This is a genomic window from Thermoplasmata archaeon (genome assembly GCA_036395115.1).
Classification (GTDB): Archaea; Thermoplasmatota; Thermoplasmata; order RBG-16-68-12; family RBG-16-68-12; genus RBG-16-68-12.
The window spans coordinates 1-57,671 of record DASWDU010000012.1; the positions used below are offsets into that span (position 1 = coordinate 1).

Sequence of the window (57,671 nt, forward strand, 5' to 3'; positions counted from 1 at the left end):
CAAGATGATCTGCATGCGGTGTCGCTTCATGCTGTCAGAATGTCGAGCATGACACCATTCATGGGAGATCTGTCGGACCACTTTCAGTCCAGGCATGATCCGGAGTGGAAGCTTGTTTGATCGGTGCCCGGTTTCGAGCCAAGGCAAGGCGCCGATATAATATCGACATGGTGAGGGCACTGACTGCGACGAACGGTCCGAAGGGGATGCTGAGGTTCAGCAACGGCCATCCGCCATAGGTAATCAAGCTGGGCGGCACTGCTGCCGTCGCCGTCAAGCCTAAGACTGACGCAGCCGCCTCTCCGGTAATGCCTCCTGCGCCGACGGCCACGGTGACTAGGGCAATTGAGCGCTCGCCCCCCCTAGCAAGGTGCAGGAGAGGAAGGCCCACACACGTCAGAAACAAGAAAGCCGCAGCAGTCGCAAAAGAAACGAATATGGCCAGTGTGGCAGAGACCTGAGCGGCTGACCTACTGAGGAAGGACAAAGGGATTAGGGAGGCGCTCAACACGGCCGCGAAGCAAGCCGCAAACAGGGCGTTTCTCGACGGGGCCATGACTGACGCCAGTTCAGGGTCGGAGTCCAGGATTTCCGGGCGCAACTGGCGGAAACCCAACGCAATGTAGATGAGAGCGATTGCGTCGAGCGCAAGTCCAGCGTAGACAGTGACAGATCCGCCAACGCCGAGCGTGCCTGTTGAAGGATCTTGGCGGTAGTACGCGTCGATGGCCGCGAAGAAGAGCCAAGCACTTAGCGTCGTTAGCGAGGCGGATACGGCGTAGATGAGCAGAGCCGTCGAAATCGACGCAAGCCCGCGTGGGATTCGATCGCGTTTGAGCGCTCTCACAACATCGGCCTCCGGTGGCCCATCGCGCTTGAGATTCTACGACAATCTCCGGTTTGGATATATGCCCATGCCGGCGTAGGAATCACCCTCCACCGCAAGCCGACTGATCTGCCTCGTCGCGCTGGGCAGTCGGGCGCTCGTTCATAGTGTGAAGCCCGCCACTTTGTTGCTAAACAATCTTTCGCAAGTCGTGTGCGGAGGTGGTTTTTCACGAATTGACCAGCCGTCTCGGAATCAGAATCGCAGTTGTCCCTGCAGCCAATGATGACACGGGGTTATTGTTTGCTCCGAATGAAGACGTCGCACCCGAAGCATTCTTAAACCACCCCGGCCTCGCCCTCCATGTGGCCCGCTTCCCCGAAGCCGAGCGCCGCCGGCTGCACAAGATGATCTGCATGCAGTGCTACGCACGCAACGCGATGCGTGCGACCCGCTGTCGGAAGTGCGGGAGCAAAGAGCTCCGGCCGAAGGCGAAGGAAGCGCGCAAGGAATAGGCTCTCGTCCCGAACCCTTCGGGGCTCGCCCGGTGATTCTGGGGAGGATGTCCCTCTCAATTATCGTCGCGGCATAGTAATGTTAAATAGGGGCCCGCCAACCTTACACCGACCCGGGGAGCCGCAATGAGACGAGGTGCGTTCATAGCGATGCTCCTCCTAGCCGCGCTCCTGGCGTCGCCCCACGCCTCCGCGGATCCCTTGGGGACGAGCAACGTCACCTACTACCCTGCGGGTCCGTCGCAGGTTTCCCTCCATCTCGGCGAGTCCCTCGACTACCCGTGGGTGTTTTTCAATGGCGAGACCGCGAAGGTCTACGTGAACCTGACCGCCGAAGGCGACCTCGGGTTTGCCGCGGTCGCCTCGCCCTTGTTTGTGGTCCTTGACGTGAACGGGTCGGACGAAATCGTCCTCCGCCTGAAGGCACCCTCGCAGGGGACGAGCGAATCCGGGTCCGTCCGGGTCCACCTGATGGCGATTAACCTGCAGACGAACGCGATGGCGACGCAGGATGTCGTGGTGCCCATCGTCCTCCTCGGACCTCTTCCGTCGCAGGATGCCACGGGAAAGATCCTGGGGATTTGGCCGAACCCGCTGCCGCCGCCGCTCGACAACGACTGGGCCGCGTTTGGCGTATCGATCCTGGCATGGCTCGGGATCGCCACGGGCCTGGCGTTCATCGTCCATCCGATCGTGAAGGCGGTCCTCCGGCGGGCGACGGCCAAGCTCGAGGATGTCGTCCACATCCTCCGGTTTCCTGTGTTCGTCCTCACGCTCCTCTACGGTGCCGTGCGCTCCCTCGTGATCCTTGGCCTGCCGCCCGACCCGACGCTCTACGCGCTCTATCGCGTCCCGATCGCCCTGATTCTCACGTGGGTCGGCTACCGGATTTTCCGTGACATCCTCATGAGCTACGGGAGAGGGATTGCGAGGCGCGTGACGGGCGACGACCACGTGGTCCCGGCCCTCGAGAAGATCGGAGCCGTCGTCATCGTGATCCTCGGCCTCGTCTTCGCGGTACAGTCCCTCGGGTACGACATCACGCTCGTCCTCGCGGGGTTCGGTGTCATCGGCCTGGTGATCGCGTTCGCGGCGCAGGACACCGTGTCGAACTTCTTCGCGGGGCTGTACATCATGGTCGACCGGCCGTTCCGCGTCGGGGACCTCATCGAGATCGACCCGGACGTCATCTGCACGGTCCAGGATATCGGGCTCCGGACGACGAAACTGTACTGGGGCAAGAACCACACCTTCATCATCATGCCGAACAACGAGTTGGCGAACCGGAAGATCGTCAACTACGTCCGCCCGAATCGTCGGTTCCGGACCAACGTCAAGGTCGGCGTGTCGTACCACAGCGACCTCGACAAGGTCAAGCAGGTCATGATGGACATCGCGCGCTCCCACCCTTGGATCCTGAAGGACGATCCCGAATTCGACCCCATTTTTCGGATCGTGGATTTCGGCGAGAACTCGATCCTCGTCATGATCATCGTGTGGGTCGACGACGTCGACCACCGGTGGCACATCGGGAGCGAGCTGAGGGAGCAGATCAAGAAGAGGTTCAACCAGGAAGGGATCGAGATTTCGTTCCCGCAACGGGTCGTCCAGATCCTCCCAGGTCCCGGCCCTCTCCCCGGGGACGGCGAGGGCGAGGATGCCGCCAGGTAGGTCGAGGATCCGGCTTCGGCGTCCCGGATTGGGACCGAGACGCGTCGACGCGTCCGCTCGATTCCATGCCCGTCGCGCGCTTTCGCCCACCCCCGAGGCTCATGCCTTAATATCTCGGGGGGCCATCCCCGCGTCCCTCGCGGGAAGGGGGACCGATAGAAATGGCTCAGAAACCGAACAGCGTCGTGCACGTGGAATTTCATTCGACCGCGCCTGAAAAGACGAAAGCGTTTCTCTCCGACGTCTTCGGGTGGAAGTTCCAAGATATGCCGGAGATGAACTACTCGACCTTCGAGCCCCCGAGCGCGCCCGGCGGCGGCCTTCAAAGGGCCGAGAACATGCCCGCCGGCGTCCTCGACTACGTCCTGACGGAGAACATCGACCAGACGCTCGGCAAGATCCGCTCCTCAGGTGGCACGGTCGTCACGCCGAGAACGGAGATCCCGGGGATGGGATGGTTCGCGGTCTTCCAGGATCCCACGGGGATCGCCCTCGCCCTGTACGAGGCGGGGCAGAGGCCCCGCGCGGTCCGTGCCAAACCCCGCCGGGCCGCCAGGAAGCCCTCCGGTCGCGGCCGAAAGCGGGGCCGCCGGTCCCGCTGAGTCGCGCGTGCCCGAGCCGAGTCAGGGACCTCCATCCCGGGAGCGGGGTCGTCGGGAATTGCACCCGCCACCCTCAGACAATCCGTGTTCCTTGAGGCGCGGCCCTACCAAGGGAGGGGCGTGCGAAACGTCCCAGCTAGGATGAGATGACTTGGACAGGCCCGGCCGCTTCCGCAAGATTCGCAAAGCGGTCGTCTCGGCAATCACATGGCATTCGAGTTCCATCGACGGCTGCACCGAGGCGTGGGCCCCCTAATCGCCGTTAGAGCGGGGCGACTCGCCTGGGGTCTTGGCGAAACACGTCGAGTGGAGGGATCTCGACCGGCGTAGCTCGCCCCGTTTCGATTACCGGCTGCGAAGCGACATATCGTGCCGGCGTCTTGCCTGCCGACGATGGCCCGAAGTGAACGTGCGGTCTTTTCGATGCGTGGCCTCGACTGTGCCGCTTGCGCGATCGACGTGGGGCGGGCGCTGAGGAAGCTGCCCGGCATTATTGAAGCGAACGTGAACTGCGTGATCGACAAAGGCTTCGTGGAGTTCGATCCGGAGAAGACGTCGTGGGACGCCGTCGCGAGGGTTCTGGAGAAGCGCGGATACCACGTCCTGAAGGGACTGTAGCGTGGCGTCTTCGATTGCCACGGCCGATACCGATGTCACAACCCTTATCCGCTCGTGGGACGACCGCCGACCGCGATGGGCTGGATTAGTCGTCGGATCGCGGGCTTCGTCACGTTCGCCGTCGTGACCGCGGTGCTCGGCGCCTATGCCGCAACGAGGGGATGGATCTCGGGGGAGCCGAGCCTGAGCACCGCCACGGGAGCCGTCATCCTCGGATTCGCTTTCCTCGTGTCCCTCGCCGTCACGTCGAACATGAAGCACAACGATCGGACGCGCAAGGCGTGGGAGGACTACCAGCGGGCCTGGCAAGAGTACTACGCGCGGTTGTACCCCAGCTACGGACGTCAACGGTGACCCCTCGCACGCAAGGCTCATTTCCACGCGGGTCGTGTCCTCGGCGATGTTCTTCGAGCAGCGTCTGATCGGGGCGATGCGAAACTTCGGGTACGTGATCGGGGACCCGGCCACGAAAGTCGCGGCGGTGATCGATCCGAGTTTCGATGCCCGGGTCCTCCAGAAGGCCGCGGCGGAGAACGGATACGCGATCGAGTTGATCTTCAACACCCACCACCATCCGGATCACATCTTCGACAATGGCCGCCTGGCCAACGAAACGGGCGCGAAGATCGCCGCGCATCGCCTCTCGAACGTCGCGAAAGACGTGGTCCTCGAGGACGGCCAAATCGTCGGCGTCGGCGAGCTGAAGGTAAAGGTCGTCCACACGCCCGGCCATTCGCCGGACTCGTGCTGTTACATCGTCGCGGGCCGCGTCTTCACGGGCGATTGCCTGTTCGTCGGGGATTGCGGACGCGTCGACCTCCCCGGTTCGAGCATCGAGCAGATGTACGATTCCCTGTTCAACCGAGTGCGGACGATGGACGAGGCGCTCGTCGTGTGTCCCGGCCACCACTACGGACCGAGGCCCCTCTCGACGATCGGCGAAGAGAAACGGACGAACTACACGATGCAGCCCCGGACTTTGGACGAGTTCATGCGGTTCATGGCCTCGCCCTAACCGGTCGGGATGTCCGCGACAACGACCTCGGGCTTCGCCTTCGGCTTGCGTTTCCGGGGCGCCCTCTTCGCACCGCCCCTCGCCGACTTCCGCCCTTTGCCGTCCTTCGCCGGGCACTTCATGTTGATGCATAGGACCCACGGCGGCCGTCCGCGGGAAATCACCTTGATGACCGGGTGTCCGCACGCGTTGCATCGGTCCTCCGTCGGCACGATCAGACCGCGTTGCGGGAGCGGGTACGAGTTGTCGCATTTCGGGTAGCTCGAGCAACCGACGAACCGTTTGCCATACGTCCCGTGTCGGATGCTCAGCTCCCCATCACCGCACTTCTCGCACCGACCGATGAAGTTCCTCTCCCGAACGGTCGGGCAATCGGAGGCGACGCAGTACGTGGTCGTGCGCCCCCGGTCCGTGTGCTTGATCATCGGGGCGCTGCACTCCGGGCAGTTCTCCTCGGCGCTCTGGACGATCCCCATCTGCGGGAGCGGGTGCGTGTTCCGGCACGCCGGGTAGCGATCGCACCCGAGGAACCGCGACCCGCGGCGGGAGCGGATGACGGTCAGGTTGCCCTCCTTGCAGAGGTTGCACTTGCCGATGTAGTTCTGTTCCCGGAGTGCCGCTTCGATCTCCTGCCCGATCGCCTCTCGGTTCGCCTCGAGGGTCTCGAGGACCTCGCTGAGCATCTGCTGCGATTCCCGGACGACGTCCTCCCGCGCGCGGACGCCCGTCGCGATCCCTTCCATGTCCGCCTCGAGGTGGGCCGTCATCTCCGGCTGGGTGATGCGTTGCGCGTGGTCCGCCAGCGCCTCGATCACCGCGCGGCCGCTCGTCGTGGGCCGGGGGTACTTCCCCTCCATGAACTTCCGGTCGTACAGCTTCTTGAGGATCTCGTGTCGCGTGGACTTCGTGCCGAGCCCGAGCCGCTCCATCTCTTGGATCAACGAGCCTTCGCTGTACCGCGGTGGCGGTTTCGTCTGGTCGTCCCGCACGACGACGGGTCCCGCGCGCTCGAGCGCCTCGTCGACGGCCAGGCGCGGAAGGACCGCCTCGCGGACCGTCCAGTAGGGGTAGTACTTCCGCCATCCCGGCGACGTCATCCGGTAGCCCTGGGCGACGAACACCTGCCCGCCGAGGTCGATCTTCGCCTCGGAGGCCTGGATGACCGCGGACGGCGCGACGGTCGAGAAGAATCGACGTACGACGAGCTCGTAGATCCGCCAGTGGTCCTCTCGCTTCACGCGGTCCCGGGCGACGCCTTGGACCGGGTAGATGGGCGGGTGGTCGGTGGCCTCCGTGCGTCCCCGGCTCGGCGAGATCCGCTCTTGCGCGAGGAGTTCTCGCGCGTCGTCCGCGAAGGGGGAGTCGGCGAGTTTCTCGAGGACGGACCGCAGGTTGATCGTCGACGGATACACCGTGTTGTCCGTCCGTGGGTACGAGATGAACCCGGACTGGTACAGGTCCTCCGCGATCCGCATCGCTTGGGCCGCGCCGAAACCGATCCGGTTCGCCTCCGCGACGAACATCGTCGTGTTGAAGGGTGGCGGCGGCCGTTCCTCGCGTTCGTTCTGGATGTACTCCCGCACGAGCCCTCGGGGCGCCCCCTCGGCCTGGGCCTGCGCGGCTTGCGCCTCCCGACGCGCCCAGAAGGGTCCGTGCTCGTGGTCCGCGTCGAACTCGACGGGAGTGCCATCGACGTCCTTCCGGAACCTCGCGTGGAGGGTCCAGTAGTCTTGCGGGGGGAAGTTCTCGATCTCGCGCTCCCGATCCACGATCAGCGCGAGCGTGGGGCTCTGGACCCGGCCGACGGACAGGAAGTCGCGTCCCATCTGCTTCGAGGCGATGGACACGAACCGCGTCAGCACGGCGCCCCACGCGAGATCGACGGACTGCCGGGATTCCGCCGACCAAGCGAGCGGATAGTCGACGTCCACGAGGTTCGAGAACGCCCGCTCGATGTCCCACTTCGTGAGCGCGGAGAAGCGCGCGCGTCGGATCCGGACCTCCGGACGGGCTTCTTTGATGATCTCGAGCGCCTCGACGCCGATGAGCTCGCCCTCGCGGTCGAAGTCCGTCGCGACGATGACCTCGTCGACGTCGGCCGCGAGCGTGCGGAGGGCGGCGCCGATCTTTCCCTCGGTGACGACCTTCTGAGGCTCCGCCCACACGAGCTCCTTGAGGTCGACCCGCGTCCAGTCGTTGAGCGCCTCCGGGTAGTCGAGGTTGATGATATGGCCCCGCAGGCCGACGACGCGGACGCGGTCCTCGCCTTGAACGAATTCGAAGACGGTCGTGCCGTCGGCGTGGGAGCGCTTCGCCTTCCCGCCGCTGAGGATCGTCGCGATCCGAACGGCGGCGTTGAACTTCTCTGTCACAATGAGTCGGCGCACGGAAGGGTTCGCACGAAGGGGGCTCTATTTAACGATTTGGCGCTGGATGTTTCCGTGCGATGGTTGCTCGCACGCGCGTTTACCGCACGCGCACGCGAACATCGGCTAAGAGGTCATCGTGTGCAGGAACGCCCGTCGGAGGGAATCCGTTGCGCCGCGCGGATCCGACGCGTCCATGATCGCGGAGACGACCGCGATGCCGGCAACCCCGTGACGGGCAAAGAGCCCTGCGTTGTCCGGCGTGATCCCTCCGATTGAGAAGACCGGGAGTCCGGACCGATGGAGGACGCCGTCGAGGACATCCAACGGGAGCAAAGGCTCGTCGGGTTTCGTGGGGCTCGGGAAGAACGGGCCGACGGCGAGGTAGTCCGCACCTGCCTTCGCCGCCACGTCTTCCTCGCCCGGCGTGCCGTAAACCGTCACTCCGATGATCGCCGTGGGGCCGAGGACGAGCCGCGCGGGGCCCGGCGATGGATCGCCCCGACCGAGGTGCACGCCGTCCGCATCGAGGCGTCGCGCGAGTTCGGGATCGTCATTCACGAGGAAGGGCACGTCGTGGGACGTGCACAGCCCTCGGAGCCCGCGGCCTGCCTGCGTCCGTTCCGCCTCCGAGTACGCACCCTTGTCCCGCATCTGGACGACGGACACGCCGCCTTCGAGTGCCGCTTCGACGATCGACACGAGCCGCTCGACGGGCCGTTTCGGCGATGTCACGAGGTACACGCCACGGAGCGTCCGGTTCCGCCTCGGAGGACGCGTCAGGCAATCTCCCCGGCGAGGGCGCGGCTGAACGCCACCCAGAACGGATCCCGTTCCGCGGGCTCGAACGGACGGCCGCGGTCGATGCATCGCTGGCCGGCCTTCGTGAATGCGCCGATGTCCGCGGCGCGGCTTCCGATCTTCTTGAGGCGTGCGGTGACATCGTCGGCAGAACCCGGCTCGACCGCGATGAGGAGTGTCCCCTCGCTGATGGCGTCGAGCGGATCCATGCCGAAGACGTCGGAGACGGCCTCGACGGCGGGATCGATGGGGACTTTCGACAGGTCGACGTTGACGCCCAGGCCGGACGCCTGCGACATCTCCCAGACTGCGTTGCGCACGCCGCCTTCCGTGGCATCGTGCATCGCCCAGACGCCGCGGCCTCGCAAGCCCACGGACGCCGCGGCGATCGCGTCGTCCACGGTGCTCATCGACTCGAACAGCGCCCGGGCGGCGCGGGCCGTCTCCGGCCCGAGTCGACGCTCGACGAGCTCCGGGAACGTGTTCGAGAGGATCGCGGTCGCCTCGAGAGCCGCGGTCTTCGTGACGAGGAGGCGGTTCCCCGCCCTCGCCATGTTCGCGGTCACCCACCCGTCCTCCGGTGCGATCGCCAAGAACGTCGCGCCGCCCACCATGGGATAGGCGCAACCCTCGTACCGGCCGGTATGGCCGGTGACGATCGCCGCGCCGTACTTCTTCGACTCGCGGTCGATCACCCGCAGCATCGTCTCGATTTGGTCGTCCTCGATGTCCATGGGGAGGTTCCAGTCCAGCGTGATGTACTGCGGCGCCACGCCAGACGTCGTGAGGTCGGACGCGAGGATGTGAAACGAGAACCATGCCGCCCGCTCCCAGCCGTACTGAGGCACGATGTAGATCGGGTCTGTCGTCGAGATCATCGCGCGTCCGTCCGGGAGGAGCACGACGCCGACGTCCACGCCGTTCGCGGGTCCGACGGCCACGTCGCTTCGCTTCACGCCCAGATGGCGAGCGATGACGTTCTCGAAGAAGGCGCGGCTCACCTTGCCCATCGGGTACTTGGGCGCCGCATGCATGTCCGGAGGACTCCTCAGGGTCCCCTAGCTGACAACAACCGCATGTTCCCTACGCCGGCATGACCCGGATCAGGTTCCAAGGGTCTATCCCTCATTCGGGATACTCTCAGCCCCTCTGGGGCTCCCCGGGCCTTGGGAAGCGAGGCGCGTACTTGAACGTTCCTCGTGCGGTACGCGTCGGTTCACGTGTTCGCTAGGAGCTTCGCAACATCCGCGGGGTAGTCTGCGACTGGGACGCCTGCGTCCGCGAACGCCCGCACCTTCGATTCTGCGGTGCCTCGGCCTCCCTGGATGATCGCGCCGGCGTGTCCCATGCGCTTCCCCGGCGGTGCGGTCCGACCCGCCACGTAGGCCACGACGGGCTTCGACACATGCCGCTTGATGAATTCTGCGGCTTCCTCTTCGGCCGTCCCGCCGATTTCCCCGACGACGACGATCCGCTTCGTCTGGCGGTCCTTCTGGAACATCGCGAGCGCTTCGACCGTGCTCGTACCGATGATCGGGTCTCCTCCAATTCCGACGCACGTCGACTGCCCGAAGCCCCCCTGGGTCATCGCGTTCACGATCTCGTACGTCAGCGTGCCGCTACGGGAGATCACGCCGGCATCGCCCGTCCGGAAGATGTGATTCGGCATGATGCCCATCTTCGCCTGGCCCGCGGTCGTGATGCCCGGGCAGTTGGGGCCGATGATCGTGCAGCCCCGGCTCCGCGCATAGGGCATCAGCTCGAGGCAATCGTGGAACGGGATGCGCTCCGTGATGATGACGACGAGTTTGAGCCCCGCCTCGATCGCTTCGATAGCGGCGTCCTTCGCATACGGCGCGGGGACGAAGATGATGGAGGCGTTCGCCCGCGGGCCTCGCACCGCTTCCAGGACGCTGTCGAAGACGGGCACCCCGTCGACCGTGGCGCCTCCTTTCCCAGGCGTGACGCCGGCCACGACCTTCGTGCCGAATTCGAGCATCGCGCGGGTGTGGAACTGGCCTTGGTGTCCCGTGATCCCTTGGACGACGACGCGGTCCTTCGACGTGAGGAGGACGGCTATTTCACCCGCCTCCCGACTTCACCTTGACCGCGAGTTCGGCGGCTTCCTCCATCGTCTCCGCGGCATGCATGCCGATCGACCGCAGGATCTCCTTCGCCCGGCCTTCGTTGACTCCCTTGATCCGGGCGACGACGGGGATCCGCGCGTGCATGTCTTCGAGGGCCCCTTGCACGCCGAGCGCGACCGTGTCCGCCTTCGTGATCCCGCCGAAGATGTTCAGCAGGATGACGGACGGCCTGGCCTTTATCAGGATCTCGAACGCCTGCTTCACTTTCTCCGGATCGTCCGTGCCGCCGAGGTCGAGGAACGTCCCGCCCCGGCCGCCCTTCAGGTTCAGCACGTCGAGCGTCGCCATCGTCAGCCCGGCGCCGTTCGCGATCACGCCGATGTCGCCGTCGAGCTGGATGAACGTGATGCCCTTCTCGTGGGCCTCCTGCTCCAACGGCGTGCGATCTTGGTCAAGACCCGCGTACTCCGGGTGGCGGTATTCCGCGTTGTCGTCGATCACGAGCTTCGCATCGCCCGCGATCACCCGGCCGTCCCGCGTGACTGCGAGCGGGTTGATCTCCACGAGCTCCGCGTCCTCCTTGCGGAACAGGTCGTACGACCGTCGCACGATGTCCGCGACCCGGTCGCCCACGTCTGCGGGCAACCCCAGGGAGGACCGCATCGTCCGCAGGACATAGGGCTGGAGGCCCGCCATCGTCGGCACGTGCTCCATGAAGATCTGATCCCGGGGCACCGCTTCGATCTCGACCCCGCCCGTCGCGCTCGCCATCAGGAGCGGCTCTCGGGCGGAGCGGTCGATCGTGAGGCCGACGTAGAGCTCCTTCGTGATGTCCAGCCGCTCCTCGAGGTAGACTTGCTTGACTCGGTATCCGTGGATGTCCATGCCGAGGATCTGCCGCGAGACCGCGCGGGCTTCCTCCAGAGATTCCGCCGGCTTGATGCCTCCCGCCTTGCCGCGACCGCCGACGAGCACCTGGGCCTTCACCATGCAGGGAAGCGGCGGATCGGAGATGTCCTCGGGCTTCGACGCGACGATGCCTCGGGGGATTGGGATGCCGTAGCGCGCGAAGATTTCTTTCGCCTTGTGCTCGAGAAACTTCATGCCGGCGCGCCGCGGATGCGCCGCGGAGCGTTAAGGTTTGCCGAGCGCCGGTGCGTCCCGAGTCCTAGATCGGTGTCCCGGTCGTCATGACGAGATCTCGGAACGCCTTCATGATCTTCTTCGTCGTCGGACCCGGCTTCCCGTCCCCGATGGACCGACCGTCTAGCTCGACGACGGGGCCGATCTCGGCCGCCGTGCCTGTGATGAACGCCTCGTCCGCGGCCCAGACGTCGTAGAGGGTGAAGAGCCGTTCCTCCGGCTTCAGGCCGAGTTGCGGCACGATCTCGAGGACGGTCTCCCTCGTCACCCCGGGAAGGTTCGTGGACGAGAACGGGGTCGTGACCGTCGAGTTGCGGACGATGAAGAAGTTGTCCGCGGTCGCTTCGGACACGTAACCGTGGATGTCGAGCATCAGCGCCTCGTCGGCGCCGTACTGGTTTGCCTCGACCCGGGCCATGATGTTGTTCAGGTAGTTCAGGGACTTGATCGACGGGCTGAGGCTCTGCGGCGGCACCCGACGGTACGACGATGTCACGAGCTTCATGCCTCGTTCGTAGACCTTGCCGTACAGCGAAATCTGCGGCTGCGCGATGATCACGACGCTGGGCCCGGACTTGCACTTCCTCGGATCGAGGCCCAGGTCGCCCTTGCCTCGCGTGATGACGGGCCGGATGTACCCCTCGTGGATCTCGTTCCTCCGGCACGTCTCGAGGATGAGGTTCGCCATCTCCTCTTTCGTGTGCGGGATCTTCAGGTCGATGGCCTTCGCGGAATGGAAGAGCCGCTCCAGATGCCGCTCCAGCTTGAAGATCCGTCCGTTGTACGCCCGGATCCCTTCGAAGACGCCGTCCCCGTACAGCAGGCCGTGGTCGAAGACGCTGACCTTCGCCTCGGATTGGGGGTAGAACTTACCGTCAACGTAGACGCTCAGATCCATCGCGCGGCCCCCGGACACGGATGTATCACCGCCATCGGTAAAAGACTTTGTTTCCCGTTTCTCGGAGTCGTTCGTTACCGGAACTTCTCTCCCGTGAGCCGCTCGAACAGGCCAACGTAGAGGGCCGTCGCCTGCTCCCTTACGTCGGCGGGGAGCGGCGGGATCTCGGGCTCTGGCTTCTCGCCCGCGCGGGCCGCCATGAGCGCCTCGTGGTAGCCGATCTTGCGGTAGTACTGTCGGACGAATTCCTTGCTCAGCTCGACCTGCTCGCCTCTCTCGTACGCGTCGAGATCCCAGAACCGGTCTTCGTCGGCGGTCCCGAACGTGTCGACGAGCATGAGTTGTCGCTCGCGGTCCATCGCGAATTCCTTCTTCCCGTCGACGTGAATCAGCCCTCGCTTCCTCACGTCCGCGTTAAGCCGTTCGTCGATCCGGAGGACCGCGTCTACAAGCGCCTGGTACTCCCGTGGACTGAGCTTCGAGATCGCGAGTGCTTCCTGGGTCGTGAGCTCGCGGTCCACCTTCTCGAGTTTCGTCGTGACCTCGACGAACGGCTCTGGCAGCAGCTCGCCGTACGCAGGCACATGCCCTCGCGAGAACCCGGCATCCTCGGGTCGGACCTTTCCCTCCTTAATCCGATCGTGCAACGAGCCGGCGACGTAGTAGCGCGCGATGACCTCGAGGGGGATGAGGAAGTTCGTCGTCCGGGCCGTAATCCGGTCGTATTCCGGGATCACTTGGACCCGGCGGACGCGCATCCGGTTCCCACCTTCGAGGCGGAGGAAGTGCGTGCGGATGCCCAGCCCGTCGACCGTCGCGAACCAGTGCGCGGCGGTGCGGCACAGCGTCTCGCCCTTGTGTGGGACGAGCGTCGGGATGACCTTGTCAAAGACACTGATCTGGTCCGTGAAGACGAACTCGAGTTCGTCGTCGGAAACCTCGTAGACCTCCTTCACCTTACCCTTCCGGAGGAACCGCACGGTCTAGCCGGAGTCCGGAGGACCGGCGGTCCTCTTAGGGATTTGGGTATGCGGGGTACTCGATGCGCTCCGCGACCTCGCGGGCGAGCTCCGGCCCGAAATGTTTCGTCAACAGGTAGAGCCCGAGGTCGATCGAGGCGGTGACGCCAGCCGCCGTCGTGATGAGGCCGTCCTCGACTACCCGCGCGTCGACGACGTCCGCCACCGTGCGGAGCTCGTCCATCGCACTGCGGTGCGTCGTGGCCTTCCGGCCCGCGAGGAGGCCCGCCGCCTTCAGGATGAGGGCGCCCGTGCACACGCTGGCCACGGGCTTCTCCGTGCCGAAATCCAACAGGGCCTTCAGCGCCTCCTCGTCCTTCAAGAGTTCTTCGCGGCCCGGTCCGCCCGGGACGACGACGAGATTGAGATCCGAGAGTTCCCGCCGGACCTCGTGGGCCAGGAACTTCATCCCCAGGGCCCCGACGATCTCCTCCTTGATGGCCCGGAACCGGACCGTCAGGTCGAGCTGCGGATGAAGCTGCTTCGCCTTCGCGAGGACTTCGTAAACACCCACCGCGTCGAGTTCCTCGACGCCGTCGAACAGCAGGATGCCCACGCGCACGGCGCCGGGGTTGTCGGCCGCCGGCTTAATCATTGCGGCGTAGATTCGGGGAACCTGTCAAGTTGCTCGAGGCGTGGACGCGAGTGACGCAGTACCTGATTCCGGACTTCGGCAAGGCGTCGCGTGGGGACTATCGAAAGTTCCAGAAGACCTACCGGAAATTTCGGAGGGTTGGCCCGAGCCATATCGCAAATCGCTACGAAGGATCCCGGTTCGTCATCGAGGGATATGCTGCAGACTTTGTTGACTTGGCGTCCGATTTCCTCCTGATGTGCGCGCACCCATCACACGCGCATCTGTACTCAAAGACACAACCGGGTGGGTTTGCTGCGCCGTTTCAGGAAGGAATTGAGGTCACAATTGGTTCGCTCGAGAATCCCCGCGCTGCCGGTGCCGCGGCCTCGCGTGCGATAACCTCCTTCCGCTACCAGGCACGGCCCGCAATTTCGGGTTCCCGCCCATTGGTGGAAGGTTCCGAAGCCGAGACCGGCGGAGACCAAGAGGGGTTCCGCATCGAAGGGAATCTACCCGCGCTATTGTCCTTCGCTCAGCATTGTTTGGACCTTGCTGAGGATGAGACAGCGGCGGGCACGTTGATTCGGTATGAGCCTGGACAGGAACTCACGGTGGATTCGTTTCCACTTGGACTGCGGCGTAGGGACGAGAGCGTTTGACCTACCGCACGTCACGCCCGCGAGAAAACTCAGAAGACTTCCATGTCGCCGTGGACTTCGATTCCCTGGTCCGTGATGCTGTACGGCTTCACGGACCGCGGATGTTTGAGGCGCCGCATCTTGATCACCTGGATTACGAGTTGGACGTCCCCGTTCTCCCGCTCGTTGAAGCGCAGGCCGATTACGCCGTCGCTGACGTACTCGACGAGGCCGTCGCGGCTCGACCGCGCGTTGTCGTCCTTCACCTCCGCCGTGAAGACGCACGTGGCGCCCGTCGACTTGAGTTGCTTGCAGAGGGAGAACAGCTTTTCCCGCCGCTCCGTGTCGTCCGCGAAGAGCATGTTCAGCAGGCTGATCGAGTCGACGGCCACCCGCGACGCCCCGGACCGCTTGATGAAATCCGGCAGCTCCGACTTGATCCGCGTGACGGTCGTCTTCGCGTCCGCGGGCTCGAGCTTCACGATATGCAGCTTCTTCTCCTTCAGGTACGGCCTCAGATCCCAACCGAACGAGGCTGCGTTCGCGATGACCGATTCGACGTCCTCCTCGAGGGAGATGAAGATGCCTTTCTCGCCGTTGATCAGGCCCTGCATGAGGAACTGCAGCGCGAAGGTCGTCTTGCCGGTGCCGAACGACCCCATGACCGTGATGATGTGTCCCGCGGGAACCCCCCGGCCGAGCATCTCGTCGAGGCCGTCGATCCCCGTGAGGACGAATCCTTCCGCCGCCGCATCCGTTCCGTCCGTCGACCTCTCGGGCTCCGTCTCCGTTTCGGTCAAGCGATCACCTCAGGAAATCCGCTCCATGTACACGACGACGAGGCCGTGGTTCGCCGAGACCATCGTTGGGAATCGGGCGATCTTGTCTCGCGGCAGATGGGGCAGGACCCCGGTGAACTTCTCGAGATACATGTAGCGCTGACGCGTGCTCGATCTCGAGGACGTCCTCCATTCGAAGACGAGGCAGCCGTCCGTGCTGTCCATCAGGAGCTGCTCGTTCCGGTGCTCGAGGATGCCTCGGGTGAGCATCAGGTACACGAGGCCGTTCCATCGCTTCGCCGCCCGCTGCATCCCTTTGATCGTCGTGACGAGGTCCCGTGCCTCCACGAGGTCGGAGATCGCGAGGTCCGTCAGCGAGTCGATGACGACGATCGAGTCGTGCGCGTTGTCGTCGAGGAACGTGACGAGTTCCTCCAGGAGATTCGAGGACGGGAGGTCGAACGGCTCGTCATCCCGAGTCCAAGAGGCCGGCACGACGCTGTGTCGGAAATACGTGCTCGAGAAGTCCTTGAAGACGGTCCGGTCGCGAAACGCGCGATAGTAATCCCCATTGAACGACGTCGCGAGCTCCTGGAGGATGATTTCTTTCGAGCGGGAGAAGGTCACATAGCAAACGTGCGACGGCAGATCGGAATCGTCGCAACGGTCACCGAGGTAGTAATGGCGCGCCTCCGGCCGCTCGTTCACGAGGGCGACCTTCGAACCCGCCGTGTAGACGTATTCCTGCATGCCCGCGCCGATGTCTCCCAAGAGGAGGATCGTGGAGCCGCTCGGGAAACCGCCATCGACGATGCTGTCGAGGTCGGCGATTCCCGTGGGCACCTTCCGGACCCGCGTCGGCTCGAGCGGTTCCGGGAGAGCGTCGACGCTCAGATAGATGCTCTCATGAGGTAGAGCCATCCCAATCCCTCGGTCAATCCTGGCCGAACAGATAAAGCACTTTTGTAAAGCCATCGGGGATTTCGATCCGATCGGATCATGCGGGCGTCAATGTTCTGGGGCTTTTCAATATGGACAATCCGATAATATTCACGTCTCGTGCGTGCCCGCGATGGCCCTGTCCGAGCGGCTGGGGTCGTCGGCGCGGATCGACGTGCGGCAGGCCCCGCGCCCGCGTTCGCGAGGGGCCTTTGAAGAGCGGACCTTTGTCAACGACACCTTCATTGGTTATCACGCCGTGATAGCCACGCCGGCACGTTGAAAAGGACCACGCGCCGTGGCGAGCCTCCCGGAGGGACCCCTTGCCCGCCGTACGGAACCCGCTCATCGGATTCGGCCTGACGACGGCCACCTCCCTCGTCCTCTCGTTCCTCATCAGCGTCCCCGTCCTTTTCCTCCCCGACGCCGCGTTGCTCTTCTTCTACCTGCCGTTCGCCCTATTCGGCGTCGGCGCGGTCGCCGGTCGCACGACCTTCCTCGGCTCGATTGGATTCATCGGCGGGTCAATCGGCGGCTTCATCGGCGTGTACGTGTTCCAAGCGCTCCTCTACTCCGGCGGGTGGCCGCTGTGGCCCGTAGATTGGGAGATCCTCCTGATCCTGGGATTCGGGGCAGCGTGCGGCCTCGGTGGTTTCGCCAGCGGCAAGCTCGGCTTGCGCCGGATCGAGCGGATTACGGAGAACGCCCCGAAGATGCGTCGGTGCCTGAAGTGCGGCGCGAAGGTCGGCATCGCCGCGCGCAAGTGCTGGTCGTGCCGGTCGTATCTTCCGCCGACCTAGCCGTGCGCCCGTCGTCCGGGACCCGCCCGACGCTTCCCCGACGTCCGTCAGATTTTCTTCATCCGGCCGAGGATCGGTTCGTAGATGAGTCCTTTGTCCAAGAGGGAATTGATCGACTCCTCGAGGGCATCTTTCGTCACGCCCTTCGCGGACGCGGTCGCCAGGATGCCCTCCCAAGGAGCGCCTTTGCCGTCCTTGTCGAGGTCCCCGACGATCGCGAGGACCGCCTCCTCCGCCGCGTCGGGTTCCGGTGCGGGCTCCTCCGCGGGTACGGCCGGCTGCGCGGGCTCCCCGGCCCCGGCCGTCTCGCGGTATTCCGGCAACAGGTACCGCAAGCCTTCCGCGAGCATCGCCGTGTAGCGGGAGAGGTCCACCCTCCCATAGTGGTCCACCGCCCGCACGATCCCGTCGGCGATCGCCTCCTTCACGCCGATCTTCATGAGCCCCTCCTTCGTCAGCGGGTCCATCTTCTGGGCCTCCGCCATCGCATCGAGGCGCTTCCGGAGCGAGCGGCACGCCTCGAGGATCCAGTAGTCCCGGACCCCTCCGTCGACCGCCTTGATCCGTTCCGGGCGGACCGACGTGTACGTCGTGCCGGCCTCGGGCGAGTAGATGCGGCTCTTCCCGACGATCGCGCCGAACGCCGGCGGCCGGAGCTTCGAGAGGGCGGATGCGGCCTCCGGCTGATACTGGCCCGCGTAGACGTTGAACGTCCCGGTCGGATCCGAGACGCGCGCACGCCACATCGGCTGCATGTCCGTCCCGACGTTCTCGACGTCCGTGATGACGCCGACGACGAAGATCCGGTTCACCTTCGCGCCGAGCGGCGTGACGACGTACGACGGCGCGCGGTCCCCGCCGCCTTCCGCCTCGAGGTTCGCGTCGTTGTACTCCGAGGCGAACAGCCGCCAGGCGACCTCCCGTATCATGCGGAGCCCTCCAGGCCCTCGAGCATCTCCCGCGCCTCCGTCTGCACGTCGACCTTGAGGATCTTGGCGGAGTCCACGATCATCATGAGGCCGTAGTCGTCCGAAGTGACGTTCCCGCGGGCCTCGATCGGCTGCGCGACGATGACGTCCGCCAGCTCGTCCCGCACGACGTCGACGGACATCGCGTCCTTCGCCTGGGCGATGCACGCGTCGAGGGTCTTGTCCAGCAGCGCCTCCGTCAGCTCGCGGTCGAAGACCGCCGTCAAGGCGCCGGAGCCGTCGTCGAGGACCGCCTTCACGCGCAAATCCGGCTCGCCTTTCACCTCGCCATGGAGGCGGCACGCGCCTTTCCGCAGCACGCGCCGGCACTCGGGGCAACGGTACACGAGGCCGGAGCCCTCGCGGAGGTCGATCAGGATGCCTCGCACCGTGACGTCGGCGGCCCCGCCGCGCTCCGCGAGATCCTCGATCCACATCCGCGGGCTCAGGTTGAGCTGCGACGCCGGCGGCAGGAGGTCCGCCTTGAGCCGCGTGATCGTCGCGCGTTCGTCGAAGCTGACTTGGGGGATGCCCCGCCACGACTTCACGTACGCGCCTTCGATCCGCAGCACCTCGTCCTCCTTCAGGTCGAAGTCCTTCCAAGCGCTGAACTGCGCCTTGCCCGTCTCGTCCGCCAGGACGCCCGAGAAGACGGCTTTCGGGGCCCCGTCCACCTCGACCTCCCGCCTCTCGACGGAAAGGATGCGCGCGGTGGCGGCGACGTTCGAGGCGCCTTCGCGGAAGTCGACCACGCGGACCGGGGTCGGCTTGCCGGCGTACGGCGCGCCCGCCGCGGGCTTGTACTCGGGCAGCGCGTCCGGGGCTTCCTTCCCCACGGCGGTCCGCACGCCGAAGTTGACCTGCACCTGTCCGCGGTACTCCTTCGTGTACGCGTTCTGCACGCGGATCACGTCGCCCTTCGCGAGCGGGATCGGGAGCGGCTCCCACGCCGTGAAGGGCACCGTCGCGGTCGGGTCGCCGAGGATCCCGGACAGGATCCGCTTGGTGTCCTGGCCTTGCGGGGTGACCTCCTTCTCGTAGACGGCCACGACGCGGACGAGCAGGTTCACGCTCTGTTCGCCCGGCACGAGTTCCCGGATCGTCTTGCTCACGCCGACCGCGAGGGTCCCGGGATTCCCGCCGTGCTTTTTGACGATCGACCGCTTCGCCGTGTCCAGCGAAACGCGGTAGACGTTCAGGTAGCTCGACAGCTCCCGCTCGATCTCTTGCTCACTCACCTTGTCTCCGAGCGCCCGGGTGATGTCATGGACATGGGGCGCCAGTTCCTCCTTCACAGAAGTCACGTTCCCGAGGCGTGTCTGTTTCTCGCCTCGTCCACGCCGAGGAGGCCGCCGTATAAAGGGTTTCGGCGAGGTGCCCGAAAGTATTCCCAGGCGTGCGGCCGCAAGGTTCATTCCAGCGGCTCCCATGGAGAGGCCGTGGACACGGAAGAGATGCTCCGTGCGGTCCTCGAGTTCCTCCGGACCGCAAGGGAACTCGCTCCCAACAAGGTGCGAACTTCATGGGGTACGATCTATCGAGACGATCGGTTCCCCTTGATCCACCAGGCGAACCTCGGATGGGTGTCGGTCCCTCCGGACGAGGGTCCGGCCAAGATGCTGACGGACCTCGAGGATGCCTTTCGCGGGACGGCAGTCCGCCATCGGGTCCTCCTGTTCGAGGACGCGGAGCGGGCGTTCGAAGTCCAAGAAGAGTTCGTCCGACTCGGATTCCGCCCGACCGCGGAACTCGCCATGGCCAAGGTCGGGCTCCCGGATTGCATCGTGAATCATGAGGTCGAGATCCGTCCCGCTGCGGACGGATCCGGAATCGACGAGTTCCGGTCGATCATGATGGCCACCGAGGCGGCCTTCGGCTATTCGCCCGCGGTCCTCGACCAGTTGTGGGGCCTCCAGCGAGAACGCTCCCAGGCGGTCGGTATGTACCCCTACGTCGGGTACTTGAATGGCATACCCGCCGGGACGATCAGCGTGTGGCCCCGCGGCACCTTCGCGTGGATCGATGACGTGGCGACCCACCCGGACTTTCGGATGCGGGGCGTTGGACGCACGATGATCTTCGAGGCGTGCAAGCGAGCGATCGAGGCGGGATGCGAGTGGGTCGTCTTGATCTCCGACCTTTTCGATACGCCGCAGGAGATGTACAAGACGCTCGGGTTCCATCCCATCGGAGAAGTCCGCGGCTTCCTCCGCGAAGGTGAATAGGGCGGTCGGGAGGGAAGCTCGGGTTGCAGGTTGTTATAGTCGAATAACTATAACAGCCGAATCTTTCTTAGCCGGGATGGGCGGTCGCCCCGGCGTGGACCTCGGTCTCCAAGGGAAGGTCGCCCTCGTCACCGCGGCGAGCCAGGGAATGGGCCGCGCGACGGCCCTCTCCATCGCGCGGGAAGGGGCAAAGGTCGCGATCTGCGCTCGAAACCAGGGGCCTCTCGACGCCGCCGCTGAGGAGATCCGGAAGGAGACGAACGCGGAAGTCCTGGCGGTCCGCGCGGACGTGTCCAAAGCCGCCGACATCCGCGCCTTCGTCGACGCCGCCACCGCGGCGTGGGGCGGCATCGACCGGCTCGTGGTGAACGCGGGCGGGCCGCCGACGGGCCGCCTCGATGCCTTGACCGAAGAGCAGTGGACGCAGGCCTATGAACTGACGTTCCAGAGCGCCGTCCGGCTGATCCGCCTGTGCGCGCCTTCCATGAAATCGCGGGGAGGAGGGGCCGTCGTCGCGATCACGTCGATCAGTGTGAAGCAGCCGGTCGAGAACCTCCTGCTATCGAACACGATGCGCGCCGCGGTCGTGGGGCTCGTGAGGACCGTTTCGCGGGAGCTCGCTTCGGACCGGATCCGCGTGAACGCGGTCGCGCCGGGCTGGATTGCGACGGACCGGCTCATGGACCTCATGCGGGGCCGTGCGGAGCGGGAGAGTCGAAAGCTCGAGAGCGTCGTGGACGAAAGCCTCCGGGAGGTCCCGCTCGGGCGGTTCGGCGAGCCCGGGGAGGTGGCGGACCTCATCACATTCCTCCTGTCGGAGCGGGCCGCGTACATCACAGGGAACGTGATCCAGATCGATGGCGGGCTATACCGCGGGTTGCTCTAAGCCGGAGGGTCACGGCCGTGGCAGCGGCTTTAGACCTGCCGCTTCGGCTGCTTGCTCGGGATGTTCGAGCACGACCAGCACGACCGGCGGGAGGTGCTGTTCCACGCCCGGCACTGGCGGCACTGCCAGGTGTCCGAGGCGGGGGCGGCCCCCGGTCGGAGGCTGAGGCGGGTCACGGCGGCCCCGCACGACCAGCAGACGGTCAACGCGGCCTCGTTCACGACGCCGCAGTGCGGGCAATCCCACGCGGGGCCGAGGAGCTTCGGGAGCTTCCGCGCGCGGAGGTGCCAATCGACCCACGCGAAGACGACGCCGCCGACGAGGAGAACCAAGAGCGCGCCGGACAGGAGGTCGTCCACGTCGGCGAAAATTCCCGTGCCCGGGTAATATAGGCTCTCGGCCGGATATCAGCCGCGATACTTGGTCGTCGACGTCCGGATCACTGGTTGAACGTCTCGACTTTCTCGTACGTCTGCTTCAGGTACTTGATCAAGACGTCGCGGTTCCGCCGCAGGTGGCTCTCGTACCACACCCGGACGAGGTCGGCGAAGATCCGGTGCAGGTCGTCCACGTTCACGCGGTCGAGCGGCTGGTCGTAGAGCGTGTGGATCGTCCAGATCCGCTTCCACCCGCTGTATTTGTAGTAATGCTCGCCCTCGCAGTACTCGAACGTCACGCGCAGATGGACCTTCCGGTCCGCCTCGACGTAGTTCACCTTGAGCGCGTCCCCGATCCGCCCCTGGTCCATCGATCGGTCGAGGAGCTGCACCGTCTGCACGGCCGCGAGGTTGAATCCGGGGCGCCAATGCCAGTCGCCGTCGGGGAACGTGTCCGGGAACACGCCCCAGTTCGTGTACGACGGCTCCATCGCGAAGTGCACGTTGATCTTGTTGAAGCGCTTCCAGACCCTCCAGAAGTCCTCGATCAACGTCTTGTTGAGCTCGAGCCGGGCGACGTTCTGCTCCCCGACGTCCTCGATGATCTCCTTGGTCTTCTTGTCGAGTTCCGCATCGAGGGAGGAGAACCAGTCATCCCCCTTGGCCTTCTTCGCGGCCATGGCCAAGTCCCTTCTCTCCAGCGCCGAATGAAATGTCTCGCTATATAGGTATTTGTCAGCCGCCTCGGGAGGCGCTATGACTCGAGGGACGAGATGTTGACGATCGCGTAGAACGTGCGAAACGCCTGTTCGAAGTCCGGCGCATCGAACTCGAGGCGGGTGCCGCCGACCCGGCGCACCGCCGGGATCATTGCGGCTAGGTCCGTGTGGTCCGTGCTCTTGAACTCGACGACCATCTCGACCGGCTTCCTCGCCTGCAACGGAGGGATCGACTTGGCGTCCGTCACGGCCTTGGTCGCCTCCGCGCGGATCAATTCGCGCGCCTTCTTCGGATGGAGGTTCTTCGCCGCATTCGCTCCCGTCGCTTCCTTCACGGCGACCGTGTGCACGTTCGGGATCAGGGCCTTCGCCTCCGCGGTGACCGCGGAATCGCCCGTGACGAGGACGACCGGGACCCCATGGTGGCCCGCGAGGTAGGCGTTGATGCCCGTTTCGCCGACCTCGACGCCGTTTACCTCGACCCGCGCGATCCTGCCCGTGTACGTGTGGTCGAGGATCGCCCGCGGGGTGCCCGCCCTCGCATGGTAGCCGATGAACACCACCGCGTCGTACGACTCGTCGAGCCCTTGGACCATCGAGAACGTCCGGGGTGAGCCGCGGACCAACGTCGCGGCTTCGTGGAGCTCCTCAGGCACAAGATTGTCGCAGTTCGCGTGCGAGTCGGCGACCAGGATGTCCGTCGCGCCGGCCTTCGCGCAGCCTTCGATGGCGGCATTCCCTTCCTGCGTCATGAGCCGTCGATTCGCCTGGTACGCTTCGCCTCCCTTCTCCGGGTCCGTCTCCAGCTCCCCGACGATCCCGCAGATTCCTTCCATGTCGATCGAGATGAAGACCTTCACCGCGTCCCCTCGAGGGGAAGGGATTCGCCACCTTAACGCTTCTCGGCGTTCCATCACGTTGCGGTTTCGCGGACTACCGGGCGCACGTTTAAGCCGTGATGCGCGAACGATGTCGACATCAACGGGGCCTGCCCCCAGGAGGAGTTAGACCCCACCATGGCAACGAAGAAACACGCAAAGAAAGCCAAGAAAGGCAAGCGCTGATCGTCGACGCGCTTGAGTTCGTTGTGGAGGTTTTACTTTTTCCTTTTCTTTGCCGGCTCCGCCTTCCGGGCGAGGCGAGAGGCGAGCCGCGCGCGCAGGACGTCGCTCACGACCTTCCCGTCCGCGCGGCCGCGTACGCGTTCCATCACGCGGCCCATGAGCGCCTTCTCCGAATCGGCGCCGCGCGCCCGGATCGTCTCGTCCGAGGCGGCGAGGACTTCGTCGATAATCCGTTCGAGCTCCTCGCGGCCCAGCTCCGTCACCCCCAGCACGTCGATGGCGTCGGAGGCCCGTACCTTCCGGCGGCCCATCTCCCGGAGGATGTCGGGCACCGCCTGCTTCGCGAATCGGCCCGCCTTCAGGAGCGAGAACAGTTCGCGGATGCGGTCCAACGGGATCGCATCCACGTCGATCGCTTGCCGCCGCAGTTCCGGGAACGTGTACAGGAGGACGGTCGCGACGAGCTTCGCCTCGCCGAATTCCCGTGCGATCATCTCGAACGGCTCGTCGCTGCCCTCCTGCACGAGCTGTCGGGCTTGCTGTTCGTGGATTCCGTACTCCCGGGCGAGGCGCCCGGTCGTGATCTCGGGCCGTTCGGGGAGGTGCTCTCGGATCCTCGCGAGCCGTTCCTCCGTGACGCGGATGGGAGGCACGTCCGTCTCCGGATACATCCGCGCCTTCCCTGGCAGCGGACGGGCGTACGCCGTCGTCCCGTCGGGGCGGGGCTCCCGGGTCTCCGGAGGTACGCCTTCGATGGCGGCCCCGGCGCGGGGCTGCATTTCCTCGATCGCGCGTCGGGCTTTCGCCTCCTCCTCCGCGACCAGCACGAACGCGTCGTGCGGGTGGCCGACCTTCAAAGCCTCGCGGACGGCGTCCACCTCGGAGGGCGTGATCCCGTATCCCGGCAACTCGTCCGAGTGAAAGATCCCCGCCACGCCCGCGACGCGAGCATGGGCGGCGAGTTCCGGACCGAGCTTCCCTTTCAGCAGGCCCGCGAAGCCAGGGAGGACCCATCCGAGCACCGTGCCGCCGCGCTCCAGCGCGGCGCGGACGACCTTCGATTGCGTCTCCCGCAACGTGGCGGTGACATCCCTGAAGTCTGACGGAACGGCCCGAACGCCTCGACCCTTCAGTTCGACCGCGACCTCGAGCAGCATCCGTTGCCGCTCGACCTCCTTCTCGACGAACGTGGCGATCATCCGGAGCTCCTGCACGCCTTTGATCTCGATTCGTGCGCCGCCTTCGATGGAGACGTTGAGGTCCTCTCGGATCGTCCCGATCCCGCGCATGACCTTCCGGGTCGCGCGGAGCAGCGATCCGAAGGCGAGGGCGACCTCTCGGGCCTCCTCCGGGGTCTCGATGTTCGGCGTCGTGGCGACCTCCACGAGCGGGATGCCGAGCCGGTCCAATCGGTATGCGACCTCGCCCTCCGTCTCGCCGAGCTTCCGCGCGGCGTCTTCCTCCAGCAGAATCGTCGGCACACCGATCCGTTTCCCGCCCACGTCGAGGTGACCCTCGAGCGCGACGAGCGCCGATCGCTGAAACCCGGCGGTGTTCGAGCCGTCGATCACGAGTTTCCGCATGAAGTCGACCTCGCTGACGGGGCTCGCGTCCAGGAGGAGGGCGATCTCCAGCGCGATGTCGAGTGCCTCGGGATTCGGCGGATGAGGCGGTTCCTCGTCCGCCTCGACGAGGCAGGAGTTCGGGGTGGCCTCGTAGACGAAGGTGAGGTGGCGCTTCGCCTCCTCGATCGCCGCCGCGTCGACCTCCCCCAACTCGGATTGCGTCGGGCGCAAGCGGCGACGAAACCGGATGCCTCCCGGTTCATCGACGAGCGCCGACGCGTCCGCGCAGAACAGCTTGTGCGTCGCGAGCTGCTGGTGAAGTTCGAGCCCCACCTTGAGGCCGAGGCCGCGATAGTCCATCGGCTCACGAAGCCCGGGCCCGGGGATTAAGCCTTTCCCGCGATGGCCTCTTCCGGGACGCCCGCCTTCCGGAGCGTGGCCTCGAGATCCGCAATCCGCCCGATCGCCCGTTCCAATTCCCGCTCGAGTTGCTCAATCCGCGCCGCAGCCTCTTTGAGTTCCGTCCAGAGGATGTGGTACCGCCGGCTCGCGCGGTACTCTCGCAGCGGCTCCGGGTCCGCGGGCTCCGGCTCGCCGTCCGTCGCCAAGATGTTCTTGACGTAGAAGTCTCGGTCGAGCTCCGGCATCGCTTCCATGCGACGGAGGAGGTGCGGCGGATAGTCTGGCTTCAGCGTGGACGCCGCGCGCAAGGCCATCATGACGGCGTACTCGCCGCAGCAGTTGAAGTCCCGGACCGGGACGTGGTTCTCCCCGTGGGTCTCGCGGTGCGTCTGGGCGAGCATGTCCCAGATTCGCCCATACTCGTCTAGGGCCATCATGGTCGATCGGACGAAGGCAAGTCGTCACGGCCGATGTACCTTTGGCTCGCCTCGTGGGCCGTACGCGAGGCCGCGCCGCACCCGGCGCTACCGCTGCGGCTCCCGGTACGGGGACCGCAGGGTGCCCTCCTCCCGCTTCCGGCGGTGCTCCTTTTCGTTCTTGAGCCATGCGAGGAGGCGGGACGCCGCGCCGAAGGGCCGGAACTCGAAGATGACCTTCCCGTGTTCCGCGTCTTCCGTTTCGAGCAGGACGCGTCTCCGCTTCGGGACCACGTCGACCGTCTCCTCCAGGGGGATCTCGTGGTACCGCTTCCCCTTCTTGCCGCCCGGGAGATTGAGCCATTCCATGTCGAGGAGGAGGAGCCGTCGGCGGGTCTGCCACACCCACCCCTCCCGGGGCTGGACCAAGGTCCTTTTCGCGAGGCCAATGGGCTTGTAGATTTCGTACTTCAACGCCCGGTAGCCGATGATCTGATCGCCACCGGAAAGCACGGGCTCGTTCGCCTCCGTGAGGACGACGCCCACCTCGCCGACTTGGTCGATCTTCATTCGGCGACGCTATCCGGGTCCGCGGGATAAGGATGACGAGGGACCGCGGCGCTACTCGGCGAACTCGTCGAGCCCGATTCGTGGATTGATTTCCCCCGCGACGTTCGTGGCCATGGCCCGGGCGACGTCCGCGGGATCGCGTGTGTGCCCGAGGATCCACATCAACTTGACGTACGCCGTCTCCGGACTCATGTCCTCGCCTCCGATCACGCCCGCTTTGATCAGATCGCGTCCGGTGTCGTACACGTGCATGTCGACGCGACCCTGGAGCGTCTGCGTCGTCATGACGATCGTGACGCCGTCTTTCGCGAAGCGGTGCACGACCGGGACGAGGTCCTCGGATACGTGGCCGAGGCCCGTGCCCGCGAGGACGGCTCCATGGACGTCCTGGAGAATCGCCTCGAGTTCGGCGACCTGCTGGCCCGGGTAGAAGTACGCGAGGGCGACCTTCGTGTCGAGCGCGTCGTCTACCTTCGTCGGGCCTCGGGAGCGAGGCAATGCGTGCCCGGCGAGTTCGACGCGGCCGTCCGGGAGGACGCGTCCGAGCGGCGCGGCGTTGAGGGACCGGAAAGCGTCCCGCCGGGACGAGTGCATCTTGCGGACCTTCGTGCCTCGGTGGATCGCCCCGAAGGAATCACTCGTCTCGCCGTGCATCACGGCGACGATCTCGCCGAGGTCCGCGGTCGCCACGCGGGCCGCGCTGAGTAGGTTCGTCGCGGCGTCCGACGACGGACGGTCGCTCGACCGCTGCGCCCCGACGACGGCGACGGGACCCGTCAGCTCGCGGAGCATGAACGACAGAGCCGCGGTCGTGAAATGCAGCGTGTCCGTCCCGTGCGGGATGATCACGCCGTCCGCGCCCCCGTTGAGTTCCTTGCCCGTCTCCCGGGCGAGCCGCTGCCAGTTCTCCGGCTTCAGGTTCTCGCTGTAGATGCTGTAGATGACCCGCGCCCGCACGTTGCACACGTCGAGGAGTTCCGGGACGCTGAAGACCAGCTCCTCCGTCGTGACGGCGGGATGCACGGCCCCCGTGCGATAGTCGACGTACGAGGCGATCGTGCCGCCCGTCCCGAGGAGCGCGACGGTCGGCTTGCCCTGGGTCGGCGGCGGGAGGTGTCGCTCGACGGACGTCGGTGCGTGCTTCGCCGTCACGTCCACGGACTCGATGTCCGCCACTTCGATGCCGACGTTGTATCCGCTCGAGAGCTTGATCGTCAGGATGTCGGGGCCGCTGAATCCGTGGTGCGGCATGACGATTCCCTCGTACCGCTGGCCCTTCGCGCGGACGACGACGGCGTCTCCTTGACCCGCCCTCGAGCGGTCGAGCAGCGCCCGCACCCGTGGCGGGTACTCCATCGTCCCTCGCAACCGGTCGGCCGGATATGGTCTTTGTGCCGCGAAGGCGAAAAGCCCGCATCACCATGGCAGCGTCCGTGGCCCGCACCGCCCGCGAAGTCCTGAACGAGCTGCGCTGGCGTGAGCCCCGTCGGCTCTCCGGCGCGGAGCTGTGGTACGCCGACCGGGCTCACCCGGAAGGCTTTCGAGTGATCCGCGGCTCCGAGATTGTCGACCTCGAGCGCCGCTATTTCACCACCGCCGGAGCGCGCCTCCCGTACTATAAGATTGTCCGGATCGAGTGTGCCGGGGAGGTGCTTTTCATCCGACGGGCCACTCGCTAAAGGGCTTTCCAGATGGCCGGAGACAGGACGAGAACGAAAGGGGTGGCGGCTTCGCTATCGAGGCGCGGGGGTGCGAAGCCGATCTTGCCGGCTCACGTGTGCTTGGACCAGGGGAGGTACGGGTTCGCCGCTGCCAGGATTGCGCCGAGGAGCCCGATGACGCCGCCGATCGTTCCGGGAAGGCCGCCGAAAGCGAGCAAGACGACGCTTACGACGCCCGCCACGATCGCGCTGTTCATCAAGTTCTTGTGGCCGATCTTGGGCGCAATCAACAGCGCAGCCCCAAGGACGACGTCGACCACGAGGACCGTCGTCGTGCTCGCGAGCTGGTTCGCTGCGATACCGCCCTGAGCCCAGTCGATCGCGTACAAGAGGACGGACAGGAGGATCGCCAGCGCGCCCCCGAGCATCAGCAGCAATTCATGCGGCTGCTTGTCTGCGAGGTCCGCAATCGCCGTCCTGCCGGCCGATTCGTAGCTTTGGGTCATGGTGCCCGGGCCACGGCCTCCCCCCGCTGATAAGCGTTCCTTTCCCGACCGCGGCCGGTGATAATCAACGGAGTTGAGAATCACATTCAGTAACACCGGACCGAGTCGGCGATGCGGTTTTCCCGGGGTGTGCCATGCCCCTTCCGGTATCACGATGCCCGGTTTCCCTGAAGAGGTCCTGACGCGAACGAAGAAAGGCGAGACCGAAGTCCGCTCGTTGATTGACCGCGGTCGGTATGTCCGATACCACTACCTCCACCCGGAGACAGGTCAGCCCATGGAAGGGGGCAAGGTGAAGCTCGTGCTGCTTTCCGACGCGGGCCGCAAGGAGGAGTTCTTCATCATCCCGACGAAGTCGGAACGCGCCCTCCTCGTCCCCGCCGCGGAGAAGGGTCCCCGGAAAATCTGGGATGGAACGAAGGCCGTCGAGCTATAGCTCGGACAGCGTAGCGCTGGGTTCGTTCGGTTCACGGCGGAACGAGATCGTATACGATTCGGTCCGTCTCGCGCCCTTTCGACCGCTTTTCCAAGATGCGCACCTGGCCGATCTCGGAGACGCTCTTCAAATGGGTCCCGCCACACGGACAGTAGTCGGCCGATCCGATTTGGATGATGCGTAACCGGCGCACGGATTCGGGGATGAGCTCGAGGAGCGCGCGATCCTCGATCTTCCCCTGCACGACGACGCGGTCCTCCTCGAAGATCGAGACGTCCTGAGCCGTTCCGATGACTCGATTGCACTCGTCCTCGATTCGTTTCAGGTCGTCCGGTGTGAAGTTCGCGGGTTGGAAGTCCACGCGGCTGTAGTCCGTGTGAATCTGATTGCCGACCGTCCGGGCGCCGTAGATGCGGAACACGAGACCGGACATGAGATGCTGCGACGTGTGCATCCGCATGTGTTTGTACCGCCGCTCCCAGTCGACGATTCCATGGACCGAGTCGCTCGACGGCATGCGATCGAGATAGTGCTTGATGACCCCCTTTTCCTTCATCACTCGGAGGACCTTCGATTCGCCGCCGCTCCACCCGAGGACGCCCGTGTCGTACGGCTGGCCGCCGCCGTCCGCGTAAAACAGCGTCTGGTCTAGGACAACGAAGTCGGGTCCCCGGTCGACGACCGACGCGTCGAACTCGCGGGCGTAGCACGGGTCCGGATCTTGCCCCCCGCGCTCCGCCATGTAAAGCACCCGCGTCGCCATGCGGCTAGGGAACGTGGCTGCCCGCATATAGGATTCTCCTCTGAGACGCCGCGATAGGAGTCAGACCACAAGCGATAAATCATCCGAGCATTTCGAGGCTTGCGTGGCCGCGAACCGTCCGAAGCCCCATTCCCCTTCGATTGAGGTCGTGATCTACTTCGGATTTCTCCTCGCGTTCCTGGGACTCCTCGCGGTCATGTCGGGCGTCCTCGGGGTGATTCCGCTGGACATCGTGTTCGTCGGCTTCATCTTCGTGGTGCTCGGCGCCGTCGTCATGATGGACCGCGTCATCGGATAGCCGGTCGAAACCCGAGTTCGACCGCCCGCTTGCCCTCACCCGCCGTCGTGCCACCCGCAGCGTCTCCGCCGAGACGTCTCGGCCGGTGACCCGATGCCACGCCGAACGAGCGGCACGCCGAGCGCGAAGGTCCCGCCCAGGAACATCGAGGACGTCGACGAAAGGGGCCCCGACGGCGGAAGAGCTCGTGAATGAATGGGTAGGCCTGCGACCGTTCACTTCCCAAGAACCGCACGCGCGATGACGAGCCGCTGGATTTCCGACGTGCCCTCATAGATCTCCGTCACCCGCTGGTCGCGGTACAGCTTCTCGACGACGTAGTCTTTGATGAAGCCGTACCCGCCGTGGATCTGCACGGCCGAATCGACCGCGCGGTGGGCCGCCTCGGAGGCGAACAGCTTCGCCACGCTCGACTCGTAGGTGTGCCGCCGCCCGAGGTCCTCCAGGTGGGCGGCCCGGTATGTCAGGAGGCGCGCCGCCTCGATCTCCGTCGCCATGTCCGCGAGCTTCCACTGGATCGCCTGGAACTCCGCGATTTTCTGTCCGAACGCCTCCCGCTCCCTCGCGTACTTCAGCGACTCCTCGAGCGCGCGCTGAGCGATCCCGAGGGCCTGCGCCGCGATGCCAATCCGTCCGCCGTCGAGGGTCGCCATCGCGATCGTGAAACCTTTGTTCATCTCGCCGAGCAGGTTGTCTTTCGGGATCCGCATTTCGTCGAATCCGAGGACGACCGTGTCGCTCGCGCGGATCCCCATCTTGTCCTCCTTCTTCAGCACGGAGAACCCTTTCGCGTCCGTGGGGACGATGAACGCCGAGATGTCGTGCTTGTTTCGGCCCGTCCGAGCGTACGCGATGACGATTTGGGCGGCGGAGGCGTTCGTCGCGAACGACTTCGTCCCGTTCAGGACCCACTCGGGTCCGTCGAGCGTCGCCGTCGTCCGCATCGCCGCCGCGTCGGAACCGCTCCCGGGTTCCGTGAGGGCGTAGGCCCCGATCGACTCGCCGCGGGCCACGGGCCCGAGATACCGGCGTTTCTGCTCCTTCGTCCCATACCGGAGGAGCGGCTCGCAGACGAGGCCGTTGCACACGGCCGCGATGACCCCCGCGCTCGCGTCGGCGCGGGAGAGTTCCTCGATCGTGATCGCATAGCACACCGCGTCGAGGCCCGACCCGCCGTACTTCTCCGGGACGAACACCCCCATCAGGCCGAGCTCGCCCATCTTCTTCGCCCAGGCGGTGGGGAACTGCTGGCTTTCGTCGAACGCACGGGACTGGGGGACGATCTCCTGCTCGGCAAACTCGCGTACCGTCTTGCGGGTGATTTCCTGCGTCTCCGTGAGCCCGAAGTCCATCGCGTCCGTCGAAGGTCCTTCGACCGGATAAAATCTCCGCGGCGCGCGAAGCTTGATGCGTTGCGACTCCCTCGCCGACCGCGTGCCGATGTCGCTCGAACCCCTGCAGACGACGGATGCGCACGCCTACTGGCGGGTCTTCGTGTCCGGCCGGGGGGACCTCCCGACCCAAGACCTGAAGGTCCATCTCGACCGGTACCTGGCCCTCCCGCCGGAAGAGCAACGGGCCCACTTCGCCTTTCGGATGGACGGCCGAATCGTCGGGGCGATCCGGCTCGGGCACGGGGAGATCTCCGGATTCTCGATGGACCCCGCCCACGCGTCGGAGACGACCGGGGCCCTCCTGAGGGCGGTCGATTTCCTCCGGGCGGCCGGCGAAGGCCCGATTACGGCCCACTACGAGGACCGGTACGAGCCGTCGTTCGCGGGGCTCGGGTTCCGGCGAATTTTCGCCCGGATGTGGATGGAGGCCGCGACGGTGCGTGCCCCCATCCCCGACGGCGTCCGACTCGTGCATCCGGAGGAAGCGGAGATCGCGCGGCTCACGGCGTTCCTCATGGAAGTCTACGAAGGCCATGTGGAACAGCAGCACGGGCTGCACACGGGCACGGAGGAGGAGTGGCGCGACTACGTCGGAGGACTCCTCAAGGGCGATTCGGGCCGGTTCATGCCCGACGCGTCGTTCGTGACCCTCGACGGCACGCGAATCGTCGGCGCGATCCTCATCACCCACTGGATGGGCATGCCGCTCGTCGCGGAACTGGGCGTCGCGAAGGACCGCCGCGGTCGGGGCCTCGGCCACGCCCTGCTCCAGGCGGCGATGAACCGGCTCGAGGGCCTCGGCGAGCGGCGGCTCGCGCTCTACGTGACGGTCGGAAACGATCCGGCGGTGGCGCTGTATCGGTCCGCGGGGTTCGTCCAGGTCGGCGGGCAGTCCGTCACCGCGCGGATCGAGCCGTGATTATTCTCACCCGTGAATCCAGCGAGCGTAGACTTAAGGACCGTCGGTCCGCATCGAACGTCCGGTCGGGTCGATGGCGGTCTCCGCGGAGCAGTTCGTGGTCCTCGTGCTCAGCATCTCGTGCGGCGTCCTCGGGGCGTTCCTGCTCGCCCACAGAGGCGTGCGGATGATGCGAGGCGGCCTGTTGTACCGACTCAGCGTCGGTCTCGCCGCGGTCGGGATTGCGTTGAGCCTCAGCGCGGCCGCGCGGATCCTCTTGGCCGACACCCCCGTCCCGGATGCCTTCCTGGTCGTGGCGCTCGTCGTCTTGTTCTACGTCGGATACAGCGCGTGGCTCAGCGCCCATCAGATGCCGGCCGAAGCGTGAGATCGTGGGTGCGGAAGGGGCGTACGAGCGCATCGAGGCCGACATGAGGGCCATCTGGGGTGACATGGCCCTTGCGATGCTGCGGAAGCGGCTGCGCGACGTACGCGCGGACCGCTCGTCCCTCACGCGGGACGACCTGGTCAAGGTCGTCGAGCTGCTCCGCGCCCGGACGCTGCCGTCCATCATCGGCGAGGAAGGGGCGGACGTGAAGGCGAGGCAGTATCTCGAGTGGATCGCAGACGGCTCGTGAGCCGTGGCGGGATCTTCTCGACATCGTCGCTGCGGTCCAGCTCGCGTGGAGTGCGCGATGCAATCGAAATCCTCCGCGGGCCCTTTCTCGATCGACTCGACAGGCTCACGCCGCCGGAAAACTCACGGTGTGGCCCTCCGCCTGGCGTTGCGTCTTGGCGGGAGCCCGGATTCGGAACCCTTTGCGGCGGGCGTATCGGTGCATGATTCCCAGGATGTACCGCCCGCCGATCCGGCCCGTCGCGACGACCATCGCCTTCATCAGCGGAGGGAGCTGCGTCAGGCGCCAGAGATCTTCGTCGATTTCCATGAGCACGTGCCGCCACGCACGGTACGCGACGTTGAAGCGCGACTCGTCGATCATCTCGTCGAGGTTGTAGAACTCTTCGCCTCGTAGCACGCCGATCGGCACGAACGTCAGCGGCGCCGTGACGAAGTGCGCCCCCGGAATCTGCTCCATCCGATCGATGAGGTCGACGGTCATCCACGCATCGTCCGGCGTCTCTCCGGGGAGGCCCAGGATAATCGTGAAAGCGGGGTACCAGTAATTTCGGCACAAGATCTCCGTGCCTTGGACCACGATGTCCGGCCACTCCTCCGCCGTGAATGGCGCCGCCTTCCGGTGAAGGACGGCGCGCGAGAGGGACGGGCTGCCCGTCTCGATGCCGCTCTGGATTCCGACGAGCTTGTCCGGGCCTGCCCTCACGATCTCGGAGAGGTCTTCGATCAGCCCCGGGTTCGTCACGGCCGCGCTGACGGTCCCGTGCGTCGGATAGCAGTGCGAGACGCCCGGTTGGCCCATGACGAAACGGAAGAGCTCCTTGACGGCGTCTTCGTTCGGCTCCATCGTCCTCCAGTTCTCGAGCTGGTACAGGAAGATGTCGTCCGAGTGCAGTTGGATCGACGATTGGCCGATTCGAGCGTTCATTGCCACTTCGTCGGCGATGTAGTCAAGGGGGAAGTACCGCGGACGGCGGAGCGTCACCTCGCAGAACTCGCAGCCGCGGCCGCACCCGCGCATGACCTCGTTCATCGCGTGCATCGTGGGCCCGAGGATCTTCGGGATCTGCTCGACGGACGGCGCGGTCGCGTTCGTGAATCGCATCACGGGCGGCGCGTCTCCGTTCGCAATCCGGTCGAAGATCTCGGGGACGAGGTGGTCGACCTCCCCATGGACGATGTGATCAATCCCCAGGGATGCCTGCATCTCGGTGCGATAGTCGAAATGCCATGCGCCCGGTCCGCCCAGGACGACCTTGTATTTCCGCCCGGGACGCTGCACGTGCCCGACCAGTTCGAGGAACTTCGCCTTCGTGTAAGGGGTCAAGATGCCGCCCATCGTGAAGGACATGCTCACAGGCCCGAGGCCGAGCGGATCCATCGAGTGCAGCCCCACGATTTCCGTGTCGTCCGTGATGTAACGGTCGATGTCATCGGGCGGGGCGATGACGACCTCCTCGCGCCCGTGCGCACGGGCCAGCGACGCCTCGACCTTTCGAAGGCCGTAGGGGACCCGGACGGGCCGGCCGTCCCCGTCGAGCTTCGGCGGGTCCGCGAGAATCCGGAAGACGAGCCGCGAGTGCCAGAAGTCGGTGGGGATGCAACTGAAGAACGTCGCCAAGGGAACGTTCCGGTAGTCCGTCATCAGTGTATAGTCGGCCGCGAGCACGTATCTTGCCATCGCCCCCCCACCGCTAGACGGACGAGCGTCCAGACGGAGTTCGATGAGCGTCAGGTCCCGTAGACCCCCGGATTGGCCCGTGCCGTTAGATATAGATTGCGTTTCCGTGGGACGGACTGGTTCCCGAGCCTCATCGGCGGTTCGTCTCCGGACTCCTTCGAGAGACCGAAGGGTTCATCGCCGACGTCCGGTTCGCCGCGCGCGAGGCGGTGCCAATGGTGGACGTCGGCGAGAAGGCGCCCGATTTCACGCTCCTGAGTGACGAGGCGAAGCCGGTGACGCTCTCGAAGGAACTCGGCCACGGTCCCGTCGTCCTTTCGTTCTACGTGTTCGACTTCACGAACGTGTGTCGAGGCCAGCTCTGCGCGATGCGTGACTCGCTCGGCGCGATCGAGTCGCACGGTGCGAAGGTGTACGGAATCAGTACGGACAGCCACCACAGCCACCGCGTGTTCAAGCAAGAGAATCGAATCAACTATCCGTTGCTGAGCGACTGGAACCGGAGCGTGAGCAAGGCGTACGGAGTGCAGTACGACCGCTTCGGAGACTTCGGCTTGCAAGGCGTCGCGAAGCGGTCCGTCTTCATCCTCGACAAAGACGGCATCGTGCGGTACAAGTGGGTCACGGAAGACCCGAAAGTCCCCCCGGACCACGCGCGGGTCCTCAAGGAGCTCAAGGCGCTCTCGACGTGAGCCCGAGGTACGCCCGGATTTGCTCGGCGCTCCGGACGGCCGGCACTCGGGGGAGCGGCGCCTCGAAATCGCGCGGGGCGCCCGTGTTCACGAGGACCACCCGATCGTCCTGTGTAATCGTCCCTTCGTCGTAGAAGCGGCGGAGTCCCGCCAGGGTCGCGGCCCCTTCCCGGCATGCGCCGACGCCCTCGAGGGCCGCGAATGTCCGGGCCGCGACGGCGATCGCCTCGTCGGATACCGAGACCGCGGCGCCCCGCGTCTCCCGGAGCGCCCGGAGGACGATGCGGTCCCCCACGGTCGAGGGGACGCGCAGCCCGGCCGCGCTCGTCTTCGGGTTCGGCCACGGCTCGGCCGACTCCCGACGTTCCTGCCACGCGCGCACGAGGGGCGCGCACCCGGCGGCCTGGACGAGTCCGATCCGGGGCCACGGCCCTTCGAACCAGCCGAGTTCCCGGAGCTCCCGAAGGGCCTTCCACATGCCAGCGATTCCGGTCCCTCCCCCCGTCGGGAAGAGGATCCAATCCGGCATCGTCCCGAGGGCTTCCCAGATCTCCAGCAGCATCGTCTTCTTTCCTTCGACGCGATACGGCTCCCGTAGCGTCGCGACGCTGAACGTCGGCGTGGTCTGCGCGAGATCCTGGACGATTCGGCCCGCGTCCGCGATGTCCTCATCGACCTGGAGGAGGTGGGCGCCGTAGGCGAGGGTTTCCGACGCCGCGGCGATCGGTCCATCTTTGGCCATGACGACGATCGCCCGCACCCCGTACGTGGCGGCGTACAAGGCCAGCGCGGCGCCCGCGTTCCCCGCGGTCGGCACCGCGAGGGTCGACGCGCCGAGGGCCTGGCCCATCGGCACCGCCACCGCCATGCCGCGCGCCTTGAACGTGCCTGTCGGATTGAGTCCCTCGTCCTTGACGTGCAACGCGGCCAGCTTGAGCCGCGCGACCCGTCCGCCGCTCCCGATCCGGTCTAGCTTGTAAAGCGGCGTGCCACCCTCGCCGCGGGAACGGATCTCGGTCTCGTTCAGCGGGAGTAACGGGGCGTATCGCCACAGATCCTTTCGCGCCGGGAGATCCTCCCGCCGGAGATCGCCCCATTCGTATCGCGCGAACAGCGGAGCGCCGCAATCGCAGACGTTCCGCAGCCGGACCTCGTGCTTCTTCGAACAACCGGTGCACTCGAGGAACGCGGGACGCACGGTTCGGGCATGTCGACGATGCGCATACAGTTTGTTCCACGATGTCTTTATCCACGCAGGCGCATTCGATGCGATGATGGCGGCTACGACCCCCGCGCTGAAACTCGGCCCCGCGTACGAGGGGATGGTCACTGCGATGCGGGCCCGTGGCCGAATCTTGGTCGCGTACTCCGGAGGCGTGGACAGCGGCCTGGTGGCTCGGGTCGCTCGTGACGCGGTCGGCGGGGACGCGCTCGCCGTGATCGCGGACGCGGAGTCCCTGGCTCGACGTGAGCTCGATGAGGCGCTCGCCGAGGCCGCGGAGATTGGGATCGCGGTAAAGGTAATCCGCGTGTCGGAGTTGGCGAACGATCGGTACGTCGCGAATCCCACGAACCGTTGCTATTTCTGCCGACAGGAACTCGGTGGGGCGTTGCGGCCGATCGCGGCGGAACTCGGTTACCAAGTCATCGCCGACGGCGTGAACCTGTCCGACCTCGGCGACCATCGACCTGGAATTCAAGCGATGAACGAGGCCGGTTTCTGGCATCCCCTCGTCGAGTTCGGCCTCGCGAAGCAGGACGTCCGGGCGCTCGCGGAGGCTCTCGGTCTGACCTTCTACGACAAGCCGAGCAACGCGTGCCTTTCCTCCCGCATCCCGCACCAGACGCGCATCACCGTCACGCTGTTGCAACAAGTCGAGGCCGCCGAGGCCTATCTGCGAAGCCGCGGGTTCCGCCAAGTCCGCGTCCGTCATCACGGTGAAATCGCCCGAATCGAAGTGGTCCCTGAAGACATTCCTCGCCTCCGCTCGATCGAGGAGGAGGTCGCGATGACGCTTCGATCCATCGGATACCAACGGACCCTGATTGACCCGAACGGCTACCGTTCCCTTGGCTGAATTGGCGCGTCACTGCCCGGGCTCTACGGCACGAGCAGGCCCGTGAAGTACATGAAAAGAATGCCGGCCAGGATGCTCACGAACCCGCTGCGCATCCGATCGGGCGCATACGAGGCCTTCACCAACTCCACGATGACGTAGAGGAGCGCGCCCGCCGCCGCGGCGAAGAATAGAGTCCCAAGTGCGCCGGAGTCCGACAAGGAGCCGATCATGCTGCCGATGATCGTTGGGAAGCCCGCCACGAAGCCCAGGAGCAGGAACTCGCCTCTCCCCGTGGGCTCCGCTGCGATCGGAGCGGAGACGCCGAGCCCTTCCGTGGAGTTGTGGATGAAGAACCCGATGACGAGCAGCGTCGTGAGGCCGATGGTCCCCGCGGCATAGGACGCGCCAATTGCGAGGCCCTCGCCGAGGTTGTGCAGGCCGATCCCGAGAGCGATCGTGAAGGCGGTGAACAACCTCGGGGTTCCCATGAACTTCCAGGGGGTCGGGCGTGCTGTCCCCGGGGCAGCGGTCCCGACTCGCCCTCTTCGGCCGGCCACGAGGACCGGTCCCAGGAGGCCGACGACCAAGCCGAGAGCCAAGAGCGAGGGACTGCTCCCCGGTGCTTCCGCCAACTCGACGCCCTCGTGGGTCACGTCGACGAAGAGAAAGAGGAGAATGCCGACGGAGAAACTAAGAAGCACGGCCCTCCAGGCACTCGAGAGTCTTTTGAAAGCCCACAGAGGCATCAGGCCGAGGTATACAGGCACGAATCCCGCGATTAGTCCGAGGAAAGCCGCGTAGAGAAGGTCCGCCATCACGACACACCGGTTCGCACGCGCGGGGCGACGGCCGCGGCCACACCCCGAGTGACGGTCGCCAGCGATCTCGTCATCGTCTCCCTTCGTCGTGTCATGGCGACCCTTTCGGAAGGTCGTGCGCTATGGGCAGTGTGCCAAAAGATAACGGCCTTATAAGGATTCGCCGCGAGCCCGGAGATCGCCCGCTGGAGACCGCAGCGCAAGCCTCTGGAATCCATGGCGCCGCGACGACCCGGGGCGGGAAGCAGGACGGAAGGCCGAGCGCAGCCGCCCCATGCCGGCGGCTCATCCGCAATCGTCGAACGAAGCGGGGCGTCAGCGGTCTATGGACTAATCTTGATGACTTTCGTCGGGCACGCCGTCTCGCACGCCATGCAGTCGATGCAGTCCGACTCCCGGATCATGTCGGACTTGTCGCACCGGTACTTGTCCCATTCCTCGCCGCCCTTCTCGACGATCTTGTCGTTGCCCGTTCCCTTCTTGCCCGGGGCGAGGAGCCACTCGAATACGTCGACGGGACAGACGTCCATGCACACGCCGTCCGCGACGCATCCGTCGAAGTCGACGGCGACGTGGGTGCCGTGGATCCCGAGCTTCGTGGGGTACGCCTTGCCGTCTGCGTCGGGCCGTTCCGTGCCCTCCGCGAAGACCTTGTGGTCGAAATGGGTCCCCGTCTCCGGATACTCGTCGGGCTTGTTCATGAAGTCCGGATCGATCGGTTTTGCGTTGAAGTCCACTTCCCGCGACATGCGGTCGCCTCCCTGGGCGATGCTCGCCCGACCCGGTAACCGGGCCGAGCAATGGCTTGTATACACCCCCCCTTTTTGACCTTTCCGGTTTCACGGAGAGGCCGCGGGTTCCGGAGGCTCCTGATAATCTCGGCCGCCTGAGTTCGAAATCTATTTCGCATACTCTCGCCGTGGCCGGGATCGTGGCGAGACGACCCGGCCCGCGGACCCGCGCCATCCACGGGCGGCGACGAAAGGGCCACGGGCCGCTCGTGACGCCGACCTACGCGAGCTCCACGTGGGCCCTCGACTCGGCGCGTCAGGGTGCGGAGTTCGCGGTCGAATCCGGGCCTGAAGCATATTACACGCGATGGGGCAACCCAACCCTCCGAGACCTCGAAGAGGCGCTCGCCGACCTCGAGGGCGGTGCGCGCGGCCTCGTGACCGGATCCGGGATGGGTGCAATCGCCTCCGCCATCCTGTCGTGCGTGGACGCGGGCGATCATGTCGTCTCGGGCTCGAGCCTGTACACCGCGACTACGGAAATCTTCACACGTCTCCTGCCTCGGTTCGGCGTGAAGACGACCTTCGTGGATCCGCGTCGTCCGCGCGCCTGGATCGAGGCGGTGCGACGGAACACGCGACTCGTGTACGTCGAGACCCCTGCGAACCCGACCATGATGATCACGGACATCCGCGAGGCCGTGCGGGCCGCGCGTTCCGTTGGAGCTCGGACCCTCGCCGACAACACGTTCGCGACGCCGATTAACCAGCGTCCGATCCTGTTGGGCGTCGATGCGGTCCTGCACAGCGCGACGAAGTACATCGGGGGCCACAGCGACGTCGTGGCGGGCGCGGTCGTCGCCGCAAAAGCCGAGCTGTTCGACCGGATCTGGTTCACCTACAAGATGCTCGGCCCGACGCTCGGTCCCTTCGAGGCGTTCCTCGTGCGCCGCGGACTGAAGACGCTCCCGTTACGGATGCGCGTCCACGAGTCGAACGCACAGGCTCTCGCCGAATTCCTGGAGGCGCATCGTGCCGTGCGCGTCGTGCACTATCCCGGATTGCCGTCGTTCCCGCAACACGCCCTCGCCGGGAAGCAGATGTCCGGGTACGGCGGGATGTTGAGCTTCGAGCTGAGCGGAGGATACCGCTCGGCGAAGGCGTTCGTGGAATCCGTGCGTGTCGCAACGCTGGCGGTGAGCCTCGGCGGTGCGGAGACGCTGGTCCAGCACCCCGCTTCGATGACGCACGGCCCCTTGACGGACGCGGAGCGTCGGGTGAGCGGGGTCACCGAAGGACTCGTTCGCGTGAGCGTCGGCCTCGAGGACGCGGACGACTTGACTGACGATTTTGATGCATCCATTCGAAAGGCGTCCCGATCGCGTCGCTCCGGGTAGCGCGGCGGATGTCTGCGATCAGAACTCCACGCCGAGTTGGTGGGCGAGGGCTCGGAGTTCCTCTTCTTTCTTACGCATCTTCTCTTCGCGGTCGAGGAGTTCCATCGCCTTCTTCTGGATAATCTTCACACGGCTCTCGACATCTCTCCTCCAGTCTTCCAACGCGCTGCCGCTCGGGCCGCCCATCTTCTCCATCTCGGCGAGCTTCGCCCGCAGGCGCTCCACCTCGGCCGTGAGCTTTGACGTCTTCGCGTCGAGTTCCTGGCGATCCGACTGGACGACGCCCTCTTTGCCCTCCAAGATTTCCATCCGCGTATCGAGGCCTCGTTCGCGCTCCACAATCTTCCCTTCGCGGGCGCGCATTTTCTCCTCTTGGTCCAGCACTTCGAGGGCCTTCTTCTGAAGGAACCGGAGGTTCTTCGTGACCTCGGCCTGCATTCCGTCCGCTTGGGCGCGGAGCCGCTCCGCCTCTCGCTTGAGCGTCTCTGCCTCGTCTCGCGCGGCGAAGCTGACGCGGCCGTCCTCCTCGATCTGAGCGCGTTGCGACTCCAGCTCGCCCCGCGTTCGTTCGAGGGACCGCATCGCCTCTCCCAGCTCGGCATCCTTCGCCGAGAGGCTGACCGTTCGTTTCGAAAGTTCCGCCTCCGCCGCCCGGCCCGCATCCTCTCTCGCCCGGATTTCCCGCTCCTTCTTCGCAAGGTCTTCCATGAGATTGTCGGCCCGCTGCAGCTCCATGGTGAGAGTCTGCTCCTTCGTCGATAGCTGCGCACCTCTCGCGTCCAAGGCGCTCGCACGCGAGTCGATTTCCCTTTGCCGGGCTGCGAGCCGGTCCGATAGGCTGGTGACTTGAGCCGATTCCTGATCGAGCGCCGTCTTCCGCACTCGGATCTCCGCGGAGGCCGAGGCCAAATCGTGCTCCGCGATCGTCATCTTCGTCTGCCTCGCCTCGAGTTCTTTGACGGCAGCATTGGTTTCCAGTTCCTTCGTTGCGAATTTTTGCGAGGCTTCGTTGACTTGGGCGATCCGCGCCTGCAGGTCCCGTTCCGCCTTCTCCGCATCCGCGCGGCGCTTTTCGAGGATGTCTTGCTGCGCGACGAGCTCGTCGGCTTGCCGCTTCGCCGCCTTCTCGGCCTCCTGAGCGACGAAGATCCGGCGCTGAGCCTCGGCGACGAGCCGCTCCGCTTGCTGGGTCTGTTGGCCCGCTGCGTCCCGAGTCGCCTCGAGCTGTTTCAGTTCCTCGGCACGCTTGGCGGACCACACGGACCTCTCCGACTCGAAGGTCTGTCGGGCTCGGAGCAGATCGTCCTCACCCGCCCTCAGCTCCGCGATCCGAGCCTCCGACCGTTGCCAGGCCGCATCCGCCTCGCTCGCTTTCGACGCGGCGGTCTTCGCTTGCGACTCGAGTTTCGATCGCTCGAGATCGAGCTGGGCCATCGCGGCCCGCGCCGAGCGCTCGCGGCCGTCGATCTCTTCCATCCGCTTCGCCAATTCGGCCGCTCGCGCCTCAGCCGTCGCGTTCATCTGGCCCTGCTGCATCCTCAGGTCTCTTTGGAGCGTTTCCGATTCCCGCCGCTTCTCCGCGCCCTCCGATTCGAACCGCTTCACCATCTCGTCAAATTGGGAGGCGCGCTCGTTAATGTCCTGCTCCCGACGACTGGACAAACTCGCTCGTGCGGAGAGTTCGGTCGCCATCGTCTCGGCCTGGCGCTCCTTCGTGTCCAAGTCCCGGAGGCGGGCTTCCAAGTCCTGCTCCTCCGCTCGTAGGTCCACCTCCCGCGCGGAGAGGGCCCTCTCCCGAGCCGCCATTTCTTTCGCCTTCGCACCGAGGGTTTCCTGGAGCATGCTCGAGTCCCGCTCGATCCGCTCGCGCTCGGCCTTGAGATCGGCTTCCTTCGCCGCGAGCGCGTGGCGGGTCGCTTCCGCCTCGGACCGGACCCGCGCGGCTTCGGCGTCGTAGCGGTCTTTCATATGCATCAGCTCGAGCTGGCGGGCCTCCAGCTGCTGGGTCTCCACCTGGACGTCGCCCCTCTCTCGCTGAAGTCGCTGCTCCACCTCGCGGAGCGTTTCCTCCGTGGACGCAATCCGAGTGTCCCGCTCGAGGAGGTCGCGGGCTTTCAGCTCCGCGGCGAGCGCGTTCTTCTGGATCTCGTTTTCCATCTGTTGCAGCCGCTGCGTTCGCGTCGTTTGCTCCTGTTCGAAGTCGGAGCGCCGCAGGCTCAACTCCCTCTCGAGGGTGTCCAAGGCCTCCGTCCGATCCGTGAGCTCGACCGCGTGGCGGGCCGTTTCTTCGCGCGCCGTGCGCTCGCGAGAGTCGAGTTCGAGGGTCCGCTGCTCAATTTCACGGAGGACCCCGTCGGCCTTGGCCTGTAGTTCCGAGGCTTGGCGAGTCGCCTCCGCGGTCGCCGTCTCACGACGACTCAGCTCCTCGTCCGTCTTCGTGGCCCGTTCGGTGGCCGTCCGGACCTTCTCCTCCAGGTCCTTGACGGTATCTTCTCGCTCCTCGACGCGCCGGACCCGATCCGCCCATGAGGATCGAAGGTCCGACATCTCCTTCTCGAACGTGTCCCCCTGCTCCTTCAGGAGCGCCTGTTGCGACTCGAGCGTCTTCTGCCACGTCCGGAGCTCCTCCGCGCGCCGGGCTTCTTCGTCCCGCAGGTGCGCGGCTTTCTCATCGAGCTCTCGGGTGAGCGTCGCGAGCTCGGCCTTCCGGACTTCCAGGTCGGCGCGCGACTTGTCGGTCCTCTCTTCCTCGATTTCAAGGGTTTCCTCCCGGGACGCGAGTTCGGACAGACGCCGGCCGCTCTCCTCCGCCTGGGAACGGATCGCTTCCTCCTTCTCCCGGGTCGACTGCTCCCGCGATTCGAGCTCAATCTCCTTGGAGAGAATCGCCTGGTTCCTCTCGATGCGGCTCGTATCGAACGTCTCCTTGTCGTGGGCCAGCCGGAGTTGGGCTTCCCCGACGTCCTTCGCCTGGGCGTCGAGATCCACGCGCCTGCGTCGAAGTTCGTCCTCGTACTGAGCGGTCCGTTGCTGGAAGTCCTTTCGCTCGACGTCGAAGGCGCCGCGCGCCTCCTCGAGGACGACGCGATTCTCCGACAACGCCGTCTCGCGATCTTCGACGGATTTCGCCCGCTCCGCGAGTTCCCGGGAGGCCGCATCGGTGATTGCCTTCAGGCTTTGGAGTTCCGACTCCTTCTCCGACACCGCGGCCTCGCGAGCCTCGAGTTGCGCCTCGACCGGCTGGATCCGCTCTTCTCGGCGGGCGAGGTCGTCCGCCTTCGCGGCCGCTTCCCTCTTGGCCGTCTCGACCTCGACGACTCGTTCGTCGAGGGTCCGTCGGAGCTCCAGGAGGTCTTTCTGGTCCGCTTCGAACCGCTGGCGGTCCTGCGTGAGTCCCGCCACGTCTCGGACGACGGCCGATTCCCGACGATCAAGGTCTTGGCGCGATGTCTCGAGGTTTGCCGACATTGCGCTCAATCGAACGGACTCCGCCTTCAACCGGGCATCCTCTTCCCCGACCGCCGCCTCCTTCTCTCGGAGGGTCGTCTCGGTCTTCGCGGCGCCGTCCTCCCGCGCCGACACGGCGTCGGACCTCGTGGCGACCGCGGCGGCCTGTGCCTGCGTCTCCGCGGAACGTCGATCCAGGGAGGTGCGCAGCTCTTCGGTCTGCCGCGACAGCTCGTCGACCGCCGTTCGTCCCTCCGCGAGCGTCTGTTCCCGTCGGATCAGATCTTGTTCTTTCGCCGCCAACGCGCCGGTGTCCGCGTCGATTTTCGTCTGGGCCAGTTGCACTTGGCGGAGCGTCGATTCGATCTCGACCGCCCGCGCTTCGCTGGCGCTTTGCCGTTCGTCGAGCGTCTGAGCGCGTGACGCGAGTTCCGCGTCCCGGGCCCGCGCTTCCTCGAGGCGCTGCTTCACGGCATCCTCGAATTTGTCTTGGATTTGGACGAGCATCTCCCGAGCGAACTCGACCTGTTCCGAGGTCACGGGTCCGTACGCGAGCAGCACGACCGCGAGGGCGTCCCCGCGGACGGTCTGCCCGTGGTATTTCGTGACTTTGATCGGCTTCTCGACCGCGTCGAGCACGCCGGCCTGAACCGCCTGGTCGTACGTGACCTGGCAGCCGGGGTCCAGGGTGAATTCCCTGATCATTCGCCCTTTCTCGTCCACGAGGAAGGCCTTGGCGGGCTTCCAGCGCGCGCGCTGCGCAAACATTGCTACCACCACGAAGACGCCGATCGGAGGCAGGGCGAGGATGTACGGCGCCTGCCACCATGCGGGGGTGATGTGGAAGGCTACCGACACCTCGCGATTCGCCGCCGATGTCCCATCGGAAATTGTGACATTGAACCGCGCGCTCGTCCGGTCGGACGGGAACGCGAGCGTCAGGCGATGCCCGCTCACAGTGACGTACGGGCTGTCCGTGGTCACGGCAATCGAGGCGAGCGGCGTGTCGACGTCCGCGATATATGGATCGAGATCGAGGACGTAGGTGGTCCCCGCTTCGACGGAGAGTGCCGGGACGGCGGCGAGGATCGGTGGGTCGTCCACGGAGCGCACGGCCACGGCGAAGGCGACTTCCGCGAAGCCGCCCGATGGGTCCGTCCCGCGGAGCCGCACCGCTTCCGATCCGAACCAGTTGGGGTCGGCCCAGAAGTCGAGGGTGCTGTTCGGGTTGACTCGGAAGTGCACGGATCGGTTTCCGAGGACGGTGAAGACGAGTGGGTCACCGTCGGGATCGTCGATGAACGCGGTCGCGATCGCCCCGAGGCCGTTCGGGGCGGTCGTGTCCTCGTCAAACTGCACTGACGGCGGCGTTGCGACGACGCGGGGGGGATACGTGCCCGCCGCCACGATTGTGAGGAGCGTCCACGCCGTATCGATCCCATCGGAGACCCAGAGGGTCACGACGTACGTGCTCGCCGTCGCGTACGTGATCGTGAGGGACGGGTACGGACCGCCGAGCGCGCTGACGTTCGCGCTGTCGGCATCGGAGACCGTGAGACCGGAGAAAGGCGTGTCGAGGTCCGTCACGTAGAACGTCAGGTTGAGGCCGTACGGCGTCCCCGTGCGGACGTGAATTGTGGGGATGCCGGCGATCGTCGGAGGATTCGTCCCGATTCTGCGGCTTCCGACGCCGACCTTTTCAGCGGACCCCTGGAGATTCACGTCGTCAAAGGCCGTCGCGTGGATGGTGACCCCATTGATCGGGCTGCTCGGGGTCCAGACGTAGGAACCGTCGACCGTCAGGTCGGTCCCAATCACGCGCGAGGTCCCATCGAAATACGTGAAGTCGACGCGGACGACATCCGAGGAAGTCGCGTAGGTGAGCGTGAGTGTGCCGCTCGTCGCCTGGTTGTCCGTCACGGCGCCGAGCGTGATCGTCGGCGGCGTGTTGTCGACCTCGATCGGGGCGACGACCGTCGTATTCGAAATCGTCCGGTTGTTGGTTGCGACCGCGCGCAAGCTCCCTCCGACGAAGTTGAGCGGCGTCGTGTCCCACGGGAACGTTCCGTTCGGTGGCGCGGCCGTCCCGAGTGTCGTCCAGCCGCTCCCGCCGTTGTACTCGAATCGCACCGAGGCGGCGTCCGCGCTGAACGTGTAGGTGATGAGCACGGCGCCGGTGAGGTGGACCCCGTTCGTCGGCGAGGCGACGGCGACCCACGGGAGGACTCCGCTGACGACGTGGATCTGGGCGACGCCGGTCACCGCGCCCACGGATGCGACGACCGTGCCGTTCGCCGGGGGCGGGCTTGCCGTGAAATTGACGTTCGGTCCCGTCGTCACGTTCAGCGAACCGACGCCGCCCGTCACGGCCCACGAGTATGCCAAGGCTGCGATTGGGTTGTCCCACGCATCGTACCCTTGGGCGGAGAGGTCTCGGCCGTCGAAGGGCAGGATCGTCACATCGTTTGGCGTCACCGAGAGGTGGTCGAGGGGTCCGGGGGAGACGGCGACGAGCCCGCTCAGTCCGGAGGCGCTCCCGAAGCTCGCCCGGATTCGGATCGTCTCCGCCTTCGTGTACGTCTCGGTGCTGAGGGTCGTGGACCCGCCGGCGGTGATCGCGATCGTCGTGGTTCCCAGGGTGCCGCCGCCAGGGGTGACGCCGTCGGGCAGCCGCGCGTCGATCGCTACGGTGCCCGTCCACCAGGTCATCGTCGCGTTCCCGGCGTCCTTGGCCGTGATCGTGACCGTGAACGACGCGCCCGCCGTCGCGGTCGACGAGGCCGTTACGAAGAAGCGGTCGAGCAGGTGGCGGTATCCGAGCCGCATCTCACTGATCGTCGGCGTGATCGTGGCGTTCGACGTCGACAGCGTCGCGCGGAAGCGGATCTTTCCGGTGGCGGTCGAGACGGACAGGAGGGACGCCGGTGGGGAGACGCTCGTCCAGCTGCCGCCCGAGTCCGTTGAATAGTCGTACGCGATCGTCTGGCCGTTCAGCGTGTGGACCACGGCGAAGGAGTCCCACTGGCTCAGGTCGGGCGGGGCGAAATCCTGCGTCGTGAGCGTGCCCGACGCGGGATACAGGGACCAGGAGAGGTTGACGTCCCCGATGTTCGGCGTGTGGTCCGGGTACGTCACGGCGAAGGAGAGCCGGAATTCCGCGTACCGAGAGACGCCGGTCATCGCGGAGCCCGAGGGCGTCGCGTAGGGCGAGGACCAGCCGGTCCAGGTGCCATCGACCGGGCTCGTATTCCCGAGGCGCGTCGAGACCGCCGCGGTCGCATCGTTGGAAATCTGTACGCGGATGTAGTCGATGTCGATCGTGTGAGCGGTGCCGGAGAGGCCGTCGGCGACGAATAGCGCGAGCCGGACCTCGAGCGGGTACTCCATCCCCGGGGTGTACGTGTCCAGGGCCGTCCATGTGGACCCGTCCGAACTCGTGGATGCGGCGAAGCTCACCCCGGATCGGACGATCCGGAACCACGCCGGGATCGGGTTGCCACTCGCGACGTTCGCGCGGATCCCAGACACGGAGTCGGTGGTCGCCTTCGCCTGCCAGTTCACGGTCCCGGCGACGTTCACCTTCTGGGCCGCATACCAGTTTCGGTTGTTCAGCAGGACCATGAGGCCCGCTTTCTGGCCGCTCACGGTCGGATTGCCGCTGATCTTCGCGATGGCGGTGAAGTCGCCGACGACCTCATTCGCGAGGACGTTGCCCGTGAACGTCCCCGCGTCCAGGTCGACGCCCGTGCTGGAGACGATGTGCAGGCTCCCCGGCGTCGTCGTGCCCTCGTCGTACGCGGCGGGCGGGTTGGTCCAGGTCCATTTCGGATTGAGGCTCCCACCGTTGAATTCGTCCGACACGTACGAGCGTTCGGTGGCGTTCCACGAAATCGACTGCCAAGCGACGAGGGACCCCGGGCCGCCTACCTTCGAGATGTATTCTCCGGTCGCGCCGAGCACCCGGTAACGGATGTCGAGCTTCGGGCGAAGGGTCGGATCGGCCGCATAGTCAGAGGACCAGAACGTCTTGTCGAGATTTGTTCCGCCGGCCGAACCCAGGAGGATCATGCCGTTGTTCGGGACGCGGTTGCGGTACCACAGGTCCACGATTTGTGTGACGTTCCAGGTCTTCCATCCGAGGACCGCGTTGAGGCTCTGGACATCGATCGCGCGCGCGTCGTAGTCCCCGCCGGCGGTGGTCCAAGGCGTCCCTGTGAGCCGGTCGTTCCACGTCGCCTGGCCTTCGTTCCACGTCGGGGTGACGGCGTGGATTTCGGCCGAAGAAGGATTCGCCGCGGCGGCGGACATGTAGAGGACGAGCTTCGCGTCATCGATGACCGCGCCCGCTGGAATCGAAGCCATGCTGAACTGGAGGATCGGCCGGCGGCTCGTAGAACCGCGGGCGTCGTAGACGAGGGTCGTGTCGCCGCCGTGGTTGAGGTTCACGGAGCCTCGGTCCAGGTAGGCGTCGAGGCCCGCCGCCGGGTCCGGCTGGATTGTGAGGAGCGTGGACGTCCCCGAAGTCGACGAGAGGACGATGTCGCCAGGGTACGTCGTGAAGTCGACATTCGTTGCACCGTCGGGGCCAGCGAAATCGGCCGCGGTCGTGCTGTTCCACCACGAGACTTGCGGACGCAAGGTGGCCAGCCCACCGGCTACGCGGACGTTCGATGTCGTGTAGTCGGCCGGCGTCGAGAAGTTCCACACGACGTCCGATGTGCCGTCGAGATTGTCGGTTGACGTGGGATCGGCGGCCGCCGGGTGGACCGGAAGCAGCGTGATAGCGAGAGCGCTGACGACGAGGACCAAGGCTATCGTGACCGCGAACGGTCGGCGCATTGCGGATACCCTCCGGTGAAGGCGAGGCCCTCCACCGAAAAACAGGATTCCAGGCCCGGGTGACCTATATAAGAGCCGTTCGGTGGTTATCCGACCTGATTACATGGAGGGGAAGAGCTACTTCGCCGGCACGTGCTCGGAGATTCGAGACTCCGCCGCCTCGAGGTCGGCGGCCCGCTTCCGGAGCTTCGCTTCGCGGTCGAGCAGCTCGAGCGCTTTCTGTTGGATGATCTTCACTCGCCGTTCGATGTCCTTCCTAACCTCGTCCGCATCCGCACGGACCTCGGCGGGCTGAGGCCCTGCCTGGGCGAGGAGCGCCTTCGATCGCTCGAGATCCTGCTCGAGGGCAGCGAGGCTTTCCCCGCGGCGGTCGAGGTCCTGCTCGCGTTCGTCGACACGACCTTCGCGATCCCGGACGCGCTCTTCACGGTCGAGCAACTCGATCGCCCTCCGCTGGAGGAACTTCCTCTCCCGAGCGAGTTCCGCCGCATCCCCGTTGACCGCCTTCCGCGCATCGTCGGAAGGTTCTCCGGGGGGTCGGTGCGAAGCGACGATGCGCTCTTTCGCCATCGCCGCAAACCGCTGGCTCAGCTCGGCGACCCGTGTCTCGATCTCCCGCCGCGTTTTCTCTTCTTCCGCGGCGTGTGCGGCGGCTTCGCCCCGCTCCCTCCCGAGCGTCGCGATGGCTTCCTGGACTTCCTTCCCGAGCCTCTCGTTTTCGGCGATCGCGTCGCGGTACTTCGTCTCGAGGTCGGCCTTCGCCGACTGCAACGCGTTCCGCTCCTCCTCGAGTCGTGCGTCGTCCGTGGCACTCGACTGGGCCTTCGCAGAGGCGGCCCGATTCGCCGCCGCGATCGTCTCGGCCGTCTCGAGCGTCTTCAACGCCCGCGAGACGCCTTTCGTGACGCCGTCCTGCATCCCGGCGGAATAGTCGGCGACCGCGGCGAGTCGCGCCTTCTGCCGGTTCAGTTCCTCTTGGCGTCCCCGGAGGTTCGCCGCTTCGGCCTTCAGCTTGACTTCGAGTTCCGCGAGCAGTCGTTCGCGTCCGGCGAGTCGGGACTCGCGTTCGCCGAGCGCCTTGTCCGCTTCCGGTCGCGCCTCCGCGGCCCTCGGGGCGACCGTCCGGGCCGCGCGTTGCGAGAGGTGGGAGTCGGCGGCCGTTAGCAGAAGCCCGGTCCAGTCGAAGTCTTCCGGCCCAAGATGGCCGCGGGACAGGAGGACAAACACGAACTTGCCGCTTTGGAAGGCGGTGAACACGTACTCCCCGACGAACAGCGAGTCGCGATCTCCGATCCCTTCGTTCGGAAGGACTTTCAGGAAATCGTTGAAGTCTACGGGACAATCCGCGTCCAGCACGTACTCGCCCGCCATCTCTCCGCGCTCGTCGAGGACGTAGATTTTCTTCAACTGCGCCCGGGCCACTTTCTTCATTGGCGCGGCCATCAGGACGGAGAGAAGCGCCGGGCTGAGTCCTCGTGTCAGGATGCCGGAGAGCACGGTTTCAATCGCCCCGAGCATTCGTGGGCCGCCCCGTATCGCGAGGGCGTTCCCTCGCGATCCACCGATGAAGAAATCGAGCAGGGCTGAATCCTATTAAGGGAAGGGATTTGGTTATCGGGAGTGAGAAGCTGCAATCATCGAGGCGGCGCGTCCACATCGGGCGCGGGTGGGTTCTCCTCGGTTGCATCGGAAACGTCCGCCTTCCCCTTCGACGTTCGGAAGGTCTGCTGCAAGGCGACCGCATATTCTCGCACGGCGTTGACTCGCTCTTCCCGGTCGAGGACGCTCGCCTCGAGTTCTCGGACTTTGGCCGTGGTCCCTTCCAGGTTCGCCTCCGCGTCCGCCACGCGGGCTTCCCGCGCCGCGACGGTGGATTCGCGCCGATCGAGGTCTCGTTCCCGCTCCCGCAGCGCGGTCTCCTTCTCCGTCAGCGCGAGCAGCCGGCTCTGCGTGAGGTGCGCTTGCATCGCGGCGAGGAGGGTGCCGATCGCCCCGCGTTCCTCGATGCGGGGCACTCCATGCGTGAGGACGACAAACCACAGCCCTTCGACGCGGAACGGGGTGAAGGCGTATTCCCCTTGGTAGAACGAAACCAGGTGTCGCAGCCCACTTAGCGGGATCGACCGTTGAAGGTCCTCGTGCTCGAGCGGGCAATCGTCCCGCAGGGCGTACTCCCCGAGCAGCTTCCCCTCTTCATCGAGGACGAAGATGCGCTCGTATTCGACCCGGGAGGCCGTCCCGGGGCCGCGCATCGTGAAATGCGTCGGGACCTGGCCGAGGCCGCCCCGGGGGGGCGTCTCGTTTCGGGACATCTCCTTCGGCACGCTTTCTCCTCCGATGCCCGTAGGCCTTCATGATAGGCACACGTTCGCACTTGAGCGTTTCGATTGGCGGCGGGCGTTCTCGTTACCGGACGCGAGAATGAGACCCGAAACCGCGGACGGATCCCTCACACGAGAGAGCGCGCTTTCTCAAGATTGTCCACGCCGAGTGCCACCTGCGCGTGTCCGCCTACGGTGCCGAGGTGGATCAGGCTCACGATGTCGACCCCCGCGTCCCCGAGACGGCGCGCGAGGGCGGCAAGAGCACCCGGTCGGTCGTCTAGGCGGACGACCAAGACCGTGCGGCTTGTGCACGCGTAGCCGCTCTTCATTAGCGCCTCCCGTGCCTGCATCGGCTGGTCCACCACGATGCTCATGTAGGAACGTCCGCCGACGGACTCCGCGCTGATGGCGTCGATGTTGATCCCCGCTCCCCCGAGGATGGTCGAGAGGTTCGCAAGCTCCCCCGGACGGTCGGGAACATCCACATCGATCTGGATCATGAGGTCCGCCCCGTGGGCCGCATGGCCGTTCCACGTTACAAGGGTTCCGTGCCGTCGCTCGGCGGTGGAGCGCTTATCGCGGGCGGCCCGCTTGACCGGGCGATTCGCATGCGGTACCGGATGGCGTACGTCGGGATTCAGGTGCAGGACATGGACCGATCGATCCGTTTCTACACGTCCGCGCTGGGGATGCGGTTAGGCCGCCGACAGGCGGTCCCGGAGACGGGAGGCGAGTGGGCGGACCTTCGGAGCGTGGGATCGGAGCAGGTCCTGGAACTGAACTGGTACCCGGAACGATCCGCGTTCTTCAAGGGGCCGTACCGCAACGGCGATGAACTCGATCACCTCGCATTCGAATGCGAGGACGTCGACGCGGCGTATCGCGAACTCCTCGGGTCCGGGCGCGTTCCGGCCACCCGCCTTTCAAAGAGGGCCGGTCAACCCTCGCCTACGTCGTCGACCCCGACGGCATCTGGATCGAGCTCTTCGCTCCCTCCAACGGGTCCGGTGGATGAGGACGCTTCCCGTTCGAGCCCAGGACGATCCGGGCGTCGACGGCGCGGTATCCGTCTCCTTTCCGAAGCGCGACGACCGGATTGAGGTCGATCTCCTGGATCGAGTCGAAATCGAGGACGAGTTGGCTGAGCCGGAGGACGGCGTCGACGAGCGCGTCGACATCGCTGGGCGGCTCGCCCCGAACGCCTTCCAGGAGCGGATACGTCCGGATTGACTGGATCATCCGCCGCGCGTCGCGATCCGTGAGCGGCGGCAGCCCGAACGCGACGTCCTTCAGATACTCCACGTAGATGCCGCCGAGGCCGAAGACCAGGAACGGGCCGTAGACCTTGTCGCGGGTCATCCCGAGGATGACTTCCTTACCGCCCCGCACGAGCTCCTGCACGACGTAGCCGTCGAACGCCGTCCCAGCCCCGCGCAGCCGGTCCCGGATCTGGGTCGCGCCGTCGAGCAAGTCTCTCTCCGTGCGGACGTCCAAGAGGACGGCCCCAAGGTCGGACTTGTGGACCAACCCCGGTCCCGAGGCTTTGAGGACGACCGGATATCCGATGCCCTTCGCGGCGGCCGGCAGCGACGCGATGTCGCCGACGAGGCGGCTCCGCGCGATTCGGATGCCGTACGCGTCGAGGACGTCGAGGGCCTCGAGATCGGGGAGCCTCGTGCGGCCTTCCTCCTCTGCCCGCCGTAGGATCTCGGCGGCCCGCCCCCGGTCGACCGGGAACGTCCGCGTTTCTCCCTCTTCGCGTCCGCGGTAGTTCGCGTACCGGTACATCGCCCCGAGGGCGCGGGCCGCACTCTCCGGGAAGAGATACGAGGGCACGCCGTGCGTCACGAGTTCGACGAAACCCGGGCTTGCTTCGGTGCGTCCGAGGAAGTTGCAGAGGATCGGCTTGCCTCGCTGTCCCGCCGTCTGCCAGATGGCCCTCGCGACCTCGGCTTCGTCCACTCGAACCGGAGGCACGTAGATTGCTATCGCGGCGTCGACGGAGGCGTCCCGCAGGACCGCGTCCAGCGCCCGCCGATATTCGTCGAGGCTCGCCTGGGGCGTCAAGTCGATTGGATTCCGAAGCGAAGCCTCCGGGGGTGCCCACGTGCGCATGTACTCGACGGTTTCACCGCCGAGATCCGAGAGCCGGAGGCCTTGTGAGACGAGTTCATCAACGCACATGATCGCGGGCCCCCCCGCGTCCGAGACGACGGCGACGCGATTTCCGCGCGGGAGCGGCTGGAGGGAGAAAGCCATCGCGTCGTCGAACAGTTCCTCGATGGAGTTCGCGCGGAGGACGCCCGTCTGGTTAAACACCGCTTCTGCCGCCAAATCCGACCCGCCGAGGGAGCCCGTGTGGGAGACGGCCGCGCGGCTCCCCGCCTCCGAGCGTCCCGACTTCACCGCGATGATTGGCTTTTGTTTCGTGACATCCCGCGCGATCCGCACGAAGTTGACCGGGTTCCCGAAGTTCTCGATGTACGCCAAGATCGTCTTCGTCTCCGGATCGCGATGCCACATCGCGAGGAGGTCGTTGAGGCTGACCTGGGCCTTGTTGCCAAGCGAACAGAATTTCGCGAAGCCGATGCCGAGCGACTTCGCGTGATCCAGGATTGCGATGCCGAGCGCCCCGCTCTGCGTGACGAGAGAGATGTCTCCTCGGAGAGGTGGCGTGGGGGCGAACGTCGCATCCATGCAGACCTCAGGGTCCATGTTGATGACGCCCATGCAGTTCGGGCCGATCATCGTCATCTGATATTCACGGCAGAGCGCAAGCAGCCGTTCCTCGCGTTCGACGCCCGTCCCTCCGACTTCCCGGAAGCCCGCCGTGATCACGACGAGCCCCGGGACTCCTTTCCTCCCGCATTCTTCGACGGCCGCAAGGGCACCCTCCGCGGGCACCGCGATGATCGCGAGATCGACGGGGTCCGGAATCGCAAGGACGCTGGGGTAGGCACGGATCCCGTGGATGCTCGCGGCTTTCGGGTTCACTGGATAGAGCGTCCCTTGGTACTCGTTCACGATCAGGTTGTGGAGGATCGCGTATCCGATCTTCTCCCGGTGGCGGGATGCGCCGATGACCGCAATCGACGTCGGGGAGAAGATCGCGTCGAGGCCTGCACGACTCACGGCGGCGCGAAGCTCCCCGGCCGTAATGAAGATTGGCGCACCGCAACGGCGGGGCAGCCCGTCCCATTCCGAGGTAAGTTATCGCACACGATAACGGCGGCACGTGCATAATATATCGTCGAGGGAAAAACGGAGGCGTTCCGTCGGGGCCCTTTCGGCCCGGGAGCCATGGCCCACATGCGCCCCCACAGTCCCCCCTCGACCCTGCGAAGCATCGCCCTCGTCGTCCTGCTTCTCGGGGCGGCATGGGGCGTCCTCATTGTCACCGCCCCGTCGGTCGCCGCGACGCACTACGTCCGCGGGCTCATCACGACGGATACCGTGTGGGGCGACGATGCCAACGACACGACGTACGTCGTGATGCGGGACGTGACGGTCCGGGCGCCCGCCACGCTGACGATCCGCCCGGGGACGACGGTCAAGTTCGACCCGGGCACCCATCTCTTCGTCGAGGGCTCTCTCGTCGCCGACGGGACGTCCGGAAAGCTGATCACTTTCGGCCCAAACAACACGGCGTCGGTGTTTCCCTGGGGAGGCGTCCAGTTCAACGCGAGTTCGTCGGGATCCGTCTCCTGGTCGACGTTCGACCGAGCCGATCGAGCCGTCACGGCCATCTCCAGTTCCCCGGCGTTGCGAGACATCACGGTCGTCCAAGCTGCGATCGGCTTCGCGATCGTGTCCTCCGACAGCGAGGTGTCGAACAACGTGATTTTGCGCGCGTCCATCTTTGGCGTGTACCTGAACACATCGAGCGGCCGAGTCGAGGGGAACGTGATCAACGGGACGTCCATCGCGATCCACGTGGAGCAGCCTGGGACGCCGGTGATCTCCGGCAACACGATCACAAACGTCAGCGGCGGCTTCGCGATCGGGATTGCGGTCTCCTCCGCGACGGCGGACATCTCCGGGAACACGATCACGGGGATCCAAGGCGCCCGCGGAGCGAACGGCGTCGCCCCGGGGGCCGACGGGCGGGATGGGGGCATCGCCCTCGGGATCTACGTGACGGGCGCACCCACCGCGTCGATCACGCGGAACACGATCAGCATGCTCTTCGGTGGCCGCGGCGGGGATGGTGCCGCGAACACGGCCGGCGCGGGCGGCCGGGGCGGGAACGGGGGCACCGCGGCGGGCATCATCGTTGCGTCCACTCCCGACGCCCTCGTCGAGGAGAACTCGGTGAGCGGCCTGAACGGGGGTCGGGGCGGCGCGGGCGGCGGCAGCGGGTTCACGAACAACGGAGGTCGCGGCGGCGACGCGGGAGCGACGATTGGGATCGAGGTCGCCTTCGCAACCACCGGGGGAGGAGCAAACCGGAACCAGATTACGGATCTGGTCGGAGGCATCGGAGGCTCCGGCGGTCCTGGCGCGACGACGGACGGGGACGGCGGCGTCGGCGGGGACGCCTACGGCGTCTTCATGACCACGGTCGCCCAGTCCGGCGCGAGCCGGAACACGATTCAAAACCTCCGCGGGGGCCTCGGTGGCAATACGAGTGCGAACGGGGCGGGCAGGGGAAACGGCGCCCGAGGCGGCAGCGCCTCGGGCGTGGAGGTGCTGTCGGTCGTCCAAACCGCGACTTCGGATTCGAACACGATCAAAACGCTCACGGGCGGCGACGGCGGCCGCGGGGTCCGCGGCGGTTACGGTGGCAACGCGACCGGGGTGATCGTCCTCGGGAGCAACGACGGCGCGTTCAACGCCACCTCAATCACGCTGAACGACGTCCAGGCCGTCACCGGCGGCGAAGGGGGAATTGGAGCGAAGTTCGGCGGCAACGGTGGGAGCGCCGCAGGACTCGCGTCGATCCTCGCGACGCCAACGCTTGCCTCGAACGCAATCGCGGCGCTCCAGGGCGGTCGGGGCGGAGACGCGGTGGACGGCAACGACGGCGGACGCGGCGGCGATGCGTTCGGCATCATCGGAGGGCTCGTCGCGAACGGATGGTCCTCGGGCGACTCGATTTCCGGCGTCACGAAAGGCGGCGCGGGTGCGGGTCCGCCGGCCCAAGGTTCGTACGCGGACGGCGTATACGTCCTCGGAAACGCGTCGTTCACCTCGCGCCTGACGATCGAGAACGGGACGTTTTCGTCCGTCGGCAGCTACGATTTCTATGTCGACAACTACACGGAGGCCGTCGCCCTGAGCACGCCGTTTGCGACCCACGCGGTCCAAGCGGCGGGGAACCTGACGGTCCGAACCTTCCTCGAGGTCGACGTCCTCTGGCCGAACGGGCTGACGCCCGTCGCGGAAGCCCACATCTTGGTCGACGACAACGGCTCGCCGATCTGGGATCGTTCGACGGCGACCGGAATCCAGTCTTGGATCGTCGTGACGGACCGGCGGTACATCGACTCGAACACAGCGACGGACAACCGCACGACGGTCAAGGTCACCTACGGCTCCTACGCCTTCCAAAGCAATCCGCGCGATGTGGACATGGCGACCAGCCATCCCGAGGCGTTCGTCATGATCGACCAGGACGCCCCGACGTCCACGGCGGGCACCCTCCCGGCGTACGAGAACACACGGACGTTCTCCGTCGGATATGCGGCGAGCGACGGGAACGGGACCGGCGTGGCGAGCGTCACTCTCTGGTACCGTACGGGCGGCAGCGCGACGTGGACGTCGTACGCGACTCAGTCGGGAAACATCGGCCAATTCAGCTTCACCGCCGCGGGCGACGGGACGTACGAGTTTGCCACGACCGCGACCGACGTCGCGGGCAATGCGGAGGCGGTCCCCCCAGCGAACGACACTTGGACGATCGTCGACACGATCCGGCCCGGCTCCCACGTGGATGCCCAGCCGCCGTACGAGACCTCGAATTCTTTCGTCGTGTCGTGGTCCCCGGACGCGGGCGTCACGGACATCGCCACCTACACCATCCAGTATTCCACCGGGGGCGGCTGGGTGAACTGGCTCGTCGACACCCCGTCCACCTCGGGTACGTTCAACGCGGGCGCGCAAGGGGTGTACGCATTCCGTTCGATCGCAACGGATGCGGCGGGCAACGTCGAGGTGGCGCCCGCCGGCAACGACACCTGGACGATCGTCGACACGATCCGACCGTTCTCGCACACGCGGCCCTTGCCCGCCTATGAGATGTCCACGAGCTTCGCGGTTGCATGGGAGCCGCAGCTCGACACCACGGACATCGCGAGCTACGAGATCGACGTGCGGGACAACGGAGGCGGGTGGACGATTTGGATTCCGACGACGATCGCGGTGTCGGCGACCTTCGTCTCGGGCGTGGACGGGCACACCTTCGAATTCCGGTCCATCGCGACGGACCGCGCGGGGAACCGCGAACTCCCGCTGTCCGGTAACGACTCGTGGACGGTTGTCGACCTGACGCCCCCGGATTCGTCGATGATCGCCCTCCCGGCGTACGAGAACGCGCTTCAGTTCACGATCTCCTGGGGGCCCGTCGCAGGGACGTCGGATATCGCCGCGTATCGCGTGCAATCG

General features: G+C 65.8%; 53 protein-coding genes and 1 riboswitch (1 of these 54 running past the window's edge). Of the genes, 21 read left to right on the plus strand and 32 right to left on the minus strand.

The genetic code is table 11. The annotated features are described in order from the left end of the window. Positions 1-58: 58 nt before the first annotated feature. Positions 59-847, minus strand: coding sequence for a hypothetical protein (locus tag VF992_02775; GenBank protein ID HEX9340080.1), 789 nt, complete (start codon positions 845-847; stop codon positions 59-61). Positions 848-1,191: 344 nt separating this feature from the next. Between VF992_02775 and VF992_02780 the strand changes: the two genes are divergently transcribed. From VF992_02780 to VF992_02805, 6 genes are all read left to right on the plus strand, one after another. Next, the gene (locus VF992_02780; GenBank protein HEX9340081.1) at positions 1,192-1,341 is read left to right on the plus strand and encodes a 50S ribosomal protein L40e; all 150 of its coding nucleotides are present in this window, start codon (positions 1,192-1,194) and stop codon (positions 1,339-1,341) included. Positions 1,342-1,491: 150 nt separating this feature from the next. Then, on the plus strand, positions 1,492-3,012 hold the full coding sequence (locus VF992_02785) for a mechanosensitive ion channel family protein (GenBank protein ID HEX9340082.1): 1,521 nt from the start codon (positions 1,492-1,494) through the stop codon (positions 3,010-3,012). A gap of 161 nt (positions 3,013-3,173) precedes the next feature. After that, complete coding sequence (locus tag VF992_02790) at positions 3,174-3,614, plus strand: VOC family protein (GenBank protein HEX9340083.1); 441 nt, start codon at positions 3,174-3,176, stop codon at positions 3,612-3,614. Between the two features lie 393 nt (positions 3,615-4,007). Further along, positions 4,008-4,232, plus strand: coding sequence for a heavy metal-associated domain-containing protein (locus VF992_02795; GenBank protein ID HEX9340084.1), 225 nt, complete (start codon positions 4,008-4,010; stop codon positions 4,230-4,232). Positions 4,233-4,307: 75 nt separating this feature from the next. Further along, positions 4,308-4,586 carry a hypothetical protein gene (locus VF992_02800; protein ID HEX9340085.1) on the plus strand — a complete coding sequence of 93 codons (279 nt, stop codon included), beginning with the start codon at positions 4,308-4,310 and terminating at the stop codon, positions 4,584-4,586. 46 nt (positions 4,587-4,632) lie between these two features. After that, positions 4,633-5,247, plus strand: coding sequence for an MBL fold metallo-hydrolase (locus VF992_02805; protein HEX9340086.1), 615 nt, complete (start codon positions 4,633-4,635; stop codon positions 5,245-5,247). On the opposite strand, the gene VF992_02810 is transcribed toward VF992_02805, so the two are convergent. The 8 genes from VF992_02810 to VF992_02845 all read right to left on the minus strand — a co-directional run bounded on the left by VF992_02810 (position 5,244) and on the right by VF992_02845 (position 14,123). Continuing rightward, entirely contained in the window at positions 5,244-7,634 is a 2,391-nt protein-coding gene (locus VF992_02810) for a DNA topoisomerase I (GenBank protein ID HEX9340087.1), read from the minus strand. The two genes, VF992_02805 and VF992_02810, sit on opposite strands and share 4 nt — an antisense overlap. A 105-nt stretch (positions 7,635-7,739) precedes the next feature. Continuing rightward, positions 7,740-8,348 carry a thiamine phosphate synthase gene (gene thiE, locus VF992_02815; protein HEX9340088.1) on the minus strand — a complete coding sequence of 203 codons (609 nt, stop codon included), beginning with the start codon at positions 8,346-8,348 and terminating at the stop codon, positions 7,740-7,742. Positions 8,349-8,392: 44 nt separating this feature from the next. Next, entirely contained in the window at positions 8,393-9,448 is a 1,056-nt protein-coding gene (locus tag VF992_02820; GenBank protein ID HEX9340089.1) for an AIR synthase family protein, read from the minus strand. A 28-nt stretch (positions 9,449-9,476) separates the two neighbouring features. Beyond that, positions 9,477-9,584: riboswitch (TPP riboswitch) on the minus strand. A gap of 46 nt (positions 9,585-9,630) precedes the next feature. Continuing rightward, positions 9,631-10,494, minus strand: a complete 864-nt coding sequence (gene sucD / locus VF992_02825; GenBank protein HEX9340090.1) for a succinate--CoA ligase subunit alpha — start codon at positions 10,492-10,494, stop codon at positions 9,631-9,633. Position 10,495: 1 nt separating this feature from the next. Continuing rightward, complete coding sequence (sucC, locus tag VF992_02830) at positions 10,496-11,605, minus strand: ADP-forming succinate--CoA ligase subunit beta (protein ID HEX9340091.1); 1,110 nt, start codon at positions 11,603-11,605, stop codon at positions 10,496-10,498. A gap of 64 nt (positions 11,606-11,669) precedes the next feature. Then, complete coding sequence (ilvE, locus tag VF992_02835) at positions 11,670-12,542, minus strand: branched-chain-amino-acid transaminase (GenBank protein HEX9340092.1); 873 nt, start codon at positions 12,540-12,542, stop codon at positions 11,670-11,672. A gap of 74 nt (positions 12,543-12,616) precedes the next feature. Further along, complete coding sequence (locus VF992_02840; GenBank protein ID HEX9340093.1) at positions 12,617-13,522, minus strand: phosphoribosylaminoimidazolesuccinocarboxamide synthase; 906 nt, start codon at positions 13,520-13,522, stop codon at positions 12,617-12,619. 34 nt (positions 13,523-13,556) lie between these two features. Beyond that, positions 13,557-14,123 carry a DJ-1/PfpI family protein gene (locus VF992_02845; GenBank protein HEX9340094.1) on the minus strand — a complete coding sequence of 189 codons (567 nt, stop codon included), beginning with the start codon at positions 14,121-14,123 and terminating at the stop codon, positions 13,557-13,559. Positions 14,124-14,206: 83 nt separating this feature from the next. Here VF992_02845 and VF992_02850 point away from each other — a divergent pair, with 83 nt between their 5' ends. Next, entirely contained in the window at positions 14,207-14,797 is a 591-nt protein-coding gene (locus VF992_02850) for a hypothetical protein (protein ID HEX9340095.1), read from the plus strand. Between the two features lie 29 nt (positions 14,798-14,826). On the opposite strand, the gene VF992_02855 is transcribed toward VF992_02850, so the two are convergent. Both VF992_02855 and VF992_02860 read right to left on the minus strand, forming a co-directional pair. Further along, on the minus strand, positions 14,827-15,576 hold the full coding sequence (locus VF992_02855) for a KaiC domain-containing protein (GenBank protein HEX9340096.1): 750 nt from the start codon (positions 15,574-15,576) through the stop codon (positions 14,827-14,829). 9 nt (positions 15,577-15,585) lie between these two features. Beyond that, complete coding sequence (locus VF992_02860) at positions 15,586-16,476, minus strand: recombinase RecA (protein HEX9340097.1); 891 nt, start codon at positions 16,474-16,476, stop codon at positions 15,586-15,588. A gap of 151 nt (positions 16,477-16,627) precedes the next feature. Here VF992_02860 and VF992_02865 point away from each other — a divergent pair, with 151 nt between their 5' ends. Both VF992_02865 and VF992_02870 read left to right on the plus strand, forming a co-directional pair. Beyond that, positions 16,628-16,777, plus strand: a complete 150-nt coding sequence (locus VF992_02865; GenBank protein HEX9340098.1) for a hypothetical protein — start codon at positions 16,628-16,630, stop codon at positions 16,775-16,777. A 40-nt stretch (positions 16,778-16,817) separates the two neighbouring features. Beyond that, the gene (locus VF992_02870) at positions 16,818-17,294 is read left to right on the plus strand and encodes a hypothetical protein (protein HEX9340099.1); all 477 of its coding nucleotides are present in this window, start codon (positions 16,818-16,820) and stop codon (positions 17,292-17,294) included. Between the two features lie 47 nt (positions 17,295-17,341). Here VF992_02870 and VF992_02875 read toward each other — a convergent pair whose 3' ends face one another. Both VF992_02875 and VF992_02880 read right to left on the minus strand, forming a co-directional pair. Beyond that, a complete protein-coding gene (locus VF992_02875) occupies positions 17,342-18,223 on the minus strand; it encodes a hypothetical protein (protein HEX9340100.1) in 882 nt (293 codons plus the stop codon). After that, positions 18,220-19,557: a hypothetical protein gene (locus VF992_02880; protein HEX9340101.1), complete on the minus strand. Its 1,338-nt coding sequence runs from the start codon at positions 19,555-19,557 to the stop codon at positions 18,220-18,222. Before VF992_02880 ends, VF992_02875 begins: the two co-directional genes overlap by 4 nt. Before the next feature lie 144 nt (positions 19,558-19,701). On the opposite strand from VF992_02880, the gene VF992_02885 reads away from it, so the two are divergent. Together VF992_02885 and VF992_02890 are read left to right on the plus strand one after the other, a co-directional pair. Next, positions 19,702-20,487, plus strand: a complete 786-nt coding sequence (locus VF992_02885) for a GNAT family N-acetyltransferase (GenBank protein HEX9340102.1) — start codon at positions 19,702-19,704, stop codon at positions 20,485-20,487. Positions 20,488-20,581: 94 nt separating this feature from the next. After that, on the plus strand, positions 20,582-21,373 hold the full coding sequence (locus VF992_02890) for an SDR family oxidoreductase (protein HEX9340103.1): 792 nt from the start codon (positions 20,582-20,584) through the stop codon (positions 21,371-21,373). 29 nt (positions 21,374-21,402) lie between these two features. Here VF992_02890 and VF992_02895 read toward each other — a convergent pair whose 3' ends face one another. From VF992_02895 to gatD, 7 genes are all read right to left on the minus strand, one after another. Beyond that, entirely contained in the window at positions 21,403-21,732 is a 330-nt protein-coding gene (locus VF992_02895) for a zinc finger protein (protein ID HEX9340104.1), read from the minus strand. 80 nt (positions 21,733-21,812) lie between these two features. Next, positions 21,813-22,430 (minus strand): hypothetical protein, encoded by a 618-nt coding sequence (locus VF992_02900; protein ID HEX9340105.1) that lies wholly within the window; start codon positions 22,428-22,430, stop codon positions 21,813-21,815. A 74-nt stretch (positions 22,431-22,504) separates the two neighbouring features. Then, positions 22,505-23,329 (minus strand): M55 family metallopeptidase, encoded by an 825-nt coding sequence (locus VF992_02905; GenBank protein ID HEX9340106.1) that lies wholly within the window; start codon positions 23,327-23,329, stop codon positions 22,505-22,507. A 236-nt stretch (positions 23,330-23,565) separates the two neighbouring features. Next, positions 23,566-25,458 (minus strand): Glu-tRNA(Gln) amidotransferase subunit GatE, encoded by a 1,893-nt coding sequence (gene gatE, locus VF992_02910; protein HEX9340107.1) that lies wholly within the window; start codon positions 25,456-25,458, stop codon positions 23,566-23,568. Between the two features lie 26 nt (positions 25,459-25,484). After that, positions 25,485-25,937, minus strand: coding sequence for a hypothetical protein (locus VF992_02915; GenBank protein ID HEX9340108.1), 453 nt, complete (start codon positions 25,935-25,937; stop codon positions 25,485-25,487). Positions 25,938-26,024: 87 nt separating this feature from the next. Further along, complete coding sequence (locus VF992_02920) at positions 26,025-26,486, minus strand: hypothetical protein (protein HEX9340109.1); 462 nt, start codon at positions 26,484-26,486, stop codon at positions 26,025-26,027. A 51-nt stretch (positions 26,487-26,537) separates the two neighbouring features. Then, positions 26,538-27,842, minus strand: a complete 1,305-nt coding sequence (gene gatD / locus VF992_02925) for a Glu-tRNA(Gln) amidotransferase subunit GatD (protein HEX9340110.1) — start codon at positions 27,840-27,842, stop codon at positions 26,538-26,540. Between the two features lie 65 nt (positions 27,843-27,907). Here gatD and VF992_02930 point away from each other — a divergent pair, with 65 nt between their 5' ends. After that, positions 27,908-28,165 (plus strand): hypothetical protein, encoded by a 258-nt coding sequence (locus VF992_02930; GenBank protein HEX9340111.1) that lies wholly within the window; start codon positions 27,908-27,910, stop codon positions 28,163-28,165. 92 nt (positions 28,166-28,257) lie between these two features. On the opposite strand, the gene VF992_02935 is transcribed toward VF992_02930, so the two are convergent. After that, the gene (locus VF992_02935; GenBank protein ID HEX9340112.1) at positions 28,258-28,653 is read right to left on the minus strand and encodes a hypothetical protein; all 396 of its coding nucleotides are present in this window, start codon (positions 28,651-28,653) and stop codon (positions 28,258-28,260) included. Between the two features lie 277 nt (positions 28,654-28,930). Here VF992_02935 and VF992_02940 point away from each other — a divergent pair, with 277 nt between their 5' ends. Next, a complete protein-coding gene (locus VF992_02940; GenBank protein ID HEX9340113.1) occupies positions 28,931-29,089 on the plus strand; it encodes a hypothetical protein in 159 nt (52 codons plus the stop codon). A 31-nt stretch (positions 29,090-29,120) separates the two neighbouring features. Here VF992_02940 and VF992_02945 read toward each other — a convergent pair whose 3' ends face one another. Next, on the minus strand, positions 29,121-29,852 hold the full coding sequence (locus tag VF992_02945; GenBank protein ID HEX9340114.1) for an alanyl-tRNA editing protein: 732 nt from the start codon (positions 29,850-29,852) through the stop codon (positions 29,121-29,123). Between the two features lie 103 nt (positions 29,853-29,955). Here VF992_02945 and VF992_02950 point away from each other — a divergent pair, with 103 nt between their 5' ends. After that, complete coding sequence (locus tag VF992_02950; protein ID HEX9340115.1) at positions 29,956-30,150, plus strand: hypothetical protein; 195 nt, start codon at positions 29,956-29,958, stop codon at positions 30,148-30,150. A gap of 215 nt (positions 30,151-30,365) precedes the next feature. Here VF992_02950 and VF992_02955 read toward each other — a convergent pair whose 3' ends face one another. Then, the gene (locus VF992_02955; GenBank protein HEX9340116.1) at positions 30,366-31,502 is read right to left on the minus strand and encodes an acyl-CoA dehydrogenase family protein; all 1,137 of its coding nucleotides are present in this window, start codon (positions 31,500-31,502) and stop codon (positions 30,366-30,368) included. 88 nt (positions 31,503-31,590) lie between these two features. Here VF992_02955 and VF992_02960 point away from each other — a divergent pair, with 88 nt between their 5' ends. From VF992_02960 to VF992_02970, 3 genes are all read left to right on the plus strand, one after another. Further along, the gene (locus tag VF992_02960) at positions 31,591-32,463 is read left to right on the plus strand and encodes a GNAT family N-acetyltransferase (GenBank protein HEX9340117.1); all 873 of its coding nucleotides are present in this window, start codon (positions 31,591-31,593) and stop codon (positions 32,461-32,463) included. A 73-nt stretch (positions 32,464-32,536) separates the two neighbouring features. After that, positions 32,537-32,830, plus strand: coding sequence for a hypothetical protein (locus VF992_02965; protein ID HEX9340118.1), 294 nt, complete (start codon positions 32,537-32,539; stop codon positions 32,828-32,830). A gap of 4 nt (positions 32,831-32,834) precedes the next feature. Further along, the gene (locus tag VF992_02970; protein HEX9340119.1) at positions 32,835-33,080 is read left to right on the plus strand and encodes a hypothetical protein; all 246 of its coding nucleotides are present in this window, start codon (positions 32,835-32,837) and stop codon (positions 33,078-33,080) included. Positions 33,081-33,185: 105 nt separating this feature from the next. On the opposite strand, the gene VF992_02975 is transcribed toward VF992_02970, so the two are convergent. Next, complete coding sequence (locus VF992_02975) at positions 33,186-34,760, minus strand: radical SAM protein (protein ID HEX9340120.1); 1,575 nt, start codon at positions 34,758-34,760, stop codon at positions 33,186-33,188. 215 nt (positions 34,761-34,975) lie between these two features. Here VF992_02975 and VF992_02980 point away from each other — a divergent pair, with 215 nt between their 5' ends. Continuing rightward, positions 34,976-35,452, plus strand: coding sequence for a redoxin domain-containing protein (locus VF992_02980; GenBank protein HEX9340121.1), 477 nt, complete (start codon positions 34,976-34,978; stop codon positions 35,450-35,452). Here the strand turns inward: VF992_02980 and VF992_02985 are convergent. Next, on the minus strand, positions 35,433-36,650 hold the full coding sequence (locus tag VF992_02985) for a threonine synthase (GenBank protein ID HEX9340122.1): 1,218 nt from the start codon (positions 36,648-36,650) through the stop codon (positions 35,433-35,435). The two genes, VF992_02980 and VF992_02985, sit on opposite strands and share 20 nt — an antisense overlap. Positions 36,651-36,723: 73 nt before the next feature. On the opposite strand from VF992_02985, the gene larE reads away from it, so the two are divergent. Continuing rightward, positions 36,724-37,530 carry an ATP-dependent sacrificial sulfur transferase LarE gene (gene larE / locus VF992_02990; protein HEX9340123.1) on the plus strand — a complete coding sequence of 269 codons (807 nt, stop codon included), beginning with the start codon at positions 36,724-36,726 and terminating at the stop codon, positions 37,528-37,530. Positions 37,531-37,553: 23 nt separating this feature from the next. Here the strand turns inward: larE and VF992_02995 are convergent, their stop codons facing one another. Both VF992_02995 and VF992_03000 read right to left on the minus strand, forming a co-directional pair. Beyond that, positions 37,554-38,327: a ZIP family metal transporter gene (locus VF992_02995; protein ID HEX9340124.1), complete on the minus strand. Its 774-nt coding sequence runs from the start codon at positions 38,325-38,327 to the stop codon at positions 37,554-37,556. Positions 38,328-38,653: 326 nt separating this feature from the next. Further along, positions 38,654-39,079 carry a ferredoxin family protein gene (locus VF992_03000; protein HEX9340125.1) on the minus strand — a complete coding sequence of 142 codons (426 nt, stop codon included), beginning with the start codon at positions 39,077-39,079 and terminating at the stop codon, positions 38,654-38,656. A gap of 182 nt (positions 39,080-39,261) precedes the next feature. Here VF992_03000 and VF992_03005 point away from each other — a divergent pair, with 182 nt between their 5' ends. Beyond that, the gene (locus tag VF992_03005) at positions 39,262-40,458 is read left to right on the plus strand and encodes an aminotransferase class I/II-fold pyridoxal phosphate-dependent enzyme (GenBank protein HEX9340126.1); all 1,197 of its coding nucleotides are present in this window, start codon (positions 39,262-39,264) and stop codon (positions 40,456-40,458) included. Between the two features lie 18 nt (positions 40,459-40,476). On the opposite strand, the gene VF992_03010 is transcribed toward VF992_03005, so the two are convergent. The 5 genes from VF992_03010 to VF992_03030 all read right to left on the minus strand — a co-directional run bounded on the left by VF992_03010 (position 40,477) and on the right by VF992_03030 (position 54,200). Continuing rightward, complete coding sequence (locus VF992_03010) at positions 40,477-48,744, minus strand: DNRLRE domain-containing protein (GenBank protein HEX9340127.1); 8,268 nt, start codon at positions 48,742-48,744, stop codon at positions 40,477-40,479. 117 nt (positions 48,745-48,861) lie between these two features. Further along, the gene (locus VF992_03015) at positions 48,862-50,262 is read right to left on the minus strand and encodes a hypothetical protein (protein HEX9340128.1); all 1,401 of its coding nucleotides are present in this window, start codon (positions 50,260-50,262) and stop codon (positions 48,862-48,864) included. 116 nt (positions 50,263-50,378) lie between these two features. Further along, complete coding sequence (locus VF992_03020; GenBank protein HEX9340129.1) at positions 50,379-51,068, minus strand: hypothetical protein; 690 nt, start codon at positions 51,066-51,068, stop codon at positions 50,379-50,381. Positions 51,069-51,193: 125 nt separating this feature from the next. Further along, entirely contained in the window at positions 51,194-51,568 is a 375-nt protein-coding gene (locus tag VF992_03025; protein HEX9340130.1) for an ACT domain-containing protein, read from the minus strand. 448 nt (positions 51,569-52,016) lie between these two features. Beyond that, complete coding sequence (locus VF992_03030; GenBank protein ID HEX9340131.1) at positions 52,017-54,200, minus strand: acetate--CoA ligase family protein; 2,184 nt, start codon at positions 54,198-54,200, stop codon at positions 52,017-52,019. A gap of 168 nt (positions 54,201-54,368) precedes the next feature. On the opposite strand from VF992_03030, the gene VF992_03035 reads away from it, so the two are divergent. Beyond that, positions 54,369-57,671: the 5' portion of an Ig-like domain-containing protein gene (locus tag VF992_03035; protein HEX9340132.1), read on the plus strand. It continues 1,020 nt past the right edge of the window; 3,303 of the gene's 4,323 nt are visible here — the first part of the coding sequence; its start codon is at positions 54,369-54,371; its stop codon lies beyond the right edge, outside the window.

What these genes read in the sequence shown, in the direction of transcription:
- VF992_02785 (HEX9340082.1), top strand. Translation starts at nt 1,492, where the DNA reads ATGCTCCTCCTAGCCGCGCTCCTGGCGTCGCCCCACGCCTCCGCGGAT.
- VF992_02790 (HEX9340083.1), top strand. Translation starts at nt 3,174, where the DNA reads ATGGCTCAGAAACCGAACAGCGTCGTGCACGTGGAATTTCATTCGACC.
- VF992_02795 (HEX9340084.1), top strand. Translation starts at nt 4,008, where the DNA reads ATGGCCCGAAGTGAACGTGCGGTCTTTTCGATGCGTGGCCTCGACTGT.
- VF992_02800 (HEX9340085.1), top strand. Translation starts at nt 4,308, where the DNA reads ATGGGCTGGATTAGTCGTCGGATCGCGGGCTTCGTCACGTTCGCCGTC.
- VF992_02805 (HEX9340086.1), top strand. Translation starts at nt 4,633, where the DNA reads ATGTTCTTCGAGCAGCGTCTGATCGGGGCGATGCGAAACTTCGGGTAC.
- VF992_02820 (HEX9340089.1), bottom strand. Translation starts at nt 9,448, where the DNA reads ATGCATGCGGCGCCCAAGTACCCGATGGGCAAGGTGAGCCGCGCCTTC.
- sucC (HEX9340091.1), bottom strand. Translation starts at nt 11,605, where the DNA reads ATGAAGTTTCTCGAGCACAAGGCGAAAGAAATCTTCGCGCGCTACGGC.
- ilvE (HEX9340092.1), bottom strand. Translation starts at nt 12,542, where the DNA reads ATGGATCTGAGCGTCTACGTTGACGGTAAGTTCTACCCCCAATCCGAG.
- VF992_02860 (HEX9340097.1), bottom strand. Translation starts at nt 16,476, where the DNA reads ATGGCTCTACCTCATGAGAGCATCTATCTGAGCGTCGACGCTCTCCCG.
- VF992_02865 (HEX9340098.1), top strand. Translation starts at nt 16,628, where the DNA reads ATGGCCCTGTCCGAGCGGCTGGGGTCGTCGGCGCGGATCGACGTGCGG.
- VF992_02875 (HEX9340100.1), bottom strand. Translation starts at nt 18,223, where the DNA reads ATGATACGGGAGGTCGCCTGGCGGCTGTTCGCCTCGGAGTACAACGAC.
- VF992_02900 (HEX9340105.1), bottom strand. Translation starts at nt 22,430, where the DNA reads ATGGCCGCGAAGAAGGCCAAGGGGGATGACTGGTTCTCCTCCCTCGAT.
- gatE (HEX9340107.1), bottom strand. Translation starts at nt 25,458, where the DNA reads ATGGACTATCGCGGCCTCGGCCTCAAGGTGGGGCTCGAACTTCACCAG.
- VF992_02915 (HEX9340108.1), bottom strand. Translation starts at nt 25,937, where the DNA reads ATGATGGCCCTAGACGAGTATGGGCGAATCTGGGACATGCTCGCCCAG.
- VF992_02920 (HEX9340109.1), bottom strand. Translation starts at nt 26,486, where the DNA reads ATGAAGATCGACCAAGTCGGCGAGGTGGGCGTCGTCCTCACGGAGGCG.
- gatD (HEX9340110.1), bottom strand. Translation starts at nt 27,842, where the DNA reads ATGGAGTACCCGCCACGGGTGCGGGCGCTGCTCGACCGCTCGAGGGCG.
- VF992_02930 (HEX9340111.1), top strand. Translation starts at nt 27,908, where the DNA reads ATGGCAGCGTCCGTGGCCCGCACCGCCCGCGAAGTCCTGAACGAGCTG.
- VF992_02935 (HEX9340112.1), bottom strand. Translation starts at nt 28,653, where the DNA reads ATGACCCAAAGCTACGAATCGGCCGGCAGGACGGCGATTGCGGACCTC.
- VF992_02940 (HEX9340113.1), top strand. Translation starts at nt 28,931, where the DNA reads ATGGAAGGGGGCAAGGTGAAGCTCGTGCTGCTTTCCGACGCGGGCCGC.
- VF992_02945 (HEX9340114.1), bottom strand. Translation starts at nt 29,852, where the DNA reads ATGGCGACGCGGGTGCTTTACATGGCGGAGCGCGGGGGGCAAGATCCG.
- VF992_02955 (HEX9340116.1), bottom strand. Translation starts at nt 31,502, where the DNA reads ATGGACTTCGGGCTCACGGAGACGCAGGAAATCACCCGCAAGACGGTA.
- VF992_02960 (HEX9340117.1), top strand. Translation starts at nt 31,591, where the DNA reads ATGTCGCTCGAACCCCTGCAGACGACGGATGCGCACGCCTACTGGCGG.
- VF992_02965 (HEX9340118.1), top strand. Translation starts at nt 32,537, where the DNA reads ATGGCGGTCTCCGCGGAGCAGTTCGTGGTCCTCGTGCTCAGCATCTCG.
- VF992_02975 (HEX9340120.1), bottom strand. Translation starts at nt 34,760, where the DNA reads ATGGCAAGATACGTGCTCGCGGCCGACTATACACTGATGACGGACTAC.
- VF992_02980 (HEX9340121.1), top strand. Translation starts at nt 34,976, where the DNA reads ATGGTGGACGTCGGCGAGAAGGCGCCCGATTTCACGCTCCTGAGTGAC.
- larE (HEX9340123.1), top strand. Translation starts at nt 36,724, where the DNA reads ATGATGGCGGCTACGACCCCCGCGCTGAAACTCGGCCCCGCGTACGAG.
- VF992_02995 (HEX9340124.1), bottom strand. Translation starts at nt 38,327, where the DNA reads ATGGCGGACCTTCTCTACGCGGCTTTCCTCGGACTAATCGCGGGATTC.
- VF992_03000 (HEX9340125.1), bottom strand. Translation starts at nt 39,079, where the DNA reads ATGTCGCGGGAAGTGGACTTCAACGCAAAACCGATCGATCCGGACTTC.
- VF992_03010 (HEX9340127.1), bottom strand. Translation starts at nt 48,744, where the DNA reads ATGCGCCGACCGTTCGCGGTCACGATAGCCTTGGTCCTCGTCGTCAGC.
- VF992_03015 (HEX9340128.1), bottom strand. Translation starts at nt 50,262, where the DNA reads ATGCTCGGGGCGATTGAAACCGTGCTCTCCGGCATCCTGACACGAGGA.
- VF992_03025 (HEX9340130.1), bottom strand. Translation starts at nt 51,568, where the DNA reads ATGATCCAGATCGATGTGGATGTTCCCGACCGTCCGGGGGAGCTTGCG.